The sequence below is a fragment of the Acuticoccus sediminis genome (assembly GCF_003258595.1).
GTDB lineage: Bacteria > Pseudomonadota > Alphaproteobacteria > Rhizobiales > Amorphaceae > Acuticoccus > Acuticoccus sediminis.
On sequence record NZ_QHHQ01000001.1, the window covers coordinates 1,765,669 to 1,820,889 of the forward strand.

Annotated in this window: 55 protein-coding genes and 1 tRNA gene (1 of these 56 only partly in view); 31 read left to right on the forward strand and 25 right to left on the reverse strand. The window is 69.0% G+C overall.

The window, feature by feature from the left end; translation table 11 throughout:
* Positions 1-137, forward strand: partial view of a LysR family transcriptional regulator gene (locus DLJ53_RS07720; protein WP_111343715.1) — the final stretch only. It extends 754 nt beyond the left edge of the window; 137 of the gene's 891 nt are visible here — the last part of the coding sequence; the start codon falls outside the window, past its left edge; it ends in the stop codon at positions 135-137.
* A gap of 31 nt (positions 138-168) precedes the next feature.
* Here the strand turns inward: DLJ53_RS07720 and DLJ53_RS07725 are convergent, their stop codons facing one another.
* The 6 genes from DLJ53_RS07725 to DLJ53_RS07750 form a co-directional block, all read right to left on the reverse strand.
* Complete coding sequence (locus DLJ53_RS07725; protein ID WP_162408992.1) at positions 169-879, reverse strand: transporter substrate-binding domain-containing protein; 711 nt, start codon at positions 877-879, stop codon at positions 169-171.
* Positions 876-1,643, reverse strand: coding sequence for an HpcH/HpaI aldolase family protein (locus DLJ53_RS07730; RefSeq protein ID WP_111343719.1), 768 nt, complete (start codon positions 1,641-1,643; stop codon positions 876-878). Before DLJ53_RS07730 ends, DLJ53_RS07725 begins: the two co-directional genes overlap by 4 nt.
* A 7-nt stretch (positions 1,644-1,650) precedes the next feature.
* A complete protein-coding gene (locus DLJ53_RS07735; protein ID WP_111343721.1) occupies positions 1,651-2,490 on the reverse strand; it encodes a shikimate dehydrogenase family protein in 840 nt (279 codons plus the stop codon).
* 25 nt (positions 2,491-2,515) lie between these two features.
* Entirely contained in the window at positions 2,516-3,562 is a 1,047-nt protein-coding gene (locus DLJ53_RS07740; RefSeq protein ID WP_111343723.1) for a Gfo/Idh/MocA family protein, read from the reverse strand.
* Entirely contained in the window at positions 3,559-4,002 is a 444-nt protein-coding gene (aroQ, locus tag DLJ53_RS07745) for a type II 3-dehydroquinate dehydratase (RefSeq protein WP_111343725.1), read from the reverse strand. The genes DLJ53_RS07740 and aroQ overlap by 4 nt, the downstream gene beginning before the upstream one ends.
* Positions 4,003-4,096: 94 nt before the next feature.
* Positions 4,097-4,786, reverse strand: a complete 690-nt coding sequence (locus tag DLJ53_RS07750) for a GntR family transcriptional regulator (protein ID WP_202913023.1) — start codon at positions 4,784-4,786, stop codon at positions 4,097-4,099.
* Between the two features lie 193 nt (positions 4,787-4,979).
* On the opposite strand from DLJ53_RS07750, the gene dctP reads away from it, so the two are divergent.
* The 15 genes from dctP (at position 4,980) to DLJ53_RS07825 (ending at position 23,297) form a co-directional block, all read left to right on the forward strand.
* Complete coding sequence (gene dctP / locus DLJ53_RS07755) at positions 4,980-5,993, forward strand: TRAP transporter substrate-binding protein DctP (protein WP_111343729.1); 1,014 nt, start codon at positions 4,980-4,982, stop codon at positions 5,991-5,993.
* 78 nt (positions 5,994-6,071) lie between these two features.
* Positions 6,072-6,569, forward strand: a complete 498-nt coding sequence (locus tag DLJ53_RS07760) for a TRAP transporter small permease (protein WP_211100548.1) — start codon at positions 6,072-6,074, stop codon at positions 6,567-6,569.
* On the forward strand, positions 6,566-7,861 hold the full coding sequence (locus DLJ53_RS07765; RefSeq protein ID WP_111343733.1) for a TRAP transporter large permease: 1,296 nt from the start codon (positions 6,566-6,568) through the stop codon (positions 7,859-7,861). Before DLJ53_RS07760 ends, DLJ53_RS07765 begins: the two co-directional genes overlap by 4 nt.
* Before the next feature lie 185 nt (positions 7,862-8,046).
* Positions 8,047-9,642 (forward strand): arylsulfatase, encoded by a 1,596-nt coding sequence (locus DLJ53_RS07770; RefSeq protein WP_111343735.1) that lies wholly within the window; start codon positions 8,047-8,049, stop codon positions 9,640-9,642.
* A 190-nt stretch (positions 9,643-9,832) separates the two neighbouring features.
* Complete coding sequence (locus tag DLJ53_RS07775) at positions 9,833-10,801, forward strand: HAD family hydrolase (protein WP_111343737.1); 969 nt, start codon at positions 9,833-9,835, stop codon at positions 10,799-10,801.
* 103 nt (positions 10,802-10,904) lie between these two features.
* The gene (locus DLJ53_RS07780) at positions 10,905-11,801 is read left to right on the forward strand and encodes a PPK2 family polyphosphate kinase (RefSeq protein ID WP_111343739.1); all 897 of its coding nucleotides are present in this window, start codon (positions 10,905-10,907) and stop codon (positions 11,799-11,801) included.
* Positions 11,798-12,805, forward strand: a complete 1,008-nt coding sequence (locus DLJ53_RS07785) for an AAA family ATPase (protein ID WP_111343741.1) — start codon at positions 11,798-11,800, stop codon at positions 12,803-12,805. The genes DLJ53_RS07780 and DLJ53_RS07785 overlap by 4 nt, the downstream gene beginning before the upstream one ends.
* Before the next feature lie 12 nt (positions 12,806-12,817).
* On the forward strand, positions 12,818-13,798 hold the full coding sequence (locus DLJ53_RS07790) for a DUF58 domain-containing protein (RefSeq protein WP_111343743.1): 981 nt from the start codon (positions 12,818-12,820) through the stop codon (positions 13,796-13,798).
* A complete protein-coding gene (locus DLJ53_RS07795) occupies positions 13,795-14,331 on the forward strand; it encodes a DUF4381 domain-containing protein (RefSeq protein ID WP_111343744.1) in 537 nt (178 codons plus the stop codon). The genes DLJ53_RS07790 and DLJ53_RS07795 overlap by 4 nt, the downstream gene beginning before the upstream one ends.
* Positions 14,328-15,314, forward strand: coding sequence for a VWA domain-containing protein (locus tag DLJ53_RS07800; protein ID WP_111343746.1), 987 nt, complete (start codon positions 14,328-14,330; stop codon positions 15,312-15,314). Before DLJ53_RS07795 ends, DLJ53_RS07800 begins: the two co-directional genes overlap by 4 nt.
* Positions 15,311-16,819, forward strand: a complete 1,509-nt coding sequence (locus tag DLJ53_RS07805; RefSeq protein WP_111343747.1) for a VWA domain-containing protein — start codon at positions 15,311-15,313, stop codon at positions 16,817-16,819. Before DLJ53_RS07800 ends, DLJ53_RS07805 begins: the two co-directional genes overlap by 4 nt.
* On the forward strand, positions 16,816-18,084 hold the full coding sequence (locus DLJ53_RS07810; RefSeq protein ID WP_111343749.1) for a BatD family protein: 1,269 nt from the start codon (positions 16,816-16,818) through the stop codon (positions 18,082-18,084). The genes DLJ53_RS07805 and DLJ53_RS07810 overlap by 4 nt, the downstream gene beginning before the upstream one ends.
* 7 nt (positions 18,085-18,091) lie before the next feature.
* Entirely contained in the window at positions 18,092-20,035 is a 1,944-nt protein-coding gene (locus tag DLJ53_RS07815) for a multiheme c-type cytochrome (protein WP_111343751.1), read from the forward strand.
* 530 nt (positions 20,036-20,565) lie between these two features.
* Positions 20,566-21,951: a phenylacetate--CoA ligase family protein gene (locus tag DLJ53_RS07820; protein ID WP_111343752.1), complete on the forward strand. Its 1,386-nt coding sequence runs from the start codon at positions 20,566-20,568 to the stop codon at positions 21,949-21,951.
* 230 nt (positions 21,952-22,181) lie between these two features.
* On the forward strand, positions 22,182-23,297 hold the full coding sequence (locus DLJ53_RS07825; protein ID WP_111343754.1) for a calcium-binding protein: 1,116 nt from the start codon (positions 22,182-22,184) through the stop codon (positions 23,295-23,297).
* Between the two features lie 220 nt (positions 23,298-23,517).
* On the opposite strand, the gene DLJ53_RS07830 is transcribed toward DLJ53_RS07825, so the two are convergent.
* From DLJ53_RS07830 to DLJ53_RS07840, 3 genes are all read right to left on the reverse strand, one after another.
* Positions 23,518-24,672, reverse strand: a complete 1,155-nt coding sequence (locus DLJ53_RS07830) for an MFS transporter (RefSeq protein WP_244935017.1) — start codon at positions 24,670-24,672, stop codon at positions 23,518-23,520.
* A 54-nt stretch (positions 24,673-24,726) separates the two neighbouring features.
* Positions 24,727-25,047 carry a DMT family transporter gene (locus tag DLJ53_RS07835; RefSeq protein ID WP_111343757.1) on the reverse strand — a complete coding sequence of 107 codons (321 nt, stop codon included), beginning with the start codon at positions 25,045-25,047 and terminating at the stop codon, positions 24,727-24,729.
* A gap of 216 nt (positions 25,048-25,263) precedes the next feature.
* Positions 25,264-25,686, reverse strand: a complete 423-nt coding sequence (locus DLJ53_RS07840; RefSeq protein ID WP_111343759.1) for a PACE efflux transporter — start codon at positions 25,684-25,686, stop codon at positions 25,264-25,266.
* A 464-nt stretch (positions 25,687-26,150) separates the two neighbouring features.
* On the opposite strand from DLJ53_RS07840, the gene DLJ53_RS07845 reads away from it, so the two are divergent.
* The gene (locus DLJ53_RS07845) at positions 26,151-26,717 is read left to right on the forward strand and encodes a manganese efflux pump MntP (protein WP_111343760.1); all 567 of its coding nucleotides are present in this window, start codon (positions 26,151-26,153) and stop codon (positions 26,715-26,717) included.
* A 569-nt stretch (positions 26,718-27,286) separates the two neighbouring features.
* Entirely contained in the window at positions 27,287-28,300 is a 1,014-nt protein-coding gene (locus tag DLJ53_RS07850; protein ID WP_111343762.1) for a TRAP transporter substrate-binding protein, read from the forward strand.
* Positions 28,301-28,413: 113 nt separating this feature from the next.
* Here DLJ53_RS07850 and DLJ53_RS07855 read toward each other — a convergent pair whose 3' ends face one another.
* Positions 28,414-29,382: a DUF1963 domain-containing protein gene (locus DLJ53_RS07855; protein WP_162408994.1), complete on the reverse strand. Its 969-nt coding sequence runs from the start codon at positions 29,380-29,382 to the stop codon at positions 28,414-28,416.
* Positions 29,383-29,501: 119 nt separating this feature from the next.
* On the reverse strand, positions 29,502-30,113 hold the full coding sequence (locus DLJ53_RS07860) for a TetR-like C-terminal domain-containing protein (RefSeq protein ID WP_111343765.1): 612 nt from the start codon (positions 30,111-30,113) through the stop codon (positions 29,502-29,504).
* 58 nt (positions 30,114-30,171) lie between these two features.
* On the opposite strand from DLJ53_RS07860, the gene DLJ53_RS07865 reads away from it, so the two are divergent.
* The 3 genes from DLJ53_RS07865 to DLJ53_RS07875 all read left to right on the forward strand — a co-directional run bounded on the left by DLJ53_RS07865 (position 30,172) and on the right by DLJ53_RS07875 (position 32,204).
* Positions 30,172-30,636: a nuclear transport factor 2 family protein gene (locus DLJ53_RS07865; RefSeq protein ID WP_111343767.1), complete on the forward strand. Its 465-nt coding sequence runs from the start codon at positions 30,172-30,174 to the stop codon at positions 30,634-30,636.
* A 107-nt stretch (positions 30,637-30,743) separates the two neighbouring features.
* The gene (locus tag DLJ53_RS07870) at positions 30,744-31,127 is read left to right on the forward strand and encodes a nuclear transport factor 2 family protein (RefSeq protein ID WP_111343769.1); all 384 of its coding nucleotides are present in this window, start codon (positions 30,744-30,746) and stop codon (positions 31,125-31,127) included.
* Between the two features lie 69 nt (positions 31,128-31,196).
* Positions 31,197-32,204 carry an LLM class flavin-dependent oxidoreductase gene (locus tag DLJ53_RS07875; protein WP_111343771.1) on the forward strand — a complete coding sequence of 336 codons (1,008 nt, stop codon included), beginning with the start codon at positions 31,197-31,199 and terminating at the stop codon, positions 32,202-32,204.
* Here DLJ53_RS07875 and DLJ53_RS07880 read toward each other — a convergent pair.
* Positions 32,201-32,839 carry a L,D-transpeptidase gene (locus tag DLJ53_RS07880; protein ID WP_111344199.1) on the reverse strand — a complete coding sequence of 213 codons (639 nt, stop codon included), beginning with the start codon at positions 32,837-32,839 and terminating at the stop codon, positions 32,201-32,203. The genes DLJ53_RS07875 and DLJ53_RS07880 overlap by 4 nt on opposite strands.
* Positions 32,840-32,971: 132 nt before the next feature.
* Here DLJ53_RS07880 and DLJ53_RS07885 point away from each other — a divergent pair, with 132 nt between their 5' ends.
* Positions 32,972-33,880: a LysR family transcriptional regulator gene (locus DLJ53_RS07885; protein ID WP_111343772.1), complete on the forward strand. Its 909-nt coding sequence runs from the start codon at positions 32,972-32,974 to the stop codon at positions 33,878-33,880.
* A 191-nt stretch (positions 33,881-34,071) separates the two neighbouring features.
* Positions 34,072-34,464: a RidA family protein gene (locus DLJ53_RS07890; RefSeq protein ID WP_111343774.1), complete on the forward strand. Its 393-nt coding sequence runs from the start codon at positions 34,072-34,074 to the stop codon at positions 34,462-34,464.
* Between the two features lie 158 nt (positions 34,465-34,622).
* Here DLJ53_RS07890 and DLJ53_RS07895 read toward each other — a convergent pair whose 3' ends face one another.
* Together DLJ53_RS07895 and DLJ53_RS07900 are read right to left on the reverse strand one after the other, a co-directional pair.
* The gene (locus tag DLJ53_RS07895; protein ID WP_111343776.1) at positions 34,623-35,000 is read right to left on the reverse strand and encodes a putative quinol monooxygenase; all 378 of its coding nucleotides are present in this window, start codon (positions 34,998-35,000) and stop codon (positions 34,623-34,625) included.
* A gap of 51 nt (positions 35,001-35,051) precedes the next feature.
* Positions 35,052-35,747 (reverse strand): type 1 glutamine amidotransferase domain-containing protein, encoded by a 696-nt coding sequence (locus DLJ53_RS07900; protein ID WP_111343778.1) that lies wholly within the window; start codon positions 35,745-35,747, stop codon positions 35,052-35,054.
* A 170-nt stretch (positions 35,748-35,917) separates the two neighbouring features.
* Here DLJ53_RS07900 and DLJ53_RS07905 point away from each other — a divergent pair, with 170 nt between their 5' ends.
* Positions 35,918-36,811 carry an AraC family transcriptional regulator gene (locus tag DLJ53_RS07905; protein ID WP_111343779.1) on the forward strand — a complete coding sequence of 298 codons (894 nt, stop codon included), beginning with the start codon at positions 35,918-35,920 and terminating at the stop codon, positions 36,809-36,811.
* 109 nt (positions 36,812-36,920) lie between these two features.
* On the opposite strand, the gene DLJ53_RS07910 is transcribed toward DLJ53_RS07905, so the two are convergent.
* Positions 36,921-37,310 (reverse strand): RidA family protein, encoded by a 390-nt coding sequence (locus DLJ53_RS07910; RefSeq protein ID WP_111343781.1) that lies wholly within the window; start codon positions 37,308-37,310, stop codon positions 36,921-36,923.
* A gap of 241 nt (positions 37,311-37,551) precedes the next feature.
* Here DLJ53_RS07910 and DLJ53_RS07915 point away from each other — a divergent pair, with 241 nt between their 5' ends.
* A complete protein-coding gene (locus DLJ53_RS07915) occupies positions 37,552-39,921 on the forward strand; it encodes an arylsulfatase (protein WP_202913024.1) in 2,370 nt (789 codons plus the stop codon).
* Between the two features lie 267 nt (positions 39,922-40,188).
* On the opposite strand, the gene DLJ53_RS07920 is transcribed toward DLJ53_RS07915, so the two are convergent.
* From DLJ53_RS07920 to DLJ53_RS07930, 3 genes are read right to left on the reverse strand one after another with little or no spacing between them, the layout of a single operon-like run.
* Complete coding sequence (locus tag DLJ53_RS07920) at positions 40,189-41,115, reverse strand: dihydrodipicolinate synthase family protein (protein WP_404801143.1); 927 nt, start codon at positions 41,113-41,115, stop codon at positions 40,189-40,191.
* Complete coding sequence (locus tag DLJ53_RS07925) at positions 41,112-41,819, reverse strand: ribonuclease activity regulator RraA (RefSeq protein ID WP_111343786.1); 708 nt, start codon at positions 41,817-41,819, stop codon at positions 41,112-41,114. The genes DLJ53_RS07920 and DLJ53_RS07925 overlap by 4 nt, the downstream gene beginning before the upstream one ends.
* Before the next feature lie 28 nt (positions 41,820-41,847).
* Positions 41,848-42,633 carry an SDR family oxidoreductase gene (locus tag DLJ53_RS07930; protein WP_111343788.1) on the reverse strand — a complete coding sequence of 262 codons (786 nt, stop codon included), beginning with the start codon at positions 42,631-42,633 and terminating at the stop codon, positions 41,848-41,850.
* A 102-nt stretch (positions 42,634-42,735) separates the two neighbouring features.
* Here DLJ53_RS07930 and DLJ53_RS07935 point away from each other — a divergent pair, with 102 nt between their 5' ends.
* The gene (locus DLJ53_RS07935) at positions 42,736-43,638 is read left to right on the forward strand and encodes a LysR family transcriptional regulator (protein ID WP_111343789.1); all 903 of its coding nucleotides are present in this window, start codon (positions 42,736-42,738) and stop codon (positions 43,636-43,638) included.
* Here DLJ53_RS07935 and DLJ53_RS07940 read toward each other — a convergent pair.
* From DLJ53_RS07940 to DLJ53_RS07955, 4 genes are read right to left on the reverse strand one after another with little or no spacing between them, the layout of a single operon-like run.
* Complete coding sequence (locus DLJ53_RS07940; protein ID WP_111343791.1) at positions 43,629-44,333, reverse strand: GntR family transcriptional regulator; 705 nt, start codon at positions 44,331-44,333, stop codon at positions 43,629-43,631. The genes DLJ53_RS07935 and DLJ53_RS07940 overlap by 10 nt on opposite strands.
* An 18-nt stretch (positions 44,334-44,351) precedes the next feature.
* On the reverse strand, positions 44,352-45,884 hold the full coding sequence (locus tag DLJ53_RS07945) for a tripartite tricarboxylate transporter permease (protein ID WP_111343792.1): 1,533 nt from the start codon (positions 45,882-45,884) through the stop codon (positions 44,352-44,354).
* A 10-nt stretch (positions 45,885-45,894) separates the two neighbouring features.
* Positions 45,895-46,341 (reverse strand): tripartite tricarboxylate transporter TctB family protein, encoded by a 447-nt coding sequence (locus tag DLJ53_RS07950; protein WP_111343794.1) that lies wholly within the window; start codon positions 46,339-46,341, stop codon positions 45,895-45,897.
* A 59-nt stretch (positions 46,342-46,400) separates the two neighbouring features.
* The gene (locus tag DLJ53_RS07955) at positions 46,401-47,378 is read right to left on the reverse strand and encodes a tripartite tricarboxylate transporter substrate binding protein (RefSeq protein WP_202913025.1); all 978 of its coding nucleotides are present in this window, start codon (positions 47,376-47,378) and stop codon (positions 46,401-46,403) included.
* Positions 47,379-47,522: 144 nt separating this feature from the next.
* On the opposite strand from DLJ53_RS07955, the gene DLJ53_RS07960 reads away from it, so the two are divergent.
* Positions 47,523-49,253, forward strand: coding sequence for an IlvD/Edd family dehydratase (locus tag DLJ53_RS07960; protein ID WP_111343795.1), 1,731 nt, complete (start codon positions 47,523-47,525; stop codon positions 49,251-49,253).
* Between the two features lie 338 nt (positions 49,254-49,591).
* On the opposite strand, the gene DLJ53_RS36640 is transcribed toward DLJ53_RS07960, so the two are convergent.
* From DLJ53_RS36640 to DLJ53_RS07970, 3 genes are all read right to left on the reverse strand, one after another.
* Entirely contained in the window at positions 49,592-49,831 is a 240-nt protein-coding gene (locus DLJ53_RS36640) for a DUF6538 domain-containing protein (RefSeq protein WP_425320956.1), read from the reverse strand.
* A 65-nt stretch (positions 49,832-49,896) separates the two neighbouring features.
* Positions 49,897-49,972: transfer RNA gene (locus DLJ53_RS07965), tRNA-Ala, on the reverse strand.
* A gap of 46 nt (positions 49,973-50,018) precedes the next feature.
* Positions 50,019-50,405 carry a TIGR02300 family protein gene (locus tag DLJ53_RS07970; RefSeq protein ID WP_111343797.1) on the reverse strand — a complete coding sequence of 129 codons (387 nt, stop codon included), beginning with the start codon at positions 50,403-50,405 and terminating at the stop codon, positions 50,019-50,021.
* Between the two features lie 172 nt (positions 50,406-50,577).
* Here DLJ53_RS07970 and aroA point away from each other — a divergent pair, with 172 nt between their 5' ends.
* From aroA to DLJ53_RS07990, 4 genes are all read left to right on the forward strand, one after another.
* Positions 50,578-51,909 carry a 3-phosphoshikimate 1-carboxyvinyltransferase gene (gene aroA / locus DLJ53_RS07975; protein WP_111343798.1) on the forward strand — a complete coding sequence of 444 codons (1,332 nt, stop codon included), beginning with the start codon at positions 50,578-50,580 and terminating at the stop codon, positions 51,907-51,909.
* Positions 51,906-52,544 carry a (d)CMP kinase gene (gene cmk, locus DLJ53_RS07980; RefSeq protein ID WP_111343800.1) on the forward strand — a complete coding sequence of 213 codons (639 nt, stop codon included), beginning with the start codon at positions 51,906-51,908 and terminating at the stop codon, positions 52,542-52,544. Before aroA ends, cmk begins: the two co-directional genes overlap by 4 nt.
* A 182-nt stretch (positions 52,545-52,726) precedes the next feature.
* Positions 52,727-54,430, forward strand: a complete 1,704-nt coding sequence (gene rpsA / locus DLJ53_RS07985) for a 30S ribosomal protein S1 (RefSeq protein WP_111343802.1) — start codon at positions 52,727-52,729, stop codon at positions 54,428-54,430.
* 148 nt (positions 54,431-54,578) lie between these two features.
* Entirely contained in the window at positions 54,579-55,028 is a 450-nt protein-coding gene (locus tag DLJ53_RS07990) for an HIT family protein (protein WP_111343803.1), read from the forward strand.
* The last annotated feature ends 193 nt before the right edge of the window (positions 55,029-55,221 follow it).

The window sequence follows — 55,221 nt, forward strand, 5'->3', positions numbered from 1 at the left end:
CCGACCGCAGGCCCGTGCGCAGCTACGTCGCCGTGTGGCACGAGAACCTCCAGGGGTCGCGGCGGCTCTCGGCGGTGGTGGACTTCCTCGCCGAGGCGATGCGCCGCGACAAGGCGCTCTTCAGCCCGCGGGCCTGACCGGCGGCGCGGATTTCGGCGGAGGTCCGGATCAGCGGTCCGGGATCGTCAGGCCCTTGGCGCCGCTGGCCTCGATCGCGGCCTCGATCATCCCCTCGCCCCGGGCGCGTGCGAGGAAGTCGCCGAGCAGAGGCACCGCCTCACGCAGAGCGACGGGAACGGCCATGGCCTGGCCGACGGCGGCCAGCGCGCCGGGGAGGATCACCGCGCCCGCATTGCCGGTGAAGCGCGCCGCGAGGCTCGCCCGCACGCCCGCCACGGCGTCGCCCTCGCCGGCGATGAAACGGTCCATCGAGGCGCCGGGGCTCTCGGCCTTCACCACCGCGGCATGGCGGATCGACTTGTCGAGGTGGAGGTCGTAGGCCGAGCCCGCCGCGGAGAGGATCGTGACGCCGGCGCGGTCGACGTCCTCCACCGTTGCCGGACCGCCGGGGCGCACGGCATAGGTGGTGTCGATGGTCACGTACGGGCGGGTGAAGGCGACGTGGTCCTCGCGCGCCGGATCGACCGCCAGGAAGGCGACCGTCCAGACACCGGCCTGCGCGTCCGCGACCACCTTGCCCGCCCCGGGGTAGAGCACCGGCTCCAGCGGGACGCCGAGCTCCTCGGCCAGACGCCGGGCGAGGGCGGGGCTGACGCCGGTGAGGTGCCCTCCGTCCTCCTGCACGAGCGCCTTGTTGCCGGTGTTGATCGCGGCGCGGAGCGTTCCGTCCGGCGCGAGGAGGCCGGCGAGCGGGGTCACGCGGACTTCCACTCCTTTGCACGGGCGAGCGCGCCGTTGCGCAGGATCGCGATGTCCACGTCGACGGCCGTGAAGACGCTGCCGGCCGCGTCGACCTCGCGGTTCCACTCCTGGCTGAGGGACAGGAAGCCGGCCGGCTTGCCGCAGGCGCGGATGCGGCGCACGGCGTCCGCGACAGCGGCCTTCACGTCGGGATGCTGCGGGTTTTCGGCATGGCCGAGGCTCGCGGCGAGGTCGGCCGGGCCGATGAAGACACCGTCGATGCCGTCCACCGCGCAGATCGCCTCGAGGTCGTCGAGGGCGCTCTTCGTCTCGATCTGGACGAGGAGGCAGATCTCCTCGCGCGCGGCCCTGGCGTAGCCGTCGATAGCGCCGAAGCCGGTGGCACGGGTGAGGCCGGCGACGCCGCGGATGCCTTCCGGCGGATAGGCGACGGAGGCGGCGGCGAGCCTGGCCTCCTCGGCATTCTGGATCTGCGGGATGAGGAGCGTCTGCGCCCCGCAGTCGAGCAGCTTCTTGATCTCGGCGACGTTGAGCGACGTCGGGCGGACGATCGCCGACACCGGGTAGGACGCGACGGCCTGCAGCAGCGGCAGCACCGAGAGGGGGTCGAGGGCGGCGTGCTCGGTGTCGAACATGAGCCAGTCGTAGCCGCAGCCGGCGAGCATCTCGGCGACGGAGGAGTCGCTCATGGAGCACCACAGTCCGATTTGCCGCTCCCCGTTCTGGATGGCGGCTTTGAAGGCGTTACGGCGCAGTTCCATGGGGTCCTCAGTATTTGATCGTTGCGAGCCGGCGCAGTTCGTCCGGCGTCGTTGTCGGCAGGTCGAAGAATTCGAGGTATGCCGGAATTTGCTCGAACAGCATATCCGTTCCGATCTGCGTCGCGCAGCCTTTTGCGCGGGCGGCGGCGAGGAAGGGCGTCTCCTCCGCCTTCATGACGACCTCGCCGACGAAGGTGGAGGCGGTGACGCCGGACAGGTCCATCGGCAGCGGGTCGCCGGCGTTCATGCCGAGCGGCGTCGCGTTGACGGCGATGTCGAACCCGGCCGGGTCGCTCGAGATCTCGACGGTGAGGCCGGGGTAGTGCGTCTTGAGGCTGGCGGCGAGCCGCTCGGCCGAGGCCGGGCGGGTGTCGGCGAGGGCGAGGCGGGCGGCCCCGGCCTTCGCGGCGGAGGCGGCGATCGCCGAGCCCACCCCGCCCGAGCCCACGACGATCACCGAGGCGCCGGCGAAGGACCGGCCCTTGCGTTCCACGCCGCGCACGAAGCCCTCGCCGTCGAACATGTCGCCGACGAGACGCCCGTCCGCGTCCCGCTTCACCGCGTTGCAGGCGCCGCAGACCTTTACCGTCGTCGATGTCTCGTCGAGAAGGTCCACCACCGTCACCTTGTGCGGCATGGTGATGAGCGCGCCGGCGATGTTGGTGAGGCGGAAGACGAGGGGCAGGAACTCAGCGAAGTCCTCCGCCCGGCAGCCCATGGGCATGACGCAGACGTCGATGTCCCGGTCGGCGAAGTAGGGGTTGTAGATCATCGGCGCCTTGAAGCTCTCGGTCGGGACGCCGAGGTGCGCGATGAGCCTTGTGTGGCCGGAGATGAGGCGGGTCATGGACGTCCCTCCAACGGCTGGGCGGTTACACCGCCGCGCCCAGCGTGACCGTCGCGCCGGTGGCGGCGGACGTCTTGACGGCTTCGATCACCTCGAGCGCGGCGAGGCCGTCGCGGCCCGTCACCTTAGGCGCCTCCTCGCCGCGCACGACTGCGGCGAACTGCTCGATCTGGCAGACGAGCGGGTCGGCGAACGGGTAGGGGAAGCGGGTCGCGGCGATCGGCTCCCACCAGGAGCGCCTGGCCGGGTTGGTCCAGAGCGAGAGGCTCGGGATCGCGAGCGCGCCATGGGTGCCGGCGAGCCAGTAGCAGTCCTCGGACGTCGCCGGGTACACCGGGTTCTCGCGTGCGGTCATCTCCCAGCTCCAGGGCGTGACGGCGGTGTCGCAGATGTTGACCGTGCCGAGCGTGCCGGAGGCGAAGCGCAGGATGACGACGGCGGTCTCCTCCACCTCGTTGCCGCGGACGGCGTTCGACTCCATCGCGTGGACGGTCGTCACCGGGCCGCACAGCATGTGCAGGAGGTCGATGTCGTGGGCGAGGTTGAGGTAGACCGGCCCGGCGCCCTTCTTCCGGCGCCATGGCGTCTCGAAATAGTCGTCCGGCTTCATGAACCAGGTGGTCGCCTGGACGGAGGCGATGGTGCCGAGCCGGCCCTCGTCCACCAGTTCCTTCGCCTTGGTCATCAGCGGGTTGTGGCGGCGGTGGTGGCCGACGGCAAGGGCCACGCCTGCCGCCTCGGCCGCCTCGACGAGGCGGCGCGCCTCGGCGAGGTCCGTCGCGAGCGGCTTTTCCACCAGCACCGGCTTGCCCGCGGCGACGCAGGCGAGGCCGCCCTCGACGTGCACCTGGTTCGGGGTGGCGAGGATCACCGCATCGACGTCGTCGCGGGCGATGAGCTCGTCCAGCGTGGCGAGGTAGGGGACGCCGTGCTTCTCGCCGACCGGGCGGCCGACGGCCTCGGACGGGTCTGCGACCGCGGCGAGGACCGCGCCCTCGGCGACGGCGATCGCCTCGGCGTGGCGCGAGCCGATGAGGCCTGCCCCTGCGAGGCCGAGGCGGACCGCGGTCATGCCGCGGCCTTCACGATATTGGCGATGCGCCGCACCGCGGCCTCGTACCCCTCGATGCCGAAGCCGACGATCACGCCGTCCGCGCGCAGCGAGATGTACGAGTGATGGCGGAAGCTCTCGCGCTTGTGGACGTTCGAGATGTGGACCTCGATCACCGGTCCCTCGAACGTGTTGAGCGCGTCGAGGATCGCGACCGAGGTGTGGGTGTAGGCGCCCGCGTTGATGGCGATGCCGCAGGACGTCTCCCGCGCCTCGTGGATCCAGTCGACGAGTTCGCCCTCGTGGTTGGACTGCCGCAGGCGGATCTCGAACCCCTCCGGCGCGGCGGCCCGGCAGTTGGTCTCGACGGTCTCGAGCGTGTCGTGGCCGTAGATGTGCGGCTGGCGCTTGCCGAGGAGGTTGAGGTTGGGGCCATTCAGGATGGTGATCAGGCGGCTCATGGCTGGCTCGAGGGTCGTGAGGGGAGGGAGATCGCGCGGCCGGCGGCCGGCGCGCGGGTGATGGATATGGCGGACCGCGCGTCGGGGAGGGCGCTCATCGCGCGGTCTCCGGCAGGGCGTCCTGCAGCATCTTGCGCAGCGCCGCCCCGGTGCGGTCGATGTGCGCGGCGAGGAGTGCCGCGGCTGCCTCGCCGTCGCGTCTCGTCGCGGCTTCGGCGATGGCGGCGTGCTCCTGCGTGACGTCCCGCTGCTCCTCCGAGCGGGCCATGAAGATGCGGCGGTAGCGGTCGTTCATGTTCATAAGGGTGCGGTGGAAGCTGAGGAGGAGCGGCATGTCGCACCGGTCGATCAGCGCCAGGTGGAAGGCGTTGTGCGCCAGCTCCCACGCCTCGACGCTGGCGGCGTCGCCGGGGACGCGGACCGTGTGGTTGAGGCGGTAGACGGCGGCCGTGACGTCGGTCTCCCAGTCGAGCCCGCCGTTCGCGATCGCCGCGCGCAGGGCGAGCGGCTCCAGCTCCATGCGCAGCCGCGTCACCTCGTCGAGATTGGCGAGCGATATGGGCGCGACGGTGTAGCCCTTCTGCTCCTCGGCGACGAGGAGGCCGTCGGCGACGAGCCGCGTCACCGCCTCCCGCAGGGAGGACACGCTGATGCCGAAGGAATCGCGCAGCGCGTCGAGCTTCAGCTTCCGGCCGGGCTCGAGCTGGCCGAGCAGGATCTGCTCGCGCAACCGGTCGGCCACGCGTCCGGCGACGGTCGCTTTGCCCTTGGTGGTGTCGCGCACCCTTTGCATTCCCGGCGCCCTGCCTTTCGGTCGATGCAACCCCTAGCACCCATATTCGATAGTTGGCAATAAAGTCGTTTTTTGATCTTTTGGTCGATATAAGCTGGACAAATAGGACGGCGGTTGCCAGAAGCAGACCTGCTCGGCATCGTTACGCCGGGCCAAAGTCATCAAGGTACCTGGGAGGATACCAATGGGCACTTCACTGAAGCGCGGGCTTCTGTCCGGCGCTGTCACTGCCGTTCTGTCTGCCGCTCTCGCCACCGGTGCTCTGGCCCAGGACAAGGTGCAGATCCGCCTGTCCGCGGTGAGCTCCGACACCGACCAGCGCGCCGTCGCGCTTCAGGAGAAGTTCGCCCCGGCCGTGTCGGGCTTCGCGAACTTCGAGCCGCACTACAACGCCACCCTCTTCGCCCAGGGCGCCGAACTGGAGGCGATCGCCACCGGCGACCTCGAGATGTCGATCACCTCGGCCCAGGAGCTGGCGACCTTCTTCCCCGAGTTCTCGATCTTCACCGCCGGCTACGTCCTGCAGGACGCCCAGCACCAGGTGGACGTCTTCAACGCGCCGCTGTTCGACGACTTCAAGCAGAAGGCGGAGGACGAGCTCGGCGTGATCCTGCTGGCGCCGATGTACCTCGGTCGGCGCCAGGTGAACCTGCGCCAGTGCCCGGACGAGCTGAAGGTGGAGACGCCGGACGACCTCAAGGGCGTCAACCTGCGCATGCCCGGCACCGACGCCTGGCAGTTCCTCGGCCGCGCGCTCGGCGCCAACCCGACGCCGATGGCCTTCACCGAGGTCTACACCGCGCTCTCCTCCGGCGCCGTCGACGGGCAGGACAATCCGCTCCCGACCGTGGTCGACGCCAAGTTCTACGAGGTGACCTGCCAGATCGTGCTGACCTCGCACCTCGTCGACTGGAACTTCATCGCCTTCTCCAAGGCGGTGTTCGAGGAGCTGACCGAGGAGCAGCAGCAGATCGTGCGTGACGCCGCCTGGGCCGCCGCCGACTACGGCCGCGAGAACCAGCTCAAGAAGGAAGAGGAGCTCGTCTCCTTCCTCGAGGAGAACGGCCTGACGATCTACGAGCCCGACGTCGACGCCTTCCGCAAGCACGTGCAGGAGGAGTATCTCAACTCCGAATACGCGACGAACTGGCCCGAGGGTCTGCTCGAGAAGGTCAACGCCCTCGGCAAGGGCCAATAAGGACTCCAGCGGCGGGAGGACACCGTAATGCGTTCGATTGCGCGACTTTTCTCCCGCCTGACAGAGGGGGTGGCGGCCATGATGATGGCTGCCATCTTCGTCGTCTTCATCCTCCAGATCGCCGTGCGCTATATCGTCGGCTCGGCCTGGTTCGCCGCGACGTTCGGCGACGTGGTGGACGCTTCGTCCTTCGGCTGGACGCTCGAGTTCATCATGGTGCTTTGGCTCTGGACGATCTTCTTCGGCAACGCCTTCGTCGTGCGTGAACGCGACCACGTCTCGTTCGACATCCTCTACTTCGCGGTCGGCCCGCAGGTGCGGCGGGTCTTCGTCGTCGTGGGCGCGCTCGCCATCATGGCCGCGCTGTGGCTCTCCATCGAGCCGACCTACGGCAAGATGCGCATCCTCAAGATCAAGTCGTCGGCGACGCTGCCGGTGAAGATGCTGCCGATCTACTCGATCTACTTCCTGTTCCTCGCCGTCGTCGGTCTGCGCTACGGCTGGCGCGCCTACGAGGCGATCCGCCACGGCGTAGACCGCGAGCCGCACCACCACCTCGAGATCACCGACGAATGAGCGTCGCTATCCTCACCCTCGTCGGCACGCTGTTCCTGCTCGCGGGTATCGGCGTTCCCATTGCCTACGCGATCATCGTCGCCTCGATGGCCTACGTCGCCGCCGACGGCCAGTCGATCGGCATCGTCGGCAAGACGCTGGTGGACGGCATCTACCAGAGCTTCCTGCTGCTCGCGGTACCGCTCTTCATCGTCGCCGCCAACATCATGAACGCCGGCACCATCTCCGACCGGCTGCTGGGTTTCTGCGTCGCCGTCGTCGGACGGTTCCGGGGCGGGCTGGGGCACGTCAACGTCGTCGCCTCGCTGATCTTCTCCGGCATGTCGGGCTCGGCGGTGGCGGACGCCTCGGGCATCGGCAAGGTCATCATCGACATGATGGTGCGCTCGGGCCACTACTCGCGCGGCTACGCGGCGGCGATCACCGCGGCCTCGGCGACCATCGGCCCGATCATCCCGCCGTCCATCCCGATGGTGCTCTACGCGCTCGTCTCGAACGCCTCCATCGGCTACCTCTTCCTCGGCGGCATCGTGCCCGGCCTCCTGATGGGCCTCGTGCTGATGGCGATGAACTCGCTCATCGCCGCCCGCCGCGGGTTCGAGACCGACGAGGTCGTCCCGCTCTCCGAACTCCCGCGCAAGACCGCGAACGCCTTCCCGGCGCTGCTGATGCCGGCGATCCTGCTCTACGGCATCTACGGCGGCGTCACCACGCCGACCGAGGCGGCGGCGGTCGCGGCGGCCTACGCGCTGCTCCTCGCTGGGGTCTTCTACCGCGCCCTCACGGTAAAGGCGCTCTACTCGATCCTGGTCGAGAGCGCGCGCTCCTCCGCCGCGGTGGGCATCGTCATCGGCGGGGCGCTGATCCTCAACTACGTGGTCGCGTCGGAGAACATCCCGAGCCAGCTCGCTTCCGTTCTGGTCGGCCTCGACGTGTCGCCGATTGCCTTCATGCTCGGCGTGAACGTCCTGCTGCTGATCCTGGGGTGCCTTCTCGACGCCACGACGATCATCCTCGTCATCATCCCGCTGTTCATTCCCACCTGCCGCGAACTCGGGATCGACCTCGTCCACTTCGGCGTCGTGGCGGTAGTGAACTGCATGATCGGGCTGATCACGCCGCCGTACGGCATCCTCCTCTTCGTCATCAACGCGGTGACGCGGATCCCGCTGGCCGAAATCATCCGTGAAATCTGGGCCTTCCTCGCGGTCCTGATCCTCGCGCTCCTGGCGCTGATCTTCCTGCCGGGCCTGACACTCTGGCTGCCGCGGATGTTCGGCTACCAGGGCTGAACGGCACCGGCCGGTGCCTTCGGTGATCCCGGATCCGGGCTCCGCCATCGCGAAGGCAAATCTTCGCGAGTAACCATAACCTCGCCGCGAATTTATGCGAATTTCAATTATACTACCAAAACGGCAAACATGGCCCAATAGTGGTCAGGCCGGAAAACGAAAGAGCGGGAGAGAGCTCGATGTTTATGTCGTACGTGAATAGAGTTTCATGGGTTGCATTGAGTCTATGCCTCGTGACCGGCCCCGTTTCGGCTCAGAACGCGCCGCAGACGGACAAGCCCAACATTCTCGTCGTCTGGGGTGACGACATCGGACAGTCCAACATCTCGGCCTACACGATGGGGCTCATGGGCTACCAGACGCCCAACATCGACCGGATCGCCTCCGAAGGCATGATGTTCACCGACTACTACGGCGAGCAGTCCTGCACCGCCGGCCGGTCCTCGTTCATCATGGGCCAGTCGGTGTTCCGGACCGGCCTGTCCAAGGTGGGCCTTCCGGGCGCCGACCTCGGCATGCGCGAGGAAGACCCGACAATCGCCGGCCTCCTGAAGGCACAGGGTTACGCGACCGGGCAGTTCGGCAAGAACCACCTCGGCGACAAGGACGAGCATCTGCCGACCAACCACGGCTTCGACGAGTTCCTCGGCAACCTCTACCACCTCAACGCCGAGGAAGAGCCCGAGAACGAGGACTATCCGGGTGACATGAAGCTGCCGGACGGCTCCACCTTCCGCGAGAAGTTCGGGCCGCGCGGGGTGCTCCACTCCTTCGCCGACGGCGAGATCCAGGACACCGGCCCGCTGACCAAGAAGCGCATGGAAACGGTCGACGACGAGACCGTCGCCGCCGCCATCGACTTCATCGAGCGCAAGACCGAAGAGGGCATGCCCTGGTTCGTGTGGTGGAACGGCACCCACATGCACTACCGCACCCACGTCGCGCCGGACTTCCGCCAGAAGGCCGACGAGATCGCGGGCCGCCATCTCGACGAATACCAGGCGGGCATGGTGCTGCACGACATGCACGTCGGCCAGCTGCTCGACAAGCTCGACGAGCTCGGCATCGCCGACAACACGCTGGTGTTCTACTCGACCGACAACGGCCCCCACATGAACACCTGGCCCGACGCGGCGATGACGCCCTTCTGGTCCGAGAAGAACACCAACTGGGAAGGCGGCTGGCGCGTGCCGGCGATGGTGCGCTGGCCCGGCCGCATCGCGCCCGGCTCGGTCACCAACGAGATCGTGCACCACATGGACTGGCTGCCGACCTTCCTCGACATGGCCGGCGAGCCCGACATCAAGGCCAAGCTCGCCTCCGATGAGGGTTACGACGCGATCGGACGGCACTACCGCGTCCATCTCGACGGCTACGACATCCTGCCCCTGCTCACCGGCGAGACCGACAAGTCCCCGCGCGAGGAGATCTTCTACTTCTCCGACGACGGCGACCTGATGGCGCTGCGCTGGCACGACTGGAAGATGCTCTTCATGGAGCAGAAGGCCTGGGGCACGCTTCGGGCCTGGATCGAGCCGTTCACGGTGCTGCGCACGCCGCTGATCTTCAACCTGCGCCGCGACCCGTATGAGCGGTCCTACCGGACGTCGAACACGTACTACGACTGGATGATGGACCGCGCGTACATGCTGGTGCCCGCCCAGCAGTACGTGGCGAAATTCCTGGAGACCTTCCAGGAGTTCCCGCCGCGCCAGAAGGCGGCGAGCTTCAGCCTCGACCAGGTGATGGAGAAACTGTCCCCGGTGAACGTCAACCACTGATCCAACGGACACGCGCCGCCGCATCTCCCGGCCCCATCGGGCCGGGCGGTGCCCGCGGCGCGGGTCGACCCGCTGGAGCCGGGGCCCGGACGCATGTCCACGGGTCCGGCTCCGGTCTGTTGTTTCGACATGCATTCCGGGTGGCGCTGCCGCCGCGCGCGGATGCGCCTACGTTTCCGAGGAGCTTTTCATGCGATTGATTGCAATCGTGCTGGCCGTCGTCCTGCCGGGCATGGCGCTGGCCGATCCGCTGCCGTCCTGGAACGACACCGACGCGAAGGCGAAGATCATCGCGTTCGTCGACAGCGTGACGGACCCGGCGGCCGACACCTACGTCACCCCGGCGGACCGCGTCGCGGTGTTCGACAACGACGGCACGCTCTGGGCGGAGAAGCCCATGTACGTCCAGGCGTTCTTCGCGCTCGACCGGCTGAAGGCGATGGCCGAGAAGGACCCGTCGGTGCTTTCGTCCGACGTCCTGAAGGCCGCGGCCGAGGGCGACATGAAGACCGTCGCCGCGAGTGGTGAGAAGGGGCTCCTCGAGATCATCGACACCACTCACACCGGGCTCCCGGTGGAGACGTTCATCGAGGATGCGCGCACCTGGCTCGCCACGGCGAAGAACCCGGCGAAGGACAAGCGCTTCGAGGACATGGTCTACCAGCCCATGCTGGAGCTTCTCAGCTACCTGCGGGACCAGGGTTTCTCGACCTACATCGTCTCCGGCGGCGGGATCGACTTCATCCGCGCCTTCTCGGAGAAGGCCTACAACATCCCCGTCAACCAGGTGATCGGCTCCAGCGTGAAGTCGAAGTTCGAGATGGTGGACGGCGTCCCGACGGTGATCAAGGAACCCGGCGTCTTCTTCGTCGACGACAAGGCCGGCAAGCCGGTGGGCATCAGCGGGCGCATCGGCAAACGTCCGATCTTCGCCGCCGGCAACTCGGACGGCGACTTCGAGATGCTGCAGTGGACCACCGCCGGCGAAGGTCCGCGCTTCGGCCTGATCGTCCACCACACCGACGCCGAGCGTGAGTTCGCCTACGACCGCGACAGCAACGTCGGCAAGCTCGTGCGCGGCCTCGACGAGGGGCCGGGGCTCGGCTGGCTGATCGTCGACATGGCGAAGGACTGGGCGGCGGTCTGGCCGGATGAGTGATCGCGAGCGCCCAGAAGAGCGGCCGGCGGCCCCCGGGACGCCGGTTTTGTTTCCAGCGGCCGGACCCTAGACTTTCCATGGCAAAGGACAGCGGGGACCGGGCATGGACGTAGCGAAACTCGCGGCGCGGCACCGGGTCGACGATGGCAAGAGCTTCCGGCTCGACAGCGTCGACCCCTTCGACCACGACGGCATCGACATCGTGAAGGACGAGGCGAAGGACTACCTTGCCGCGAACGTCGCCGAGCTGCGCGACCTGCAGGAGAAGCTCTACGCCGAGCGCCGGACCTCGGTGCTCATCATCCTCCAGGCGATGGACACGGCCGGCAAGGACAGCGCGATCGAGCACGTCATGACGGGCATGAACCCGCAGGGCTTCCAGATCCGCTCCTTCAAGGCGCCGAGCCACGCGGAGCTCGACCACGACTTCCTCTGGCGCCACGCGGTGGCGCTGCCCGCACGCGGCCACATCGGCATCTTCAACCGCTCGCACTACGAGGAGGTGCTGGTGGTGCGGGTCCACCCGGAGCTGCTGGAAAACCAGCGCGTCGCCTACGAGCCCTCGCTCTGGAAGAAGCGCTTCAAGAGCATCCGCAACTTCGAGCGGCACCTCAGCCGCAACGGCACCATCGTCCTCAAGTTCTTCCTGCACATCACCGCGGACGAGCAGGCCCGGCGACTGCTCGACCGGATCGACACCCAGGCCAAGCATTGGAAGTTCGAGCTCGGCGACCTCAAGGAACGGGACCGCTGGGAGGACTACATGGCGGCCTACGACGACTTGGTCCGCAACACCGCGCGCGACTACGCGCCGTGGTACGTCGTGCCGTCCAACAACAAGTGGTACTCGAGGCTCGTCATCTCGTGCGCGATCCTCGAGGCGCTGCGCCGGCTCGACCCGCACTTCCCGGACGCGGAGCTGTCGGACCTCGAGGGAATGAAACAGGCGCGCGAGCGGCTCGAGGGCGAGCTCGGCGGCGCACCGGAGGGGGTTCCATGAGCCAGGAGCTGGCCGATCCGCGCGCGGCGATCGCCGCGCTGAGGGAGCGGATGGGGGAGGCGATCATCGGCCAGCGCGAGGTGATCGAGCGGCTCCTGATCGGCCTCCTCGCCAACGGCAACCTGCTGGTCGAGGGCCTGCCGGGCCTTGCCAAGACACGCGCGATCAAGGCGCTGGCGAAGAACCTCGAGTGCGACTTCAGCCGCATCCAGTTCACGCCCGACCTCCTGCCGTCGGACGTGACCGGCACCGAGGTCTACTTCCAGGCCGAAGGCGGCGGCTCGTTCCGCTTCGAGCCCGGCCCGATCTTCGCCAACATCGTGCTTGCGGACGAGATCAACCGCGCACCCGCCAAGGTGCAGGCCGCGCTGCTGGAGGCGATGGAGGAGCGCCAGGTCACCGTCGCCGGCAAGACGCACGCCATGGCGCCGCTCTTCATGGTGATGGCGACCCAGAACCCGGTGGAGCAGGAAGGCACCTACCCGCTGCCCGAGGCGCAGATGGACCGCTTCCTGATGCACGTCCTCATCACCTATCCGCCCGTCGAGGACGAGGTGGAGGTGATCCGCCTCGTCCGGCGCGAGGAGATCGCCGCCAACGCGCCGCCGCAGGCGGACGGCGCGGCCGGACCGGCGGCCGCGCCCATCGCGCAGGAGGCCGTGTTCGCCGCCCGCCGCGCGATCGCCGCGATCCACGTCGCCGACGCGATGGAGCGCTACATGGCCGATCTGGTGAACGCGACGCGCGTCCCGGACGCCTACGGCGACGACCTGAAGCGCTGGATCGAGGTCGGGGCGAGCCCCCGCGCCTCCCTCGCGCTCGACCGCTGCGGCCGTACCCACGCCTGGCTCGCCGGGCGCGACTACGTCGACCCGGAGGACGTGCGCGCGATCGTGGCGGACGTCATGCGCCACCGCCTCGGCCTGACCTACGAGGCCCAGGGCGAAGGCGTCACGCCGGACGCCGTGGTCGCCGAGGTCGTGCGCCAGGTCGCGCTGCCGTAGGGGGGAAGGGCGATGCGCGACCGGGCGGCACGGATCAGGACAGGCACCCTCCCGCCGGCCGCGCCGGCGGGGGAGGCCGATCCGCGCGTCCACGCGACGCTCTCCCACCTGCGCGCGCTGGAGGGGCGCGCGCGCCAGCTCAGCTTCCTGCCGCGCCAGCCGGCCCGTTCGGTGCTGAACGGCCGCCACGCCTCGCGGTTGCGCGGCCGCGGCCTCAACTTCGAGGAGCTGCGCGACTACCTCCCGGGCGACGACGTGCGGTCCATCGACTGGAAGGTCACCGCCCGCACCGGGACGCCGCACGTGCGCGTCATGACCGAGGAGCGCGACCGTCCGGCGCTCATCGTCGTGGACCAGCGCATGTCCATGTTCTTCGGCTCGCGCCTCAACATGAAGGCGGTCACCGCCGCCGAGGCGGCCGCGCTCGCCGCATTCCGCATCCTCGACCAGGGTGACCGCGTCGGCGGGATCGTCTTCGGCGACGCGCTGATCGCCGAGGTCCGCCCCCAGCGCAGCCGCCGCGCGCTCGACCGTTTCCTGACCGCGCTCGCGGACGCCAACGCGCTCCTGAGCGCAGACGCGCCCGCCGTCCCGCCGGTGTCGCTGACGGAGGTGCTGCGCAGCGTCTCGCGGATCGCCGCCCGCAACCACCTCGTCATCGTGCTGAGCGACTTCGACGTCGTCGACGACGAGACGCACCGCCTCGTGTCGGCCCTGTCGCGCCACAACGACCTGGTGCTGATCCTCGTCACCGACCCGTTCGCGGACGATGTCCCCGAAGGCGTGCGGCTCGTCGTCTCCGACGGCGAGCTTCAGGCCGAGATCGACACCGCCGACCACACGACCTATCGGGACCTCAAGGCGCTGGCGAAGGGGCGGCTCGCGGAGATCCTCGACTGGCAGCGCTCCCTCGGCGTCGCGGTGCTGCCGCTGACGGCCGCGGAGGAGACGCTGCCGCAGATGCGCCGCCTGATGGGGCTCGCGCAGAGATGAACGGCGAGGACGCCCCCCTCAAGGCCGGGAGCCTCGTCGAGCTGATCGACCGGCTCGTCGACCCGCTACAGCCCGCGCCGGTTTCCATGCGGCCGGAGACGGCGGGATGGGCGGTCCTCGCCGTGGTCCTCGCGCTGGCGCTTCTCTTCGCCGCGTGGCGCTGCTGGCGGCACTGGCGCGCCAACGCCTACCGCCGCGCCGCCCTCGCCGAGCTCGGTGCCGCCGGGGACGATCCGTCGGCGATCGCCGCGATCCTGCGGCGGACGGCGCTGGCGGCGTGGCCGCGCGGCGAGGTTGCCTCGCTCTCGGGCGAGGCATGGCTCGCCTTCCTCGACGCGACGGGAGGGCGTGGCGCCTTCGCCGGAGGCCCCGGCCGGGCCATCCTCGCCGCACCGTACCGCCGCGACGCCGCCCCGATGCCGGAGCTGACCGCGCTCGCTGCTCGCTGGATCCGCCGCCACCGCGTCCGCCCGTCCTCCCGAAAGGGCCGCGCGACACGGGCGGCGCAGACGCCGGCGGAGGCGCGGTCATGATTTCGCTCGGCCTTCCCTGGGCGCTCCTCCTCCTGCCGGCGCCGCTCCTCGTATGGTGGCTGGTGCCGCCGCGGCGCGAGCAGGTGCCGGCGGTACGCTTCCCGTTCTTTCGCCAGGTCGTCGGCACGGCGGGCGCCGAACCCGGCCCCGGCGCGGTCGTCCTGTCGCGCTCGCGGCTGCAGATGCTCGCCTCGATCCTCGTGTGGGCGCTCATCGTGCTGGCGCTCGCCCGGCCGGAGCGCGTCGGCGCGCCGGTGGAGATCACGCGTGCCGCCCGCGACGTCGTCCTCGCCATCGACATCTCCGGCTCCATGGACACGCGCGACTTCAGGGACGAGACAGGCGCGCCGCAGCAGCGCCTCGCGGCCGTGCGCGACGTCGTGCGGACCTTCGTGGAGGGACGAGAGGGCGACCGGATGGCGCTCATCGTCTTCGGCTCGAAGGCCTACGTGCAGGCGCCGCTGACGGAGGACCTCGACACCATCCTCGACCTGCTGGACCGGACCGCGGTCGGCATGGCGGGGCCGCACACCGCGCTCGGCGATGCCATCGGCCTCGCCATCCGCACCTTCGAGACGAGCGACATCGACCAGCGCCTCCTGATCCTCCTGTCGGACGGCAGCGATACGTCGAGCCGGATGAGCCCGGTCAACGCGGCGGAGATCGCCAAGTCGAAGGGCGTGACGATCTCGACCATCGCCGTCGGCGACCCGAACGCGTCGGGCGAGGACCGGGTGGACCTCGCCACGCTGAAGGACATCGCCGCGCGGACCGGCGGCGGCGCCTACGTGGCCTCCGACGAGGCGGGCCTCGCCGAGGTCTACGACCAGATCGACGCGCTCACCCCGCGCGAGGGCGAGACGATCTCCTACCGGCCGCGCCAGTCGCTGGCCTATCTGCCGCTGCTAGCGGCCGCGCTGATCGGCACCGCGGTGGTTGCGCTGCTGCACTTCGGCACGCTGCGCCGGAGGGCGGCGGCATGACCGACCTCGGCGCCATCGTCGACGCCTTCCATTTCATCCGCCCGTGGGTGCTCCTCTTGGTGCCGGTGATCGCCCTCCTGTGGTGGTCGGCGCGCCGGGCGCACGTGCGGCGCGACGTGCCGGCGGAGGGGATCGCGCCGCACCTGCGCGCCGCGCTCACCGTCGGCGCGCACGGACGGCGGCGGCTCGAACCGATCGACGGGGTCGCCGTCGTGCTGCTCCTCGTTTCTGTCGGGGCAGCGGGGCCGACGTGGTCGCGCGTGCCGGACCCGTTCGCGGCGCAGTCCGCGCCGATGGTCGTCGCGCTCAAGGTGACGCCGTCGATGGAGGCGACCGACGTCGCCCCGTCGCGCCTCGAACGGGGCAAGCAGAAGATCCGGGACCTGCTGGAGCTGCGCGCAGGCGCCCGGACGGCGCTCGTCGCCTACGCCGGAACCGCGCACGTCGTGGTCCCGATGACCGAGGACCCCGGCGTGATGGTGCCCTACCTCGAGGGCCTCTCGCCGGAGGTGATGCCGCAGGAGGGCGACCGCGCCGCCGATGCGCTTGCCGCCGCCGAGGGCCTGCTCGGGGGCGAGGACGGGCCCGGCGGCATCGTCTTCGTCGCCGACGCTCTCGACCCGGCAGACGTCGCGGCGCTCGACGCGGCGGCCTCGGCCGTCGCGGTGCTCGCGATGCTGCCGGCGGGGACCAACGACCGCGGCCTCGACGCGCTCGCCGCGCCGGTGGTCCCGGTCACGCCGGACGGGTCCGACGTGCGCCGCGTCGAGCACACTCTCAACGCGGCCTACCGCCAGGCGCTGCTGGAGGACGGTGCCCAGCCGTGGGAGGATCAGGGCCACTGGCTTGCCATCCCCGCCGCGCTGCTCGGCCTCTTCTGGTTCCGCCGCGGCTTCACCATGCGCTGGGCGCTGGTTCTCGCGCTCGCCGCCGCGATCGCGCCGGTCCGCCCGGCCGAGGCGGGCGTGGTCGACTGGTTCCTCACGCCGGACCAGCAGGGGCAGCGCGCCTTCAATTCCCGGCAGTATCGCCGCGCGGCGGAGCTCTTCGTCGATCCGTTGTGGCGCGGCTATGCCCTCTACCGCGACGGGCAGTACGACGAGGCGATCAGCGTCCTTTCGCGCGTCGAGACGGCCGAGGCGGCCTTCATCACGGGCATGGCGGCGCTGAAGTCGCGCCACTACCGGGACGGCGTGCGCGCCTTCGAGACCGTGCTGGCGCGCGACCCGGACTATCCCGGCGCAGCCGAGAACCTCGCCACGGCAAAGGATATCGTCGCCTACGTCGAGCACATGCAGGAGACCTCGGACACGGGCGAGGACCGCGGCATCGGCGCCGACGAGGTGCGCTACGACAACGAGTCCGGCCGGGGCGTCGATACCGAGATCGAGGCGCCCGAGGAGGGGGCGTCCGGCCTCCTCACCACCGACCAGTGGATGGCGACGGTGGACACCCGCACCGGCGATTTCCTGCGCCAGCGCTTCGCGCTCGAGGCGCGGCAATGACACGGTTCGCGCGGCTCCTCGCGTGCCTGGCGCTCCTTCTGCTCGTGGCCCCGGCCGCCGCGCAGGAGGCGCCGCGCCTCAAGGTGGACCTCAGCGCCACCGAGGCGATCCCGGGGCAGGCGGTCTCGCTGCGCCTCACCGTGCTGGTGCCGAGCTTCATGCCGAAACCGCCGGTGTGGCCGACGTTCGAGGCGCCGAACCTCTGGGTCCGCGTCGCCTCCACCGGGCCGACGAGCGAGACCGTCGGCGGGGAGACCTGGTCCGGCGTCACCCGCCGCTATCTCCTGTCGCCGATGGTGCCGGGCACCATCGCGCTTGCGCCCTCGCAGATCCTCGTGACCTACGCGGGCGCCACGCCGGCCGACGTCCGGAACGCGGCGCTCACCACCGACCCGGTCTCCCTCGTCGGGGTGGTGCCGGCGGGGGCGGAGGACCTCGACCCCTTCATCGCCGCCGAGGAGCTGACGCTGAAGGAGACCGTCGAGGGAACGCCGGATGCCATGCGGCCCGGCGACAGCGTGGTGCGGACGGTGACGGCGCAGATCCGCGGGACGTCGCCGATGTTCCTGCCCCGGCTCCTGCCGCCGACCGACATCCGCGGCGTGCGCACCTATCCCGACGAGCCGGTGCTCGCGGAGTCGAGCGACCGCGGCAAGATCTCCGGAACCCGGACCGAGCGGGTGACTCTCCTCGCCGAGGGGGGCGGGGAGGGGGAGGCGCCGGCGGTGTCGATCCGCTGGTACGACCTCGGCAGGAAGGCCGTGGCGACGGCGGAGGCCGAAGGCTTCGCCGTCCATGTCGACGGCCCGCCGGTCGCCGACGACGAGCCGGTCGACTGGCGGGCCATGGCGCTGATCGCGGGGGCGGCGGCCGTGCTGGCGGCGATCGTCGCGTTCGCCGTTCGCCGCATCGTCCCGCCTGTCCGAAGGGCCGCCGCCGCGCGGATCGCCGCCTGGCGCGCCTCGGAGGGCCAGGCCCACCATGCCCTCATGCGCACGGTCCGGGCGCGCGACCACGCGGCCCTGCGTCCCGCGCTCGACCTCTGGGCCGAGCGGACGGCTGCGGGCGACCCGCGCCACGACCCGGACGTCGCCGCCGCGCTCGCGGCGCTCGGCGCGGCACGCTATTCGGACGAGGCCGGCGCCGCGTCCGGCGAGGAGGAGGGGTGGCAGCGCCTCGCCGCCGCTCTCGCCGGAGCGCGCAGGACGACGAATTCACGGCATCGCGACGCCGTGCTCCCTCCCTTGAACCCCGGCGCGCCCTAAGGTCCCCATGATCCGACTAGCCGCTCTCCTGTGCCTTCTCCTCGTGCTGCCCGCCGCGGCGCAGGACGCCCCGGTCGCCGAGGCGCCGGCCTACGTCGGCACCAGCGCCTGCGCGTCGTGCCATGCCGACGCGACGGCGGCCTGGACCGGCTCACACCACGCCCTCGCATGGACCCGCCCCTCGCCGGAGACCATCGTCGCCGACTTCGACGGAACCAGCTTCGAGGCGGACGGCATGACCGCCCGGTTCCGGGTCGAGGACGATGGCTCCTACCACGTCAACGTCACGGAGAAGGACGGCGTGACGACCGACTACCGCGTCCATTCGGTCGTCGGCATCGCGCCGCTGCAGCAGTACCTCCTCGAGACCGAGCCGGGCCGGCTGCAGAGCTTCGACGTGGTGTGGGACACCGAGAAGGGCGGCTGGTTCCATCTCTATCCGGAGCTGGACCTGCCGCCGTCCGACGGGCTCCACTGGACCGGCCCCTACAAGAACTGGAACGCCCGCTGCGCCGTCTGCCACGCGACGGGCTTCGAAAAGAACTACGATCCCGCGTCGGGCCGCTACTCGTCGGACGCGGCGGAGATCGGGGTGGGCTGCGAGGCCTGCCATGGGCCGGGCTCCGCACATCTCGCCTGGGCGAAGGGCGAGCCGATGCCGCAGACGCGCATGCCGCTCGACCATTTCGGCTTCACGCAGTCGTTCTCCTCCGGCGAGGCGACGATCTTCCAGTGCGGCGGCTGCCACTCCCGCCGCTCGGCCTTCCTCGCCGACAGCCCGGTGCCGGGGACGCCGTACCACGACACGTACGGCCTCTCGCTGCTGCGGCCGGGCCTCTATCATGCCGACGGGCAGATCCAGGACGAGGTCTACGTCCTCGGCTCCTTCCTCCAGTCCAGGATGTACGCCCGCGGCGTGACCTGCATGAACTGCCACGACCCGCACAGCGCGACGCTGAAGGCCGAGGGCAACGCCGTCTGCACCCAGTGCCACAGTCCGGCCGGGAACCCGGACTTCCCGACCCTGCGCCTGACCGAGTACGACAGCCCGGCGCACCATTTCCACGAACCGGGCACCAAGGGCGCGGAGTGCAAGTCGTGCCACATGCCCGAGCGCGTCTACATGGGCAACGACTGGCGGGCCGATCATTCCCTGCGCGTGCCGCGGCCGGACCTTGCCGCCACCACCGGCGCGCCGGACGCCTGCACCACCTGCCACACCGACCGCGACGCGGCCTGGGCCGCCGGGGAGATCGCGACGCGCTTCCCCGATCCGCGCAATCGCACGCCGCACTTCGGCACCACGCTGGCGGCGGCCTGGGCCGACCCCGCCGCCGCGACCCCCGACCTGCTGGCGCTGGTGGAGGACGAGAACGTGCCCAACATCGCCCGCGCCACTGCGCTGTCGATGCTCGGCCAGGGGAGCGACGCGGACGTCGCCGGGCGCCTCGCCGCCTACCTCGCCGACCCGGATCCGCTGATGCGCACCGCCGCCGTCGAGGCGCAGCGGCCGGCGAACCCGCAGGATCGGGTGCTGGCGTTGATCGACAGCCTCGCGGACCCGTCGCGGGCCGTCCGCATGGAGGCGGCCCGCGCGCTGCTCGACGCGCCGATCGCCCGCATGCCACGCCCGATCGCGGCGAACCTGTCCAGCGCGATGGCGGAATGGCGCGCGGCGATGATGGCCAACATCGACTTCCCCGAGACCCACCTCCAGCTCGGCGGGATGGCGCTCGTCATGCGCAACATACCGGCGGCGACGGCTGCGTTCCGTGAGGTGGTGGAGATGGACCCGCAGCGCATCGACGCGTGGGTGATGCTCGCCCGGATCACCGCGGCGACGTCGACCGCCGAGGACGTCCGCGCCGTCCTCGACGAGGCGGCGGCGAAGAACCCGGAGGACCCGACGATCCGCGAATTGCAGGCGCAGCTCGCTGGGCACAGGCAGTAGGACGAGGCGGGGCGGCGCCCGTCGCCCCGCGGCGCCGGTTGCGCTCAGGTTGCGGGGCTGCCCTGCGTGAGACCCTATCTCGTTGCAAAAACTGACATTTTGGGCGGATTTTGCTGGCCTTTTGCGCCCCTTGCCATCTTGAGATGTTTCAATTGGGCGCCACGTTGCTTTACGTATGAGACAACTTGAGCGCCTCATGCGACCGCTTCGCGCGACCGCACCCGGAGCCTCGCGCACCGTCCGTGGCCCTGCGTCCCGGCCGGGCGCCCGGCGGTCCCGGGCGAGGACGGCGGTCCGCCCCGGCGGGACCGTCACCGGTCGCGGCATCGGCCGCGCCGCCCGACGGGGCGCTCGTCTGCGACGGCATCGCGTTCGCCCGGCGGGCGCGGCCCGCCCTGCGAGGATGCGCGTGGCGCGAGCCCGCGTGGCCCTTGCGGCGTGACGCCGTCCTTTATCCCAGCCGGCCGTCCGGCCGCGCGGTGCCTGCCTCCCGGCCGGCCCGCTCCGAAGAACCTGTGACGAGGACCCGCATGAACAAGCACCACCCCGGCGCCAGCTTCGCTCCCGCGAGCGAGCACGACACCACGTCTCCCGACCGGCCCTACTGGGATCCGAAGCTGGAGACGCAGAGCCGGGCCGAGTGGGAGGCGATGAAGCTGGCCCTGATGAAGGATCACCTCCGCCACGCCTACGAGAACTCGCCCTACTACAAGAAGAGCTTCGACGAGGCCGGCGTCGGGCCGGACGACCTCCAGACCCTCGAGGACCTCAAGAAGTTCCCGACCATCAACAAGTCCGTCCTGCGCGAGCGGCAGGAGGCATTGCCGCTGCTGGGCGACATCGCCGCCGTCCCGGAGGAGCAGGTGGTGTACGTCTCGGCGTCGTCGGGCTCGACGGGCGTGCCGACGGTCTCGCCGTTCACCGCCGAGGACTTCGATGAGTGGATGGACTACGAGGCGCGCCAGTTCTGGTCCTCGGGCCTCCGGCCGACCGACCGTTACGCGCACTCGCTGAACTTCTCGCTCTTCATCGGCGGCCCGTGCGTGCTCGGCGCGCAGAAGATCGGCGCGCTGTCGATCCACGCCGGCACGGTGCCGTCCGAACGTCTCCTGACGATGCTGAAGACCTTCCAGGCGACCGCGATGTGGACCACGCCGTCCTACGCCTGGTACCTCGGCGAGACGGCGCTGAAGGAGGGGATCGACCCCAAGACCGACCTCGCCATCAAGAAGATCTTCGTCGCCGGTGAGCCGGGAGGCTCCATCCCCGAGACGCGCCAGCGCATCGAGGAGCTGTGGGGCGCCGACGTCTACGACTACTACGGCCTGTCCGACATCTTCGGCGCGTGCGCGGGCATGTGCGAGGCCAAGGACGGCCTCCACTGGGCGGAGGACCACATCCACGTCGAGGTGATCGACCCGGAGACGGGCGAGCACGTCCCGCCCGGCGGCCGCGGCGAGATGGTGCTGACGACGCTGAAGAAGCGCGCCCGCCCGCTGGTCCGCTTCCGCACCGGAGACATCGTCTCGTTCACCGAGGAGACGTGCTCCTGCGGGCGCACCAGCCAGCGCCTGATGGGCGTGCACGGGCGCCTCGACGACATGCTGGTGATCCGCGGCGTCAACATCTTCCCGTCCGACGTCGAGGCCATCATCCGTAAGGACCACGACTTCACCGGCGAGTACCGGATCGTCGTCGAGCGGGTGAACCACCTCGACCAGATCACGGTCGAGGCGGAGAAGATCGTCGGGTTCAACGGCACCGACGAGGAACTCGCCAAGCGGCTGAAGGACCACATCAAGGCCGTCACGGGCGTCGGCGCCAGGGTGTCGATCCTGGAGGCCGACAGCCTGCCGCGCGCCACCCACAAGGCAAAGCGCGTCGAGGACCGGCGCGAGCAGGTCTGGACCACGTAAGCGACCGGGCGGGCATCCGTCGCCCGCGCCCTCTACGGCAACGCAATTCTGCCGCCGGCTCCCACGGGCCGGCGGCTTTTGCATTTTTATCGACTGGCGGTTGTTGCCCCGGTCACGTCAGCGCGCGTGGTCCCGGAGACCCGCTCGGAACCGCGCCGGGCGGGCGGTGGTGGAACGACGTCGATTGTGCGACGTTTGAATAAAAATAAATCAAAATTCGGGAAGCGACAGTGGCACGGATCAACGGATATCTCGCCTTCGACATGTACGACCTGTCCGTCGAAGACGGGGACGTTCTGGAATACAACGGCCGGAGAATCGTCATCGGCGACGGCGACTACAGAGCCGTCTACCTCGGCGACTTCGACTACGACTCGAACGGCGCCGTCCACGGCAGCCTGACAGGCTTCGAGTATTATGCCGGCCACCGCCTCGCGGTGTCCGCGACCAACTTCGACGTCGACGCCAACTTCGCGTTCGACGCGCTCACCTCGGGCGATTCCGACGCGCTCGTGATGGCCGTGACGAACGGGGACGACGCCATCTTCGGCTCCAGCGGGCCGGACGGCCTTGCCGGCTACAACGGCGACGACCTGATCTACGGTTACGCCGGCGACGACGACCTCTACGGTGATGCCGGCGACGACGAGATCAGCGGCGGCCCCAACGACGACCTGATCTACGGCGGTCCGGGCCGGGACTATCTCCTGGGCGACGAGGGCAACGACACGATCAACGGCAACCAGGACGACGACACGATCTACGGCGGCCCGGGCCGTGATGTCCTGTCCGGCGGCGGTGCCGACGACATCATCTACGGCGAGCAGGGCGTCGACGTGCTGGTCGGCGGTTTCGGCAACGACACGCTGTACGGCGACCAGGCCGAGGACAAGCTGCGCGGCCGTTGGGACGACGACGTCCTCTACGGCGGCAACGGCAAGGATGAGATCCTCGGCAATGCCGACGACGACAAGCTGTTCGGCCAGAACGCCCCGGACTTCCTCGTCGGCGGCCTCGGCGCCGATACGATCTCCGGCGGGCACGGCAACGACCGCTTCCACTACCGGACGGCCGCCGAGGTGGACGGTGACGAGCTGACGGACTTCGACACCGGCAACGACATCATCGCGCTGCGCCGCTTCGACGCCAACGAGTCGGAGGCCGGCGTGCAGGGTTTCTCCTTCATCGGCAACGACGGGTTCTCGGGTGACGGCGGCGAGCTCAGGGCCGTGGTCCAGGGCGGCGACACGATCGTAACCGGCGACGTGACGGGCGACGGCGACGCCGACTTCGTCCTCACGGTGCTCGGCGTGACGAACCTCAGCGAGTCCGACTTCCTGATCTAGGACGCCCGGCGCGCTCGAACGACGGACAAGGGGCGGCTCCTCCCGGGAGCCGCCCCTTTTGCGTTGTCGTGCCTCGAATGGCGCATCGGCGGCGCCTGCGGGCGGCGTTCCGGGGTGGCGCCCGTCGGACCATTGGTTACGGCGAGGGCCTGCGCCGGCGGGTGTCGACGGACGCCGGGAGACTGACGGCCGGCCCCGTAGGGGGCAGCGGGGCGGCGGGCTAGAGAGGCAGACCGCTCCGCGGTTGCCGGCTTCCGGAAGCGATCGAGGCGAAGCCGACGATGACCGCGACGGTGACCATCGTGCCCGTGACGACCGTCAGCGCGGTTCCGAGGGACGCCGCCGTCAGCACCGCGCTCGCGAAGATGACGCCCAGCGCGTTCGCCGTGCGCAGCAGCGCGAACACCTCGGGCCGCTTGTGCGGCGGGGCGAGCGTGTCCAGCACGAGCGTGTAGTAGGTCCCAAGGGGAGCCAGCACCAGGCCGATGAGGACGGCGCCGGCGACCGTCGTCCCGAGCGAGGCCCCGAACGCGGCGAGTGCCGCCCCGACTGCCATGACAGCGAGCTGCGCCACCACGGCGCGGCGGCTCGCCATGCGGTTGCGCACGCTGACCCAGACCCCGCCCGTCACCGATGCGAGGCAGAGCGGCACCGTGAACAGGATGGCGAGCGCGGGCTCGTAACCGAACTTCAGCGCGAGCGCCACCGCGCCGATCTCGATGGAGGCGACGGTGGCGCCGCTCGCCGCCGCGCAGGTGAGCCACAGCAGGATCGAGGGGCTCAGGACCGACGCCTCCGCCGTGGGCAGGTCCCTCACGTGCGTATCGCCCACCTGCGGGATCAGGAGGGCGGGAAGCGCGCCGAGCACCGTGAGCGCGAGGACGGCGAACACGGGCGAGATCGTGCCGAGGCCGGACGCCGCGACCGGCGCCAGGACGAATGTCACCTCGTTCAGCGTTGCCGCGACGCCGAGCGCGCGGGGGAGCCGAGACGCGGGCGTCAGGTGGTTGAGCAGCGGCCGCAGGTAACCGTAGGCGGCCCCGTTCACCGAGCCCGCGAGGGCGGCGCAGACGATCAGCCAGGCGAAGGGCGCCTGGTAGTGCGTCGCCAGCGCGACCCCGGCGAGCGCCAGCGTGCGGAACGCGACCAGCAGTCTCAGGACGGTCGCCGCCGGCCATCGCCTCCCCAGGCGGGTGATCGGGATCGCGCCGGCGACCTGTGCGAGCGTCATCGCGAGGATCATCGCGGCGCCGCCGGTGGCGTCGCCGAGGAGGCTGAGCGCAACGAGCGAGAAGGCCACGGGTCCCGCGGCCTGAGGCACGGCCAGCGTGGCGGACGAGGCGAACCAGCGCAGCAGCCGCCACCGTCCGGGCACAGTGCTCCCGGCGCCGTCGCGCCGCGGAGCAGCGGACAGTTCGCGCGCCATCGCTCAGGCGCTCGCCAGCTTGAGCGTGACGACCCCGCCGACGATCATCGCAACGCCCGCGAGGCGGCCGACCGAGGCCGCGTCACCGAACGCGAGGATCCCGACCAGGAAGGTGCCGGCGGCGCCGATGCCGGTCCAGACCGCGTAGGCGGTGCCGAGGGGGATGTGGCGCTGCGCCATCCAGAGCATGAAGCCGCTCGCTGCCATGAACGCCAGGGCGATCAGCACGCCGCTCCATCGCGAGCCGGACGACTGCGCGATCTTGAGCCCGACGGGCCAACCGATTTCCAGGACGCCTGCGAGAAGGAGGTAAAACCACGGCATGAACCAGCCCCTAGAACCTGGGCCGGGCCGTTCCCGGGCATTCTCTCCCACGATGGGCGAGGTCGTTACCTCACGGACGGGAAAATATGGACCCGCCCCCGTCTGTCAAGGGCGGCTCCGTTTCGCCTGCCGCAGGCAATGGTTGATGTATTGCCGGCCCGCGTGCGCCCGATTTACGTTCATTATGAGGGCGATAAGCTGGCGCCGGTGCGCGCGTCAGGCCCGGTTTGCCTCGATCGGGAAAAGATTATCGTAGGCCCAGTTGAATACGAACGCGTAAACCATGAAGAACCCGGCGATCGCGATGTTCATGACGAACGCGTCCCGCAGGGGCACGCCGAGGTACCAGGCGATGAACGGCACCAGCATGGTGACGAGGCCGGCCTCGAACAGCGCGGCGTGGACGATCCGCGTCGTGAGCGACTTGCGCACATCGTCGAAGACACGCAGCATGACGTGGTCGAAACCGAGGTTGAACCCGTAGTTCCACGCCATCGCGACGACCGTGCTGACGATCGCGACGACGCCGAAGTGGCTCATGTCGATCCCGAAGACCAGCCCGCCGAGCGGGGTCACCGCAGCGAGGGCGATCGCCTCGAACAGCAGGATATGCCGGATACGGTCTCGGGTGTCTCTCATGGTCCCACCTGGTTCAGACGAGTTCGCCGAATGTCCCGGAGGGGGAGATGGTCCTCGCGCGGCCGCAACCTACCCGAGTGGCCACCCCGTGCAAGTCCGGTCTCGGCATGGCGGCTCCGCCGCCGCGCACCGGTCCCGTCGCCTCTGAAGCGCCGCGACGGCGGACCTCGGATGTCGGTGAGGGAGCGGCCGGGGCCGCAGCGCGCCGTCCGGGGGAAGGCTCGCCCGACCTGACGCCGGATGTCGCGGGTGGGGCGCCGGGATCCGCAGTCCGGCGCGCGGGCCAGTTGAGAGTGAAACTCAGAAGCATTCTCAAAGAGTTAAATGGTTTGACCTGAGGGGTCGGGTGGACTATCTCCCTCTCCTCGAAGGGTGAGGCGATCATCACTCTCGCTTCGAGACAGTTGTTCCAGCCCCTCCTGGCCACAGGCAGGGGCTTTTGCTTGCCTTCGGGAAAGTTAGTCATGTCACCTTTCGGAATTGCCGTGCTCGCGGTGAGTATGTCCGTCGACGCGTTCGCAGTATCCGTCGGGCGCGGGGCCGCCATCGGACGGCCCCGGGTCAGCGAAGCGCTGCGAACGGGCGTCGTCTTCGGCGTCATCGAGGCGCTCACGCCGGTGCTGGGTTGGGCCGCCGGCGTCGCGGCCAGCCAGTATGTCGCCGTCGTCGACCACTGGATCGCCTTCCTCCTCCTGGCCGGCGTCGGGGTGCACATGCTGTGGAGCGCGGTGCGGGGCGGCGGCAGCGAGGATCGCAATCGCGGCCATTCGTTCATCGTCCTGGTGGCGACGGCGATCGGCACCAGTCTCGACGCGATGGCCGTCGGTGTCTCGCTCGCCTTCCTGGAGGTGAACATCGTCACGATCGCGGCGGCGATCGGCCTGGCGACGTTCCTGATGTCCTCCGGCGGCATATTGCTCGGCCGGCTCATCGGCGCGCGTCTCGGCCGGACGGCGGAGATGCTGGCGGGCGTGGCGCTGTGCGGCCTCGGCATGTTCATCCTGCTGGAGCATCTGGGCGTGATCGCCTAGCCGCGCACCCCGGGCGTCGTTTGCGGCGGCACTGCATCGCCGGACGGGCCGAACGCGGCGAAGCGCCGAGTACGATCGAACCGCGCAATTCGAACCGGCTTCAGGAGCGAATCCGCCAGCGCCGTATCCGTCGCTGCCGGGTGTTGGATTCGGGTATGGCGCTCGCTTCGTTTCTCCCTTAGGTTGTGTTCTGGCGGGCGAGGTCGAGGGGAGCTTGTGAACGCGCAGATGACATCGATGTCCGCGATCCCGGCGCGAAGCGACGTTCGGCGAGTCCTGCAGTGATCGTCGCGAGGTCTTGAACGGCCTCGTTCCCGCTTCGGCGTGGTGGCCGGGGCATCGCAACCGCCGCGCTGCGGCCCCGGTCTCACAATTGCCGTGTCCGCCTCCGATCGGGAGCGGCGGTCGGCGGCCGGGCGGTCCGTCGCGCAGATGCCGAATTGAATGTAGCACAAAACCGATTTCCGACGGTGATTCTGCTATTGCTCTGACTAGTTTTCTCCGCTTAGTGTGGTCAGATGCCACAGGCATAAAGAAAAACGGTGCACAAGCATCGATTTGGGGGAAACATGATCCGTTCTATGCTCGCCGGCGTCGCGCTGGCCTCTCTTGTTGCATCCGGCGCGCTGGCGCAGGAATTCACGCTGCGCATTCAAACCCATCATAGCCCGGAATCGATCTCCGGCGTTGCCATCGCCCAGTTCTACGACGACATCGAGACGATGTCGGGCGGACGGATCGCCGTGGAACCGTTCTTCTCGTCCGCTGTCGTGAAGAGCCCGGAAACCTTCGACGCTGTGATCAACGGCATCCTCGACGGTGACATGACCTCCGGCGCCTATCAGACCGGCAAGGACACCGCCTTCCAGTTCATCGGCGACCCGATGGGCGGCTACGACACGCCGTGGCAGATGTACGCCTGGCTCTACGAGGGCGGCGGTCTCGATGCCGCGCAGAAGATCTACAACGGCCTCGGCATGCAGCTCATCGGCTGGCACATCGCCGCGCCCGAGTCGCTGGCCTCCACGCAGCCCATCGGCAACCCTGACGACCTGAAGGGGTGGAAGTTCCGCTCGCCTCCCGGCATGGAGACGCAGATCTTCGCCAACATGGGCGCCTCGCCGATCGTGATGGACTTCACCGAGGTCTTCACCTCGCTCGAGTCCGGCATCATCGCCGGCGCCGACATGTCGAACCTCGCGGTCAACAAGTCCGCCGGCCTGTACGACATCGCCAAGCACGCCTCCTTCCCCGGCTTCCACTCGATGCCGGCCGACCACTTCGCGATCCGCAAGGACATGTGGGATTCGATGCCCGAAGACCTTCAGCGCATCATCGATGTGGCGATGCAGAAGATGTCCTTCCGCCTGACGTTGTCGGGCTCGGTCGCGACGGAGGAGGCCGCTCAGGCGCTGCTGGCCGAGGGCGTCACGATCCACGACTGGTCGCCCGAGGATCGCCGGACCTTCCGGGAGGCCTCGCTCAAGGCATGGGACGAGTTCGCGGACACTGACGCGGCCCGCGAGTTGATCCAGATGCACAAGGACTTCCAGAAGAACATCGGCCTGTCCGACGAACGCTGACGCGAACCCGGGCGTCCGGCTCGCCGGACGCCCTCCCACCCGGACCGGCGACCGCCACGCGTCACGCCGACGGCGACCATCCCTCCGCCATGTTCGATCCGGAGGGAGACGCCTCAGGTCTGCTGGTAGATGGCATAGGCGCTTTCGAAGGCGCCCCTCGCGGCGTGTTCCTGCCGGATCAGGAAGTAGAGGAAGCCCTCGTCGAACGCCCCGCTGGTCGCATGCGGGAGGCCGATCTGAAGCAGCAGCAGCCAGCCGTCGGCGCGAGGATCGTCAAACTCCAGGCTGTCCCATTCGACTGGAACGTCCAGCAGCCCCGCTTCTTCCGAGGCCGCCGCGTAGCGGGGCGGGGATTGCAGGGCGATCTCATGGCCGAGTAGGCTGTGTCCCAACCAGTCCGACTGGTCCAGCTCGTTCGCCTCGAGCCAGTCGCCCAGAGCTTCGTTTTCGGACTCCGACCACCGCTGCGCGTCGGCCAACTCCAACAGCCGTTCGCCGACGGTCGGGTCGATGCTCCACCCGGGCACGAGCTGTGCCGCACGTTCAGGCAGGACCATCGGCAGGGCGAGACCCGGCGACCCGACGAGCTCCGCAGGCGGCTCGACTGATGCAAGCCCGTCGACGGGGTCCCGGGTCCAGATCACGAGTCCGTTTTGTCGAGACTGCCCGAACGATCCGGAAAGCGGTTCCCAGAAGAATGACAGCCGTCCCTGATCCGGTAACGGCCAGCCGGCGGGTTCGGCTCGCGAGGCGAAGGCTTCGCGCGCCGCCGCCAGGTCGTATTCGCACAGGAAGCGAAACGGCGCGGGCGACGCCCAGTTCGCAAGGGCCGAAGCGTCCGGATCGCGCGAGCCCCCGATCCATTCGCCAAAGGCCGCAGCATGCGGGAGCGGTCCACGCATCGGCCACTCCGCTCCGAGCGCTAGGTGGGGGAGGCCGCCGAAGCGGGCGGTCGGCCGCGACCCCGGAGCCGCGGGAGCAAAGCCCGCCGATGGCAGCATGGCAGCGTCTATCACGCTGATATCGACTGGAAAGCCCGCGTTGGAGGTCTGCGCGAGAAACGCCTCCTTCGACCCGATCATGCTCGCATCACCATCGCGCTCCATCTCCCGCCGTGAGGTCGACAGTGCCTTGTGATGCGGCGGGGGTTCAACCCGGAAACGCCGCATGCGCGGCCGACGGTGGCCTGATCCGTCGTGGTTCAGCAGGCCTTCAGCGCCGCGACGAGAGCCGTCGACTGCCGTGAAAGGTCCGCCGTGCTGACCGGCTTGCCCCTCACCACCATCCGCCAGTAGAGCGGCGAGGGGATGAAGTCGAGCGCCAGCTCCCGGTCGATCCCGGCGTCGAGCTCGCCCCGCGCGATGGCCCGGTCGAGAAGTGTCTCGCCGAGAGCCCGCCGCGCGGTCGCGAGATGGCCGAGCACCTTGGCGAGGTCTTCGGACCGGATGCGTTCGGCGACGAGGTCCGGCACGATGCGGCGCACCAGAGGGTGGCGCAGGACGCGGCGCGTCTTTTGAAGGTAGGCGGCGATATCGGCAGCCAGCGACCCGTGGTCGGAGAACTCACCGAGCCCGACCCCGACGCTCGCGATCGCGTCGCAGGCGAAGTCGCGCTTCGACGGCCAGCGCCGGTAGATCGCCGCCTTTCCTGCGCCGGCGCGCGCCGCAACCCGCTCCAGGCTGATGGCGGCGTAGCCGGTGTCCGCCCACTCCTCGAACAGGGCCCGGAAGAGCGCCTCCGTCAGATCGGCCCGGATGACCGCGGCGCCACTGGGTTTTCGCCGCCTCGGCTCGTCGATACTCTTGCGTTCCATCCACGCTGTCCCATCTGGATCGGAACGATAGCGTTCCATCCATCTGGAGTGAAGCCGAATGGGCTCGACGCGAGATCAGTTCCCCAGCCTGTCCGCCCTCCTGCGCAAGGGCCTCGGCGATGCGCTGAGGGCGGGCGCCGAGACGCTGCTTGACATGGTGACCGACGATATTTCGTTCGAATTCCCCTTCGCTCTGCCGGACGGGATCGAAGTCATCGATGGCAAGGCGGCGCTGGCGGCCTACCTGCCGAAGGTCGGAAAACTCTTCACCATCGAAGCGCTGATCCTCGACCGCGCGATCATTTCGCGCGACGGGCGCGCCGGCGTGCTGGAGTTCAGGTCGAACGCCTACGCCAACGCGGACGGCGCGCGCTACGACCAGACCTACGTGTCGGTCGTCGACCTCAGGGACGGCCTCATCAGCCGGTATCGCGACTACTGGAACCCGCTGGTGGTGCTGTCGGCGACGGGCGGCTCAGACGCGGCGAACGCGGTGCTGAAGGGGCCGGGCCCGGATGCATGACCTCGCGAGTGTTGCCCTCGTCGGCGCGCTCGACGGCGGGTTTGCGCCGTTCGGGCGGCGCGCCACGCACTCCCGACAGAGTTGAAGCCCGGAGGAAGGAGGCACCCATGCCCGATGCTGCGCAGAACAAGGCGAACGTGATCGCCTTCTACGAGCTGATGTTCAACGACTGCCGTCCGCGCGAGGCGATCGAGCGCTACGCCGGCGACGACTACATCCAGCACAACCCGCACGTGGCGACCGGGAAGGATGGGTTCATCGCCTACTTCGAGCGAATGGCGCGCGAGTGGCCGGGCAAGCGGGTCGAGGTGAAGCGCGCGATTGCCGAGGGGGATCTCGTCGTACTCCACTGTTTCCAGCACTGGCCCGGCAGCCGGGACTATGCCGGGATCGACATCTTCCGGCTCGATGCCGGGGGCAGGATCGTGGAACACTGGGACGTGCTGCAGGTGATGCCGGAGACGTCGGCCAACCCGAACGGGATGTTCTAGCCGGTCCGGGCCCGCGGCCCGGACCTACCCATCGAGCGACGTCATCCTGCGTTGGAGCCATCCGATCACATGCCAAGACACGAACCGTCCCGCGTGGCCACCGTCTTTCGCGAAGGCGCTCTTTCAGTCGGCGTCATCGCGCCGCTGCGGCGAGCGCCCGAGACGGCGATCGACTACGCCGAGCAAGTGGACCTCGCTGAACATGCCGACGCGCTCGGGTTCGCGGCCTACTGGGTCCGGGACGTGCCGCTCAACGGGTCGTGGTATCCGGAGACCTTCGGGCACCTCGATCCGTTCGTCGCGCTCGGCGCCGTCGCCGCCCGGACTCGGGCCATCGCGCTGGGCACGGCCGCCACGGTGCTGCCGCTGCGGCATCCGCTCCACGTCGCCAAGGCCGCCGCGTCGCTGCAGGCGCTTTCCGGCGACAGGCTCCTGCTGGGACTGGGCGCCGGCGACCGCCCGCAGGAGTTCGATGCGTTCGGGGAGAGCCTCGACGGTCGCGGCGACGCGTTCCGCGAGCGGTGGGGCGTGCTCCAGGCGGCGCTTCGCGCGCCCGACCGACTGGCCATGCTGGGCGACGACTTCGAGCTGCGCCCCGCGCCGTTCATCCCGCCGCCGCTCTACGCCATCGGATCGGCGGGGCAGACCGTCGACTGGATCGCGCGCAATACCGGCGGCTGGCTGACCTACCACCGCGAGCCCGGCAGCCAGCGCGACCGGCACGCCCTCTGGCGCAGCGCCGTCCAGCGCCACGCCCCGGACGCCTTCCGGGCCTTCGGCGTGGCGATCCAGATCGACCTCACGGAGGAAACCGGCCCGGCGACGCCGATCGCGCTCGGATACCGTACCGGGCCGAGCGGGCTGCCGGACGTCATCGACGAGCAGCGCGCGCTCGGCGTCCATCATCTCATCGTGAGCCTCCAGCCGACCGCGATGGAGCCGGGCGAGGCCCTCGGGCGCATCGCCGAGAGCGCCCGGAGGGTCGGCGCTCTCGAGCCGACGCATCCGGTCGGCGCGTCGGGGCCGGCGGATGGTATCGCCGGGACCGCCGCCTCGGGAGACGCTCGCCGCCCCTAGGCCACGGATTCGCCGACCGGCAGGACGACGACTCGCGTCCCGACGGGGACGCGCCGATAGAGGTCGATGATGTCCTGATTGAACAGTCGGATGCAGCCGGACGAGACCGTCGTGCCGATCGTCCTGGGCTCGACGGTGCCGTGCAGCCGGTAGTACGTGTCCCGCCCGTCCCGGTAGAGGTAGAGCGCCCGGGGGCCGAGGGGATTTTGCGGACCTCCCGGCAGCCCGTCCGCGAGCGGGCCGTAGCGGTCCGGCTCACGCTCGATCATGGCGGGGGTCGGCCGCCAGCCGGGCCACTCGGCCTTGCGTGCGATGGTCGCCTCGCCGACGAAGTTGAACGCCGCCTCTCGCCCCACGCCGACGCCGTAGCGCAGGGCTCGCCCGCCTTCCAGCACGAGGAAGGCGTAGCGCGCCGTGGCGTCGACGACGATCGTGCCCGTCCGCTCGCCGGTCGGATCCGCCACCTCGCGGCGTAGGACGCCGGGGTCGACCGTCGCCAGATCGATGCCCGGAACCGGAAACGGCTCGCCCTCCACCGGTCCGTAGTGGGTCACGAGATCGGCGGCCGGCCGCCGCATCTGCGCCGCCGGTCCGTCCGACTGATCGGCAACGCAGCCCGCCAGTGTCGCGGACATCCCGATCAGCAACGTTCGCCTGTCAATCAACGTCCTGGTCTCCCGGTCGATACCGCAGCCAGATTGACAACCGGTCCTGCCCATGTCGATTAATTATCTAGTGATCATGATAATAACGATATGGAATTATCGATGGACCTGTCGTCGGCTCTCAAGGCGTTCGTGCGCACGGTCGAACGCGGGTCTCTGACCGCCGCGGCGCGCGACCTCAACATCTCGCAGCCTGCGGTCACCAAGCAGCTCGGCAATCTGGAGCGGCAGGTCGGCGCCCGTCTGCTGGAGCGCTCGGCGCGGTCCGTCCGGCTGACGCCACAGGGCAAGGCCCTCTACGAGGCGAGCCGCGAGCCGCTCGCCGCACTGGAGGCGGCCATAGAGGGGATCCGGCAGGACGGCGGGCATGTCGAGGGCCCCCTGCGCGTCCACGCGCCGTCCTGCATCGGCGTGCGGCATCTGCATCCGATCGTGATGGAATTCCAGCGTCTGCACCCGGACGTGACGGTCGATCTCGTGCTGGAGAACCGGGACGTGGACCTCGTCTTCGACGATTTCGATCTCGCCCTGCGCTACGAGCGCCCCGCAGGGCAGGACGTCGTCATCCGCCGGCTCGGGCGCGTTCGCCGCATCCTCGTCGCATCCCCCGGATTCCTCGAGCGGTTCGGTCCGATCGAGACGCCGGAACAGCTCGGCGCGATCGCGGTCGTCACGACGTCGCGCCTCGTGGCGCCGCGCGATGTGCTGCTGCTGGAACGGGAGGGAGGGGAGGCGGTCCCGGTGCCCGTTCGACCGGTCCTGCGCACGAACAACGCCGAAGTGATCTGGTCGACGCTCGTCAGCGGCCACGCCGCCGGACCGGTGCAACAGCTGCTGGTGACCGAGGCGCTGGCCGACGGCCGCCTGGTGCACATCCTTCCCGGCTACGAGGTCCGCTCCACCGAGGCCTATCTCGCCCTGCCGTCCGTCCGGTACATGCGCCCGGCGGTGCGCGCATTCATCGAGTTCGCCATCCCCGCCCTCAGGTCCGTCGACGGGATCGTCGCCTGAGAGAGGGCCGGCGGGCGTTCGCGCCCTTAGGCCGTCGGAACACTTGCGTTCCATCCACGGGTTTCTACATGAGCGGAACGATACCGTCTCGACCAGAACGGCGAACGCCGCGCTGTCGATCATTCTCCGCTTTCAAGTCCGTCGGCGCCCCGTCCCGGTCTGGCCGGTTCATCCGACGCGAAGGACGCATCATGAGCAAGAACGAACCGATCTTCCCGCCCAACCGCAGCGCCCTCTACGAGAAGCACGGCTACTCCGCCGCAATCCGATCGGGTGACCTTCTTTTCGTTTCCGGACAGGTCGGCAGCCGCGACGACGGCAGTCCCGAGCCGGACTACGAGCGTCAGGTCGAGCGCGCGTTCGCCAACCTCAAGGCGGTGCTCGGGGCTGCCGGGTGCAGCCTCGACGACATCGTCGACGTGACGACGTTCCACACCGACCCCGAGAGGCAGTTCGAGACGGTGCTGAAGGTCAAGAACCGGCACTTCCCGAAGCCGCCGTTCCCCAACTGGACGGCGCTCGGGGTCACGTGGCTCGCCGGTTTCGACTTCGAGATCAAGGTCATCGCCCGCATTCCGGGCTGAACCAGACCGGCCGCTCCGGCCATGAACCGGAGCGGCTAAGCAGGGTGCGCGCCGCGGATCGATGGCCCCGGCGCAGCGGATGCTCGCAGCTGAGGACGGTCAGCAGTCCCTGCGGGGAGGGGACCGCCGGTCGGCCGCGTGGCCGAGCCCTCCGCGTCTCACCCCGCGAACACCCGCTTGGCGGACAGCACGTCGACCCGCTGGACGTGGGCCGGCCTGTCGAGGATGCGGTTCATGCGCTCGACGTCGCGGAAGATGTCGCCGCCGCCGCCCGCGACGTGGGCATCCCGGCCGGCGATGTCCGGGAACGCCTCGAAGATCGCGAACAGGGACTGCGAGTGCCTCACCGCGAACCACGGGCCGGTGGCCGGCTCGTCCTCGACGCAGGCGCGGATGTCGCGCAGCATCTCCACCACCTCGTCCTCCCGTCCGGGCCTCGCCTCGATGAGGATGTAGAAGGCCTTCGGGCCGTCGCAGCCGTCCTCGCCCGTCACCCGCACGCCGCGGTGCCGGGGCTCGTCATGCGCGTCGATCATCTCGTTGCTCCTCAAGTGGAAATGGGGCCTCCGGACGGCGCCGGCCCATGGTCAGCGCAGCGCCGTCAGCACAGCCTCGGCCAGCGGCGCGCTCGATGCCGGGTTCTGGCCGGTGAGCAGGGTTCCGTCGCGAACGACGTAGGCGCCCCAGTTCGGCCCCTTCTCGTAAGCGGCTCCGTTCTTGCGCAGCGTGTCGGCCAATAGCCATGGCGCGTTGTCGGCCGTGCCGAGCTCGACCTCCTCCTCGTCGCTGAAGGACGTCATCCGGCGGCCCGCGAAGAGCCACTGGCCATCCTCGTCCTTCGCCGCCAGTAGGGCCGCCTGGCCGTGGCACACGGGCGCGATGATCTTCTGCGCCCGATCGGCCTCGACGAGGATCCGCCCCATGTCCCCGTCCTTGTAGAGATCCTCGACCGGACCGTGGCCGCCGGGGATGACGACCGCGTCATAGGCGGCGGTAGCCACCTCGGCCAGCACGAGTGGATGGGCGAGGCGATCCGCGATCGCGTCCAGATAGGCACGGAAGTGCGCGACATTCTCCTCGCCCACGACATCCGGGTTCATGCTGTGCGGGTCGATGGTCGGTGCGACGCCCCCCGGGGTCGCGATGTCGACGCTGGCGCCGGCCTTCAGGAACATCTCGTCCATCACGACGAACTCCTCGGCCCACACGCCGCTCTGGTACCTCGAGCCGTCGGCGCGGGTCCACGTCTCGGCGGCCGACAGGACGATCAGGATCTTGCTCATGTCCGTTCTCCCTTGGGGGTGTGCTGCCGGTCCGTCGACGCGGGCGCCTCCGGGCCGGCCTGCCGGATATCGGTCGCGAGCGGGGCGCCCGGTTGCCCAAAGCAGGGAGAGCCTTGCCTGATCCTCCGGCTCTTCTGGCCGGGTGGCGCCTCCGGCGGTACAACGTCGGCATGAACGAGCCGCTGCTCCGGGCCGTGCGCCGATACACCGAGGTCCATGCCGACGCCTCCGGCATCGCGCGGGCCCCCATCGCGGGCATGAACCTGGTGCGCACGACCGAGGTCGGGGAGCTGCAGTACGGGCTCCAGCGACCACTGATCTGCCTCGTCGTTCAAGGCACCAAGGAGGTCACGATGGGGGCGACGACGCTCGCCTTCCGTGGCGGCGACTCGATGCTCATCACCGCCGACATCCCGACCACGAGCCAGATTACGGTCGCCAGCCGCGCCGCGCCGTACCTCTCCTTCGCGCTCGACCTCGATCCTGCGCTGATCGCGGAGCTGACGGCCGAGATGCAGGATGCGCCGGCGGACAGCGGCGCACCGCTGCGTCTCGACCCGACCGATGCCGAAGTGGCCGATACCGCGCTGCGGATGATCCGCCTCACGGAGCGTCCGGCCTCGCTGCCCGTCCTCCAGCGTCAGGTGGTGCGCGAGATGCACCATTGGCTGTTGGCCGGGCGCCACGGCTCCGCCATCCGCCAGCTCGGCTTTCCCGGGAGCCATGCGAGCCGGATCGCGCGCGCGGTCGAGGTGATCCGGGCGCAGTTCGCCTCGGCCCTGCCGGTCGAGCAGCTGGCCGCCGTCGCGGGGATGAGCCCGTCCACCTTTCACCATCACTTCCGGGCGATCACGTCGCTGTCGCCGCTGCAGTTCCAGAAGCAGGTCCGCCTTCTGGAGGCGCGCCGAATGATGCTGGCGGAGGGGGCGCGGCCGAGCCATGCGGCCTATACGGTCGGCTACGAGAGCGTCTCGCAGTTCACGCGCGAATACCGCCGCCTGTTCGGACTGCCACCGGTCCGCGATACGGAGGAGGCGCGGCGGCGCGCGCAGAAGAGCGCGTAGCCCGCCGTGTCCAGCCCGCGCGCCGTCCGGCCGCTGGACGGCGGAAGAGAGGCCGGCGCGCTGAGCTCCGGCCCCCTCGGCCCCGGCGGTGTACGCCCTCGCGGACCCGTCAGAACGCGGCCACGAAGTCGACCTCGACGAGGGCTCCCAGCGCCAGCCCGTTGACGCCGACGCAGGTCCGTCCCGGCCGTCGCTCCGACGGAAAGAGCTCCGCCCAGACCGCGTTCATGTCCGCGTAGTCCCGGTCGAACTGCAGAAGGTAGACCCGGGCGAAGACGACCCGGTCGAGCCCCAGCCCGGCTCCGGCGAGGACCGCCTCGAGGTTGGCGACGACCTGGCGGGTCTGCGCGGCGACATCGGCGCCCACGAGCTCGCCGGTCTGCGGCGCCGTCGGCATCTGTCCGGTCACAAACAGAAAGTCGCCCGCGCGGACGGCGTGACTGAAGGGGGCCACCGGAGGGGGCGCGTTCGGGACCATGATACGGGTGATCTCCAGCATTGGCAGATTCTCGTCCTTTCCGTGGGTGGGAGCGGCTGTCGATCGGGGGCTGGCAGGCCGGCGGTAGAGGCCCGCGTGTTCATCCATCCTTCCGCCCGGATGATCGATCCACCGCAGCATAATTTTGCCCGCCTGAGTGTGCAGCCTTTCACCACGCATTATTACTGGACAGGGCACGTCTCGAACGATGCCGTTCCAGAGAAACGCATTCGCCCGCTTGGACGATACCAGGGAGTATGACGTGGCCAGACATTTCGCGGCGGCCCTTGCGCTGCCGATTCTTGTCAGCAGTGTCCTAGGTGCCCAGGCCCAATCGGCCCAAGGCCCGATCGCCTCGCGCGACGGCCAGCCGGTCCTGCCCCATGCCGAGCAGAAGTTTCGAGGGAACGTCGGCACGACGTATCTCAATTCCGATCCGCCGCAGTTTCCTGCGCCGATCGCGGCCCCTGAGGGCGCCCCGAACGTCCTCCTCATCCTGCTCGACGACGTCGGCTTCGGGCAATTCGACGTGACCGGAGGCGGTGTCCCGTCCCCGGCGATGGACAAGCTCGCGGAAGACGGCCTCCTCTATACCCGCTTTCACACGACGGCACTGTGTTCGCCGACGCGCGCGGCCCTTCTGACCGGGCGCAACCACAACGTCTCCGGCACCGGCGTGATCACCGAACTTGCGACCGGCTACGACGGCTACACCGGGATCATTCCGAAGGACACGGCGACCGTCGCCGAGATCCTGCGCCAGAACGGCTACGTCACCGCCTGGTTCGGAAAGAACCACAATACGCCGATCTACGAGACCAGCGCCGTCGGTCCGTTCGATCATTGGCCGAACGGCCTGGGCTTCGACTACTTCTACGGGTTCATGGCGGGCGACACCAACCAGCTTCGACCGTACCTCTTCGAGAACCAGACCGCTCTCGGCACACCGCAGGACGAAGACTACTATGTCAGCGTCGATCTGGCGGACAAGACGATCGCGTGGCTGAAATCCATCGAAGCGATCCAGCCCGGCAAACCGTGGTTCGCCTATCTCGCTCCCGCGGCGACACATGCCCCGCATCAGGCCCCGAAAGACCTGATCGACAAGTACGGGGGCCAGTTCGACATGGGGTGGGACGCCTACCGCGAGGAGACCTTCCAGCGTCAGAAGGAGCGTGGAATCGTTCCGCAGAACGCCGAGTTGACCCCGCGCCCCGCGAGCCTGCCGGCGTGGGACAGCCTCGACGACGACCAGAAGCGCCTCTACGAGCGCATGATGGAGGCGTTCGCGGCGTACGGCGAGCAGGTCGACGCCGAGGTGGGCCGGGTGCTCGACTACGTCGAGTCCTTGCCCGATTCCGACAACACGCTGATCCTCTACATCGTCGGCGACAACGGCGCGTCGGCCGAGGGCGGCTTCGACGGGACCCTGAACGAGAACGCCTTCTTCAACGCGTACCTGATGACGGTGGAGGACATGCTCCCCCGGATCGACGAAATCGGCACGGAACTGCACTTCAATCACTTCCCGGCCGGCTGGGCCTGGGGCGTGGACAGTCCTTTCCAGTGGACCAAGCAGGTCGCCAGCCACCTCGGCGGCGTGCGCAACCCCATGATCGTCAAGTGGCCCGCCCGCTACGCCGCCCACGGCGAAACCCGGACGCAGTTCCTGCACGTCATCGATATTGCGCCGACGATCCTCGATGCCGCCGGCATCGCCGAACCGCGCAGCGTCAACGGCACCGCGCAGACCCCGATCCAGGGCACAAGCTTTCTCAGCACGCTCGCCGATGCGGATGCGGACGAAGTCCGCACGAGCCAATACTTCGAAATGGTAGTGAACCGCGGGATGTATAAGGATGGCTGGTGGGCCGCGTCCCTGGCGTTCGAGCCGTGGGATCCGGTTCGCGGTGAATTCGACCCGCTGAAGGCCAAGTGGGAACTCTACAATCTCGACGAGGACTTCACCCAGGCGAACGACGTCGCCGCGGACAACCCGGACAAGCTGGACGAAATGAAGGCGCTGTGGTGGGCAGAGGCATCGAAGAACAAGGCACTGCCGCTCGACTGGCGCGGCGCCGAACGGTTCAGCGCCGAGTTGACCGGCAAGCCGAATCTGGCGGGCGACCGGACGATCTTCACCTACCCCGGCCCGCTCACCGGGCTGCCGGAGGCGTCGGCGCCGGACCTCAAGAACAAGTCCTTCCGCATCACCGCGAAGGTCGAAATCGGCGAAAACGCGAGCGGGATGATCTTCACCCAAGGCGGCAACACCGGCGGCTGGGCCTTCTACCTGAAGGACGGCAAGCTCAAGGCGGCCCACAACTTCATTGACGTCGAGACCTATCTCGTCGAGAGCGACACGCCGGTCGCCGCGGGTTCGCACGAGCTCACGATGGACTTCGCCTACGACGGCGGGGACCAGATGGGGCAGAGCGGCACCCTGACCCTGTCGGTGGATGGCAGCGAGGTGGCGCGCGGCCCCATCGCCCGAACGACACCGTTCAAATATTCTCTCTCGGAAAATCAGGACATCGGGTCGGACACCGGAACCCCGGTCACCTACGACTACAGCGCTCCGCTGGAGTTCCAGGGGCAACTCGAAGAGGTCGTCGTCGACGTAACGAAATGACCGGATCCCGGCCGGGCCCGGCGGTGTCGGCCATCGCGACGACACCGCCTGAGGTTGCGCACAGTACGCTGCGGGCGCAACGCCGCTCTTCGGCTCCCGGGCGACCAGACACGTCCGGCCTCGTCGCCCCGCGCGAGCGGGGCCGTCGGAAGGACGAGGTGCCGGAGGCCACTGCCAGTGCCTGCCTGCCCCTCGTCGTCTTCACCGTCATGCCGCGCACGAGGACGCCCGTCGCGGCATGACCTGGCAGCACGGTCGAACGCGACCTCAGAATGCTGCGCGCGGGTCGTGCTTTGCGAGGCGGGCGAGGAGGCCGTCCACCTCGGCCTTCGTCGTGTCGTTCATCTTCGGGCCCGGAACGCGCAGGTTGGCGTGGGCGATCGCTCCACGGCGCATCAGCACGTACTTGCGCACCGCAAGGCCGATGCCGGATTGGTGCTCGTAGCGCAGGAAGGGAAGGTGCGCGTCGAAGAGCGCGTGCATGCCCTCGTTGTCGCCCGCCTGGTGGCGCTTCACGAGGTCGACCAGCATGTCCGGGAAGGCGTAGCCGGTCATCGCGCCGTCCGCGCCGCGCTCCATCTCGAAGTCGAGGAAGAGGCCGCCGTTGCCGCACAGGATGGAGATGGGACGCATCTCGCCCTTCGCCTGCCAGCCGCGCAAGGTCGAGATCTTGTCGAGACCCGGCCAGTCCTCGTGCTTCAGCATCACGCAGGAGGGGTTCTCCTCGACGATGCGGCGGATGACTCCCGGCGACATCTGCACCGTCGTGACGAGCGGGTGATCCTGCAGCACGAACGGCACGTCGGCGCCGATCTGCGCGACCGACTGCGCGTAGTAGCCGGCGATCTGGTCGTCCGTGCGCATCGCGGCGGGCGGCGTGATCATCACGCCCGCGGCGCCGGCGTCCATCGAGGCGCCCGAAAGCGCCTTCATCGCCGCGAAGCCCGGCGCCGAGACGCCGACCACCACCGGCTTCGTGAACCGCGCCAGCACGCGCTGCACGATCGCGACGGACTCCTCCGGCGTCAGCTTCGGCGCCTCGCCGAGGATGCCGAGGATGGTCAGGCCGTCGACGCCCCGATCGAGATAGAAGTCGCACATCGTGTCGATCGAGGCGTAGTCGACTGCGCCGTCCGGCAGGAACGGCGTCGGCGCGATGGCGTAGACGCCCTTGGTGTCTGTGCCGAACATCAGCCGCGGCCCGCCTTGAATGCTGCGTAGCGGGCCTTCGTCTCGTCGTTCATCGGATAGAGGCCGGGGAGGGGGACGCCGCGCTCCACCTCGGTCACGATCCACGCCTCCATCTTTTCCTGCTCGACAGCCTCGGCGACGACGTCGCCGACGAGCGCCTGCGGGATCAACACCGCGCCGTCCGCGTCGACGACGATGACGTCATCGGGTACGACGCACACGCCGCCGCAGCCGATGCTCTCCTGCCACCCGACGAAGGTCAGGCCCGCGACCGACGGCGGGGCCGCCGCGCCCGAGCACCACACCGGGAGCCCGGTGCCGAGCACGCCGTCGAGATCACGCACCACGCCGTCGGTGACGAGGGCCGCCACGCCGCGCTTCTTCATCCGCGCGCACAGGATGTCGCCGAAGATGCCGGCGTCGGCCACGCCCATCGAATCGACGACGGTGATGCAGCCCTCGGGCATCGCCTCGATGGCGGCGCGGGTGGAGATCGGCGAGCCCCAGGATGCGGGCGTGGCGAGATCCTCGCGCGCCGGGACGAAGCGCAGCGTGAAGGCGGGGCCGACGATGCGCGGCTGGCCGGGCCGCAGCGGCATCGCACCGCGCAGCCATACATTGCGCAGGCCCTTCTTCAGAAGCACCGTCGTCAGCGTCGCCGTCGTGATGCCCTTCAGCGTCTCGATGGTATTGGCGTCGAGCGTCATGGTCGTCCTCTCTCGTCTGGTGGGAAGGTCAGATGCTGGGAATGTATCCGCCGTCAACGCGAATCACGCTGCCGGTGATGTAGGACGAGCGGGTCGAGGCGAGGAAGGCGACCGTGTCGCCATATTCCTGCGGGTCGCCGTAGCGGCCGAGTGGGATCGAGCCGGTGCTCTCGCTGACGACGTCCGCGACCGGCCGGCCCTCGCGCTCGGCCTTCTTCTCGTCGAGGAAGGTAATGCGCTTGGTGGCGACGCGGCCCGGCAGCACGATGTTGCTGGTGACGCCGTCGCGGCCCACCTCCGCCGCCAGCGTCTTCGACCAGCCGACCAGGGTGGCGCGCAGGGCGTTGGAGAGGCCGAGATTGGGGATCGGCGCGACGACGCCGGACGAGGTGGAGGTGATGATGCGACCCCACTTGCGCTCGCGCATCCCCGGCAGCACGCGGTCGGTGATGGCGAACACCGAGACCACCATGGAATCGAAGAACTTGCGCCACGTCTCGGCGGATTGGCCGGCGACGCCGCCGGGGGGCGGACCGCCGGTGATCGCGACGAAGATGTCGACCGGTCCGAGCTCCTTCTCGACCGCCGAGACCCTGGCATCGACGCTGGCGATGTCGGCGATGTCCCAGGTCAGCGCCGTCGCCGTGCCACCCGCGGCGCGGATCGCCTCGACGGTGGCGCTGGCGGCCGCCTCGTCGATGTCGGCGACGGCGACGCTGGCGCCTTCCGCGCTCAGCGATCGGGCGATGGCGCTGCCGAGCCCGCCCCCCGCGCCCAGCACCAGGGCAACCTTGTTGTCGAGGCCAAGATCCATGACGTTCTCCCAGATTATGCACTCCCGCTAGCGGCTCAGGCGCAGCAGAAAAAGTGCGCCTAACTTTCTTCAGGGCGAACAAAAAGTTTGGTATGGGCGGGGATGGACACCCGCTTCCTCGACACCTTCCTCGCCGTTGTCCGCCGCGGCTCACTGGCCGACGCCGCCCTGGAGCTCGACATCACCGCGACCGCCGTCGCACAGCGAATCCGCACGCTGGAAGCCGAGCTCGGCGTCAAGCTTCTCGAACGGGCCGGGCGCTCGGTGCGGCCGACGGAAGCCGGGTACGCCGTGGTCGACCGTTCGGCGGCGCTGCTGAGGGTCCTGCGCGAGCTGCGAACCGCCGTGCGGGGCGGCGAGATCATCGGCAAGCTGCGCGTCGGCGCGATCTCGACGGCGCAGACCGGGCTCTTTCCCGGCGTGCTGGGGCGGCTGTCGCGGCAGCACCCGGGACTGGAGGTGGTCCTCGAACCCGGGACGTCGAGCGAGCTCTACGCCAAGACCCTGGCCGGCGAGGTCGACGCTTCGGTGATCGTCAAGCCGGGCTTCGTGCTGCCGAAGACGGTGGAGTTCCACTCGTGGCGCTCGGAACCGCTGGTGCTGCTCGCACCGCACGACGAGACCGTACGCGACGCCATCACGCTCCTCGAAACACGGCCATTCATTCGCTACGACCGGCGGCAGTGGGGCGGGCGGCTCGCGGCCGACTACCTCGACCGCCGCGGCATCGTCCCGGCGCAGCGCTTCGAACTCGACGCGCTGGAGGCGATCGCGGTGATGGTGGACGGCGGGCTCGGCGTTTCCATCGTGCCGGAGTGGGCGGGTCCCTGGCCGGAGGGGCTGCGGCTCAATCGCATCGACCTGCCGCCCCCGGTGCCGGTGCGCGAGCTGGGGCTCCTGTCGCTCCGCGGCACGGCGCAGATGCACCTCATCCGCAAGCTCGCCGAGACGGCGCTCGACGCGAACGACCTCGCCCGCGGCGCGGGTGCGGCGCCTCAGCCGTAACGCTGGCGCAGCGTCTCGATGTAGTGGTCGCGGGAGGGGGCGAGGTGGGCCTTGCAGAGCGCGACGAGACGGTCGCGGTCTTCCTTGCGGATCGCGTCGATCATTTCCCAGTGCGCGTTGGCGGCCCAGTCCTGATAGGCCCGGTCGCTCACCGCGATCGAGCGGTATGCGTGTGACTTCTGCGCGAAGAGGGTGATCGCCTCCAGCAATGCGGCGTTGCCGCAGTGGCCGAACAGCGCGCGGTGGAAGGCGATGTTGCTGCGGAAGACACCGCGGCGATCCTGCGCGGCGACGGCCGCCGAGTGCTCGCGCTGGATGCGTTCCAGCTCCTCCATCGCGTCCTGCGGGAGCGGGAGAGGGATACAGGACGCGGCCTGGCCCTCGAGCAGCTCGCGCACGTCGTTGAGGTCGGCGACCTCCTTGGCCGTATAGAGCCGCACGACGGCGCCGCGGTTGCGCGGCCGTTCGACGAGGCCGAGGCGCTCGAGCACGATGATCGCCTGCCGCACGATGTGACGCTTCACCCCGAACTGCGCGGCAAGCTGCTCCTCGATCAGCCGCTCGCGCGGGTGGAGGCGGCCGAAGACGATCTCTTCCTCGAGACGGTGGGCAATCTCCAGGGCGATGTCCTCGCCGTTGCGGCGCGGCGCGTCTTCGTTGATTTCCGCCGCGCCGGTGCGCGCCGCGTCCGCCATCACATCCCTCCGACAGGTCTACTCGGTGCCGCCCGTCGTGACCTGCTTTCCAGCCGTAGCGCGCTTCATAGATCGACCCAGCCAGCCGAACAACGGCGTCGCCTGCAATGCGGACAGAAGTGCAATCGCAAGCAAGGTGGCGGAGATCGGGTTCTGGAGGAAGATCATCCAGTTGTTCTGGCCGATCAGCATAGATTGCTGCAACGTCGTGTCGAGGATCGGGCCGAGGATGAGGCCGATCACGAGCGGCGGCGTCGGGATCTTGAAGGCATCGAAGGCGAGCCCCAGCATCCCGAAGGCGATCATCAGGCCGATATCGAACATCGAGTTGTTGATCGCGTAGGCGCCGATGACGGACAGCACCACGATGACCGGGCCGACGACGCGGTTGGGGATCCTCGTGACGGCGACGCACGCGCGCGTGAACAGGATCCCGACCGCGAACAGCGCGACGTTGGCGAGGAGCACCGCCCACAGCAGCGTGTAGGTGACATCGCCGTAGTCCGTCATCAGCGACGGGCCGGGAAGGATGCCGTGCACCATCAGCCCGCCGAGCAGCACCGCCGTCGAGGACGAGCCGGGAATGCCGAGCGCGATGGTCGGGATCAGCGCGCCGCCGACGACCGCGTTGTTGGCCGCTTCGGGGGCGACGACGCCGGCGGGCGTACCCGTGCCGAACTCGGCCTTGTTCTTCGCGAAGCGCTTTGCCTCGTTGTAGGCAAACCACGATGCGGTGTCGCCGCCGGTCCCGGGGATGAGGCCGGTCACCACGCCGATGAAGCCGGAGCGGATGGAGTTGGGCAGGAGCTGCACGAACTCACGGCCCGTCGGCAGCATCCGGTCGCCGATATTGGACACACGCTCGCCGCTGCCCCGGTTGCCCTCGACGATGAGGCGAACGGCCTGCGGGATCGAGAACAGGCCGATCAGCGCGACGGTGAAGTTGATGCCCGAGAAGAGGTCGAGGATTCCGAACGTGAAGCGGGGCGTGCCCGTCGTCGGATCCATGCCGACGGTCGCCAGCAGCAGTCCCAGCGCGCCGGAGAACAGCCCCATGATGGTGGAGCCCTGCGACAGCGTGCCGATGATGGTGATGCCGAGGACGGCGACCGCGAAGATCTCGACCGGACCGAAATTGAGGACCACGCGGCCGAGCGCCGGCGCCACCGTCAGCAGCGCCACGGACGAGAGGAGGCCGCCGATGAGCGAGGCGGTCAGCGAAAGGCCGAGTGCCTTGCCGGCCTGCCCCTTGCGAGCCATCGGGTGCCCGTCCATCACCGTCGCGGCGGCCGCGGGCGTTCCGGGGGTGCGCAACAGGATGGCCGAGATGGAGCCGCCGTACATCGCCGCGAGGTAGAGCGAGGCGAGCATCGCGAGGCCCGTCTCGGGCCGGAACGAGTAGGTCAGCGGCAACAGCAGCGCGATCGCCATGGTGGCCGACAGGCCAGGCATCGCGCCGACGAACATGCCGATCAGCGCACCGGCGAAGATCGCCGCGACGTTGATCGGGTCAAGGACGTTGGCGAGGCCAATCCAGAGGAAGCCCTCCATACAAGATACCTCAAAAGGTCGGGAAGAGCGGGATGTTGAGCTTCAGGAACCAGACGAACACGCCGTAGATCACCGCCGAGACGGCGGCGATCGTCAGAACGCCGGGCACCAGACCGACCGGGCGCAGCGCGATCAGCGGCAGCGCCAGGAAGACCGGCGTTGCGAGCATGTAGCCGACGGTACCGATGGACCAGGCATAGACGACGATCAGGCCGAGGAAGGCCGCGCCGATGCCGATGTCGCGCCACGAGGTCGGCTCCGTCGCGGCGGCGTTCCCTTGCGCCAGGGCGGCGCGGCGGGCGAGCAGCGTCTGGCCGATGGCGAGCACGGCGAGAATGAGCACGACCCAGCCGAGGAGGTTGGGAAGCTTCTGCGCCGTCGGCGGGTAGCCCGAGGCCTCGTACCACATGAAGAGGACGAGGCCGATTCCGGCCAGCGCCGTCACAATGCGTCCCATCTGTCGATCTCCTGGAAGAACGGTCGACGGGATCGCCCCGTCGACCTGGGATGGGGACGTTATTGTGCCTGGACCTCGTCCTTGATCTCGGCCCAGATCTCCTTGTACTGGCCTTCCTGCGTCCTGAGCATCTCGGCGTAGGCGTCGCCCGAGATGAAGTCGATGTTCATCGCGCGCTCGGCGGCGGCCTTCTGGAAGTCCGGGTTGTCGACCACGCGCTGCATCGCGTCGATCATCTGCTGGCGCGCCTCGGCGGGGAAGTCCGCGGGGCCGCTGTAGCCGCGCGAGGAGCCTGCCACGAGGTTGTAGCCGAGCTCCTTGGCGGTCGGCACGTCCGGCAGGTCCGGCAACCGCTCTTCGGAGAACACGGCAAGCGCCTTCAGATTGCCCTCCTTGATCTGCGGGAAGGAGACGCCGACGTTGGTGAAGCTCGCATCGATCTTCCCGGCCATGGCGGCGGTCCACGACGGCCCGTCACCCTGGAACGGCACCTTCTGAAGCTTGACGCCCGACTCCTTCTCGAACTGCAACGAGGTGAAGTAGTCGTCACCGCCGACGCCGGAATTGCCGACCGTCACGGTGCCGGGGTTCTCCTTCGCGGCGTTGACGAAATCCTCGAACGTGTCGAACGGGCTGTCCTTGGCGACGACGGCGATGCCCGGATCGGTCACGATGTTCGCAATCGGGGTGATCTCGTCGATCGTGTAGGTGATCGACGGGTTCATGATGTAGTTGGTGGTCAGCATCGGCGTGTTGGTGATGCTGATCGTCGCCCCGTCGGGCTTGGTCTGCTTGGCGAGGCGCGTCCAGGCGATCGCGCCGGTCGCACCCGGAATGTACTCGTTCACGAAGTTCACGCCGAGTTCCTTGGCGAGATACGGCTGGACGAGCTGCGCCAGCGCATCGGACCCGCCGCCGGCCTTGAAGCCCTGCATGACCTTGACGTCGTCGGCCGGGTAGTCGTCCGCCATCGCGGGCGTCAGCGCCGTGCAGGCGAGAGCTGCGGCTGCCACGAGCGCCATGTTCGAGCGATTCATTCGTGTCCTCCCAAAGGTCTCTGAAATTGCGCAAATCCTTGCACTTGCGGGCCAGCAGACACTGGCTGCCGGAGCTTGTCAAATGTATTGTTGACAATCTTGTGGCCGTAACGGTTGATGTGCTCCTGAACGGTAGGTGGAACGATGGTCGACGACGCAGAACGTGGATTGAAAAAAGGCCTGACGAGCTACGGAGATTCGGCGTTCTCGCTGTTCCTGCGGAAGGCCTTCATCAAGGGGATGGGCTACTCGGACGACGCGCTCGACCGGCCGATCGTCGGTGTCGTCGACACCTTCTCCGGCTACAACGCCTGCCACGCCAACGTGCCCGACCTGGTGGAGGCGGTGAAGCGCGGCGTGCAGCTCGCGGGGGCGCTGCCGGTCCCGTTCCCGACCATCTCGATCCACGAGAGCTTCGCGTACCCGACGTCGATGTTCACGCGGAACCTCATGTCGATGGACACCGAGGAGATGATCCGCGCCCAGCCGATGGATGCGGTCGTGCTGATCGGCGGCTGCGACAAGACGGTGCCCGCGCAGCTGATGGGAGCGGCGAGCGCCAACATCCCGGCGATCCAGCTCGTCACTGGGCCGATGATGACCGGCAGCCACCGGGGCGAACGCGTCGGCGCCTGCACCGATTGCCGCCGCTTCTGGGCGCGCTATCGGGCGGGCGATATCGACGACCAGGAGATCGCCGAGGTCAACACCCAGCTCGTCCCCGGCGGCGGCACCTGCGGCGTGATGGGGACGGCCTCGACGATGGCGCTCGTCACGGAGGCGCTCGGCATGATGGCGCCGGGCGGCGCGACGCCGCCGGCGGTGTCCGCCGACCGCCGGCGCATCGCCGAGACCAGCGGCCGGCTCGCCGTGCAGATGGCCGCGCAGGACCTGACGCCGGACAAGATCATGACGCAGGAGGCGTTCGAGAACGCCCTCACGGTGCTGCTCGCAACGGGCGGGTCCACCAACGGCATCGTCCACCTCGCGGCGATTGCCGGGCGTGCCGGACTGAAGCTCGACCTCGATCAGTTCGACCGGATGGGGCGCGACATCCCTGTCCTCGTCGACCTGAAGCCGTCGGGCCAGAACTACATGGAGGATCTGCACCGGGCGGGCGGCCTGCCGACGATCCTGCGCGAACTGAAGGACCACCTACATCTCGACTGCCTGACCGTCACCGGCCGCACGCTGGGCGAGAACATCGACGAGATGCCGGGCGGGTGGACGCAGTCGATCGTCTCGCGGATCGACAAGCCGCTCTATCGCGAGGGCGGGATGGCGGTTCTCCGCGGCAATCTGGCGCCCGGCGGGGCGATCGTTAAGCAGTCCGCCGCCAGTCCCGACCTGATGACGCACCGCGGCCGCGCCGTGGTCTTCTCCTCGGTGGCCGACATGGGCGCGCGGGTGGACGACCCGGACCTCGACGTGACGGCCGACGACATCCTCGTCCTGCAGAACGCCGGTCCGAAGGGGGCGCCGGGGATGCCGGAAGCGGGCTACATGCCGATCCCGAAGAAGATCGCGGCGGCGGGCGTGAAGGACATGGTGCGCATCTCCGACGCGCGCATGAGCGGCACCGCCTCCGGCACGATCGTCCTGCATGTCACGCCCGAGTCCTACGAGGGCGGGCCGCTGGCGCTGGTCAGGACCGGCGACATCATCGCGCTCGACGTGCCCAATCGGACGCTGACGCTGGAGGTGTCGGACGAGGAGCTGGCCGAGCGGCGCAAGGCGTTCCTCGCACCGGTCCACGACGGCTGCGACCGCGGCTACAAGAAGCTCTACATGGACACGGTCACGCAGGCCGATCAGGGCTGCGACTTCGCCTTCCTGATCCCGCATCCCTCCGGTTCGGTTCCCGGAGCGAAGTAACGCCTCCGCCGCGACCATCCGAAGCGCCGGGCCGACGGACGGCCCGACACGAGCCACGGTCCCAGAGCCGCCGCAGCAGGGCGGGTGCCCGGCTTGTGCCGCGAACGGCAACTGCGCGGACCGAGCCGGCTCGTTCAGCCTCGCCGAAGTGCGACATCAGGCGCCGCGACGTTTGCCGCGGCCTCTGACGGCGGCCCGCTTCTTCGCACAAAATATCGGGAGGCATACGGAAGCCGTGACACGGTCGCCGCGGCGGTGTTCTGCAGCGCAGCACGCTTCGGGTCCGTCGGTCCGTCGCGGTGGAGGCCATCGAGGTGCCTGAGGAGTGCGGACTGGAATCAGGTGCGCACCAGCGCGCGCATTTCATCGTGACGCATGAGGTGTGCACGGTTGTCCAAGTATATTCGACAACCAAAAGATGAAAGATGGCGGGCGAGTTGGCTAGCCCGCTTGGGGCAGCGGGTGCGAAGCGAGAGCCGGACCGTGGCTCGACCGCTGCGGTCGCGAGCTGGCGGCAAGGGCCAGCGGAAGTAGAAGATACCGTGCCGGGAAGGGGACAGATAGGCGTCCAGCTTCATCCGTGTGCCTCACTTGTGTGGCACACCCGCTTGGCTCGCGACTAAGTCCTGGAACTTCCGGGGATTGGTGGAGCCAAGGGGAGTCGAACCCCTGACCTCTTGAATGCCATTCAAGCGCTCTCCCAACTGAGCTATGGCCCCCCGTCGGTGAAGGCGCTGATAGACCACTCAGCGCCTAAACGCAACACTAGTGTTCGTCGTCGTCGTCGCCGGATCCCCGGACAACGTCGGACACCTCGTCGTCCTCGTCCTCGTCATCCACAAGAACGTCGTCGTCCGCGTCCACCGTCACGTCGTCGTCGTCGCCGACGTCGATGTCGTCGTCGCTCACCTCGTCGTCCGACGAATCGTCGTCAGCCTCCTCCAGAGGGACCATCTCGACGCCCTCGTCGTCGGTCTCGGTCTCGTCGTCTTCGTCATCTTTGGGGCGGGCGGTCTCGCGGCGCGTGGCGAGGAGGCCGGTCGCGAAGAGGGCAGCGCATTTGGGGCACGTGATCGGATCGCGGTTGAGATCGTAGTACTTGGCCCCGCAATTGGGACACAGCCGCTTTGTGCCGAGTTCGGGTTTGGCCAAGGACAAGCTCCGCTAGCGTCGAGAAATTCGATGATTTTCGATTGAGGCGTGGCCCATGGCACACCTCACGCCGCAATGTAAAGCGTCTAGTTGAGATGAAAACGGGGTGGCGACGAGGCTGGATCGAAGTCGCGCGACTGCCTATGAGGGCCTCAGACGGAGCGAACGAACTATGAGCGGCACGAGGCGAGCAGCAAGCGCACACGGCGGAGGGGCGCTGACGGGGGACGTCCGCGTCCCCGGCGACAAGTCGATTTCCCACCGCGCCCTCATGATGGCGACCCTCGCGGTCGGCCGGTCCCGCATCGACGGACTGCTGACCGCCGAGGACGTGATGGCGACCGCCGCAGCCATGCGCGCGATGGGAGCCACCATTGCGATGGACGGCGAGCAGGTCGTTGTGGACGGCGTCGGACTGGGTGCGCTCGCCGAACCGGAGACGGTCATCGACTTCGGCAACGCCGGCACCGGCACGCGGCTCACCATGGGCATCGTTGCCGGCCACCCGATCGCGGCGACCTTCGTCGGCGACGCCTCGCTGTCGCGCCGGCCGATGGGGCGCGTCGCCAATCCGCTGCGCGAGATGGGCGCGCTCGTCGTCGCCCGCTCCGGCGACCGCCTGCCGCTGTCGATTCGCGGACCGCAGACACCGGCGCCGATCGAGTACCGCCTGCCGGTCGCCTCGGCGCAGGTGAAGTCGGCGATCCTCTTCGCCGGCCTCAACGCGCCCGGCGAGACCACGGTGATCGAGCCGGTGCCGACCCGCGACCACACCGAGCGCATGCTCGCAGCCTTCGGCGCCAAAGTGACGCGGACGCCGTCGCCGGACGGCCTCCGGATCACCGTCACCGGCCGCCAGCCGATGACCCCCTGCGACGTCACCGTCCCGGCCGATCCGTCGTCCGCGGCCTTCCCGATCGTCGCCGGCCTCATCGTGCCGGGGTCGGAGCTCCTCGTGCGCGACGTGATGCTGAACCCCTCGCGCACCGGCCTCATCACCACGCTGATCGAGATGGGCGGCGAGCTCACCGTCGAGAACGAGCGCGACGCCGGGGGCGAGACGATCGCCGATATCCGCGTCGTCGCGAGCCGCCTCAAGGGCGTGACGGTGCCGGCCGACCGCGCGCCGTCGATGATCGACGAGTATCCGGTGCTGGCGGTCGCGGCGGCGTTCGCCGAGGGCACCACGCGCATGGAGGGGCTCGAGGAGCTCCGCGTGAAGGAGAGCGACCGGCTCGCGGCCGTCGCCGCGGGCCTCGCCGCCAACGGCGTCCCGCACGCGACGGGCGAGGACTGGCTCGAGGTGACGGGGCGCGCGGCGCGCATCGGCGGCGGCACCGTCGTCACCCACCTCGACCACAGGATCGCGATGAGCTTCCTCGTGATGGGCCTTGCCGCCGACACGCCCGTGACGGTGGACGACGCGTCCGTTATGGAAACGAGCTTTCCCGGCTTCGTGGAGCTGATGCGGCGCATCGGCGGAACGATCGAGGTGGAGGCATGATCATCGCCGTCGACGGGCCGGCCGCGTCCGGCAAGGGCACGCTCGCCAAGCGTCTCGCGGCGCAGTACGGGCTTGCCTACCTCGACACCGGCCGGACCTATCGCGGCGTCGCGCTGGCGATGCGGCGGGCGGGCGCCTCGTTCGAGGACGTCACCGCTGCGGTCGAGACCGCGCGGCGGATCGACTTCGACGCGCTCGAGGATCCGGAGATGACGAGCACCGAGGCGGGCGAGGGCGCGTCGCGGATCGCGGTGATGCCGGACCTGCGCGCGGCGCTGGTGGAGCGCCAGCGCGCCTTCGCCGAACGGGCCGCCCGCGAGGGGAGGGGCGCCGTGCTCGACGGGCGCGACGTCGGCACCGTCATCCTGCCGGACGCGACGGTGAAGCTCTTCGTCACCGCCGATGTCGCCGAGCGTGCCCGCCGCCGGGCGCTGGAGCTCTACGGCATCGCCCACGGACCCGAGTTCGACGCGCTTCTGGAGATGCTGCGCCGGCGCGATGCGCGCGATTCGGGCAGGGCGGCGAGCCCCCTGAAACAGGCGCCCGACGCCTACCTTCTGGACACGACCGACATGGATGCAGAGGCCGCATTTTCGGCCGCCGTCAGGGTTGTGGAACGGGCGCTGGTCGCATAAGTATCGACTTAGCGAAGACCGCCTATGGCTGACTTCGCTTTTTGCGCTTGGCGCCGATTTTTCCGGCCGAGCGCCTTGCAACAAAAGCGCCCCCGCTGATGGACCGCGGCGACCACCGCCCGGCGGGTGCTCCGATCAACACCAACCACGCCGCCGCGCCGTGAGGCGCATCCGGAGATTGAATGAGCTTATCAACCCCAACCCGTGACGATTTCGCGGCCCTCCTCGAGGCGTCGCTCAACCAGACCGAAATGGCCGAAGGTTCGGTCGTGAAGGGCACCGTCGTCGGCTTCGAGAAGGACCTCGTCGTCATCGACGTGGGCCTGAAGGTCGAGGGCCGCGTTCCGATGAAGGAATTCGGCGCCCGCGGCGAAGAGGAAGACGTCAAGATCGGCGACGAGGTCGAGGTCTACCTGGAGCGCGTCGAGAATGCGCTCGGTGAGGCCGTCCTCTCCCGCGAGAAGGCCCGCCGCGAAGAGTCGTGGGTCCGCCTGGAAGCCGCGTTCGAGAAGAACGAGAAGGTCACCGGGAAGATCTTCAATCAGGTCAAGGGTGGCTTCACCGTCGATCTCGATGGCGCTGTCGCCTTCCTGCCGCGCTCGCAGGTTGATATCCGCCCCGTGCGTGACGTCACCCCGCTGATGAACACGCCGCAGCCGTTCCAGATCCTCAAGATGGACAAGCGCCGCGGCAACATCGTCGTCTCCCGCCGCGTCGTCCTCGAAGAGACCCGCGCCGAGCAGCGCCACGAGATCGTGCAGTCCCTCGAGGAAGGCCAGATCATCGAGGGCGTGGTCAAGAACATCACCGACTACGGTGCGTTCGTCGACCTCGGCGGCATCGACGGTCTGCTTCACGTCACCGATATGGCCTGGCGCCGCGTCAATCACCCGACCGAGATCCTCTCCATCGGCCAGTCCGTGAAGGTCCAGGTCATCCGGGTGAACCAGGAGACGCACCGCATCTCCCTCGGCATGAAGCAGCTACAGGCCGACCCGTGGGAGGGCATCGAGGCGAAGTACCCGATCGACGCCCGCTTCACCGGCCGCGTCACGAACATCACCGACTATGGTGCGTTCGTGGAGCTGGAGCCCGGCATCGAGGGTCTGATCCACGTCTCCGAGATGTCCTGGACGAAGAAGAACGTCCATCCGGGCAAGATCGTCGCCACCTCCCAGGAGGTGACTGTGATGATCCTCGAGGTCGACGCCCAGAAGCGCCGCATCTCGCTCGGTCTCAAGCAGGTCATGGACAATCCGTGGGAGGCGTTCCTCGACGCCAATCCTCCGGGCACCGCTGTCGAGGGCGAGGTCAAGAACAAGACCGAGTTCGGTCTGTTCATCGGCCTCGAGAACGACATCGACGGCATGGTCCACCTCTCCGACCTCGACTGGAACCGTCCGGGCGAGGAAGTCATGGACGACTACAACAAGGGCGACGTCGTGAAGGCGGTCGTGCTTGAGGTCGACCCGGAGAAGGAGCGCATCTCGCTCGGCATCAAGCAGCTCGGCTCCGACCCGTTCACCGAGGCGGCCGAGGGTTCCGAGGTGCGCCGCGGCGCGATCGTCACCTGCGAGGTGAAGGAAGTGAAGGAAGCCGGTCTCGAGGTCCAGATCGTGGGCACCGAGCTCTCCACCTTCGTCCGTCGCTCCGAGCTGGCGCGCGATCGCAACGACCAGCAGCCCTCGCGCTTCTCGGTCGGTCAGCAGTTCGACGCCCGCGTCACGCAGTTCGACCGCAAGGCGCGCCGCGTGCAGGTCTCCATCAAGGCGCTCGAGATCGCCGAGGAGAAGGAGGCCGTCGAGCAGTACGGTTCGACCGACTCCGGCGCATCGCTGGGCGACATCCTCGGTGCCGCGCTCCGCGCCCGGAACACCGACCAGTAAGGGTCGATCCCTTCGCAATCACGAGAAAGGCGGGCTTCGGCCCGCCTTTTTTGTTGGCCCGTTGCATTTGCCGGTCGAACGCACCGGGAGTCGCTTCCGCGCCCGCCCGTCCCGTGCGATGGCCCGTCGCGCAACCGGGAGGACCAGCATGAGCGCCGACGAGACGAACTGCCTGTTCTGCCGCATCGCGCGGGGCGAGATCCCGGCGGTGACGGTTCACGCCGACGAGCGGATCGTCGCGTTCCTCGACATCTCGCCGATCCGTCCCGGCCACGTGCAGATCATCCCGCGCGCCCACCACGACTATTTCGACGACCTGCCGGCGGCGCTCGCCGCCGGGATCCTGGCCCTCGGGCAGCGTCTGGCGAAGGCGCAGAAGGCAGCCTACGGGGTCGAACGGGTGAGCTTCTTGTTCGCGGGCGGCGATGTGCGCCACGCCCACGCTCACCTCGTGCCGATGGTCGAGCCGACCGACATCACCTCCCGGCGCTACATCGCCGAGGAGAGCCTGACCTTCCGGACACTGCCGCACCCCGGCCAGGCGGCGCTCGACGAGGTCGCGGCCACGCTGCGCTTCCACCTCGCCCGGCTCGGTTGAGGGGACACTTCGATTGGTCGGCCGCCGCCGGCGTCGCGCCGGCCGCGGCCTTTCGCGGTGCGGGTCAGGCCGCCTTGCTGGTCGACCGCTTCGCCTTGCCGGAGGGCTTGCGCTGGCTGCCGTGCGTCTCCCCGATCTCGTCTTCGTCGTCGTCCGCCTCCATCTCGGCGTTCTCGCCCGGAGGGGCGTCGTC

What these genes read in the sequence shown, in the direction of transcription:
- DLJ53_RS07730 (WP_111343719.1), bottom strand. Translation starts at nt 1,643, where the DNA reads ATGGAACTGCGCCGTAACGCCTTCAAAGCCGCCATCCAGAACGGGGAG.
- DLJ53_RS07735 (WP_111343721.1), bottom strand. Translation starts at nt 2,490, where the DNA reads ATGACCCGCCTCATCTCCGGCCACACAAGGCTCATCGCGCACCTCGGC.
- DLJ53_RS07740 (WP_111343723.1), bottom strand. Translation starts at nt 3,562, where the DNA reads ATGACCGCGGTCCGCCTCGGCCTCGCAGGGGCAGGCCTCATCGGCTCG.
- aroQ (WP_111343725.1), bottom strand. Translation starts at nt 4,002, where the DNA reads ATGAGCCGCCTGATCACCATCCTGAATGGCCCCAACCTCAACCTCCTC.
- dctP (WP_111343729.1), top strand. Translation starts at nt 4,980, where the DNA reads ATGGGCACTTCACTGAAGCGCGGGCTTCTGTCCGGCGCTGTCACTGCC.
- DLJ53_RS07760 (WP_211100548.1), top strand. Translation starts at nt 6,072, where the DNA reads ATGATGATGGCTGCCATCTTCGTCGTCTTCATCCTCCAGATCGCCGTG.
- DLJ53_RS07765 (WP_111343733.1), top strand. Translation starts at nt 6,566, where the DNA reads ATGAGCGTCGCTATCCTCACCCTCGTCGGCACGCTGTTCCTGCTCGCG.
- DLJ53_RS07770 (WP_111343735.1), top strand. Translation starts at nt 8,047, where the DNA reads ATGTCGTACGTGAATAGAGTTTCATGGGTTGCATTGAGTCTATGCCTC.
- DLJ53_RS07775 (WP_111343737.1), top strand. Translation starts at nt 9,833, where the DNA reads ATGCGATTGATTGCAATCGTGCTGGCCGTCGTCCTGCCGGGCATGGCG.
- DLJ53_RS07780 (WP_111343739.1), top strand. Translation starts at nt 10,905, where the DNA reads ATGGACGTAGCGAAACTCGCGGCGCGGCACCGGGTCGACGATGGCAAG.
- DLJ53_RS07785 (WP_111343741.1), top strand. Translation starts at nt 11,798, where the DNA reads ATGAGCCAGGAGCTGGCCGATCCGCGCGCGGCGATCGCCGCGCTGAGG.
- DLJ53_RS07790 (WP_111343743.1), top strand. Translation starts at nt 12,818, where the DNA reads ATGCGCGACCGGGCGGCACGGATCAGGACAGGCACCCTCCCGCCGGCC.
- DLJ53_RS07795 (WP_111343744.1), top strand. Translation starts at nt 13,795, where the DNA reads ATGAACGGCGAGGACGCCCCCCTCAAGGCCGGGAGCCTCGTCGAGCTG.
- DLJ53_RS07800 (WP_111343746.1), top strand. Translation starts at nt 14,328, where the DNA reads ATGATTTCGCTCGGCCTTCCCTGGGCGCTCCTCCTCCTGCCGGCGCCG.
- DLJ53_RS07805 (WP_111343747.1), top strand. Translation starts at nt 15,311, where the DNA reads ATGACCGACCTCGGCGCCATCGTCGACGCCTTCCATTTCATCCGCCCG.
- DLJ53_RS07810 (WP_111343749.1), top strand. Translation starts at nt 16,816, where the DNA reads ATGACACGGTTCGCGCGGCTCCTCGCGTGCCTGGCGCTCCTTCTGCTC.
- DLJ53_RS07815 (WP_111343751.1), top strand. Translation starts at nt 18,092, where the DNA reads ATGATCCGACTAGCCGCTCTCCTGTGCCTTCTCCTCGTGCTGCCCGCC.
- DLJ53_RS07820 (WP_111343752.1), top strand. Translation starts at nt 20,566, where the DNA reads ATGAACAAGCACCACCCCGGCGCCAGCTTCGCTCCCGCGAGCGAGCAC.
- DLJ53_RS07835 (WP_111343757.1), bottom strand. Translation starts at nt 25,047, where the DNA reads ATGCCGTGGTTTTACCTCCTTCTCGCAGGCGTCCTGGAAATCGGTTGG.
- DLJ53_RS07840 (WP_111343759.1), bottom strand. Translation starts at nt 25,686, where the DNA reads ATGAGAGACACCCGAGACCGTATCCGGCATATCCTGCTGTTCGAGGCG.
- DLJ53_RS07845 (WP_111343760.1), top strand. Translation starts at nt 26,151, where the DNA reads ATGTCACCTTTCGGAATTGCCGTGCTCGCGGTGAGTATGTCCGTCGAC.
- DLJ53_RS07850 (WP_111343762.1), top strand. Translation starts at nt 27,287, where the DNA reads ATGATCCGTTCTATGCTCGCCGGCGTCGCGCTGGCCTCTCTTGTTGCA.
- DLJ53_RS07855 (WP_162408994.1), bottom strand. Translation starts at nt 29,382, where the DNA reads ATGATCGGGTCGAAGGAGGCGTTTCTCGCGCAGACCTCCAACGCGGGC.
- DLJ53_RS07860 (WP_111343765.1), bottom strand. Translation starts at nt 30,113, where the DNA reads ATGGAACGCAAGAGTATCGACGAGCCGAGGCGGCGAAAACCCAGTGGC.
- DLJ53_RS07865 (WP_111343767.1), top strand. Translation starts at nt 30,172, where the DNA reads ATGGGCTCGACGCGAGATCAGTTCCCCAGCCTGTCCGCCCTCCTGCGC.
- DLJ53_RS07870 (WP_111343769.1), top strand. Translation starts at nt 30,744, where the DNA reads ATGCCCGATGCTGCGCAGAACAAGGCGAACGTGATCGCCTTCTACGAG.
- DLJ53_RS07875 (WP_111343771.1), top strand. Translation starts at nt 31,197, where the DNA reads ATGCCAAGACACGAACCGTCCCGCGTGGCCACCGTCTTTCGCGAAGGC.
- DLJ53_RS07880 (WP_111344199.1), bottom strand. Translation starts at nt 32,839, where the DNA reads ATGTCCGCGACACTGGCGGGCTGCGTTGCCGATCAGTCGGACGGACCG.
- DLJ53_RS07885 (WP_111343772.1), top strand. Translation starts at nt 32,972, where the DNA reads ATGGACCTGTCGTCGGCTCTCAAGGCGTTCGTGCGCACGGTCGAACGC.
- DLJ53_RS07890 (WP_111343774.1), top strand. Translation starts at nt 34,072, where the DNA reads ATGAGCAAGAACGAACCGATCTTCCCGCCCAACCGCAGCGCCCTCTAC.
- DLJ53_RS07895 (WP_111343776.1), bottom strand. Translation starts at nt 35,000, where the DNA reads ATGATCGACGCGCATGACGAGCCCCGGCACCGCGGCGTGCGGGTGACG.
- DLJ53_RS07900 (WP_111343778.1), bottom strand. Translation starts at nt 35,747, where the DNA reads ATGAGCAAGATCCTGATCGTCCTGTCGGCCGCCGAGACGTGGACCCGC.
- DLJ53_RS07905 (WP_111343779.1), top strand. Translation starts at nt 35,918, where the DNA reads ATGAACGAGCCGCTGCTCCGGGCCGTGCGCCGATACACCGAGGTCCAT.
- DLJ53_RS07910 (WP_111343781.1), bottom strand. Translation starts at nt 37,310, where the DNA reads ATGCTGGAGATCACCCGTATCATGGTCCCGAACGCGCCCCCTCCGGTG.
- DLJ53_RS07925 (WP_111343786.1), bottom strand. Translation starts at nt 41,819, where the DNA reads ATGACGCTCGACGCCAATACCATCGAGACGCTGAAGGGCATCACGACG.
- DLJ53_RS07930 (WP_111343788.1), bottom strand. Translation starts at nt 42,633, where the DNA reads ATGGATCTTGGCCTCGACAACAAGGTTGCCCTGGTGCTGGGCGCGGGG.
- DLJ53_RS07935 (WP_111343789.1), top strand. Translation starts at nt 42,736, where the DNA reads ATGGACACCCGCTTCCTCGACACCTTCCTCGCCGTTGTCCGCCGCGGC.
- DLJ53_RS07940 (WP_111343791.1), bottom strand. Translation starts at nt 44,333, where the DNA reads ATGGCGGACGCGGCGCGCACCGGCGCGGCGGAAATCAACGAAGACGCG.
- DLJ53_RS07945 (WP_111343792.1), bottom strand. Translation starts at nt 45,884, where the DNA reads ATGGAGGGCTTCCTCTGGATTGGCCTCGCCAACGTCCTTGACCCGATC.
- DLJ53_RS07950 (WP_111343794.1), bottom strand. Translation starts at nt 46,341, where the DNA reads ATGGGACGCATTGTGACGGCGCTGGCCGGAATCGGCCTCGTCCTCTTC.
- DLJ53_RS07955 (WP_202913025.1), bottom strand. Translation starts at nt 47,378, where the DNA reads ATGAATCGCTCGAACATGGCGCTCGTGGCAGCCGCAGCTCTCGCCTGC.
- DLJ53_RS07960 (WP_111343795.1), top strand. Translation starts at nt 47,523, where the DNA reads ATGGTCGACGACGCAGAACGTGGATTGAAAAAAGGCCTGACGAGCTAC.
- DLJ53_RS36640 (WP_425320956.1), bottom strand. Translation starts at nt 49,831, where the DNA reads ATGAAGCTGGACGCCTATCTGTCCCCTTCCCGGCACGGTATCTTCTAC.
- aroA (WP_111343798.1), top strand. Translation starts at nt 50,578, where the DNA reads ATGAGCGGCACGAGGCGAGCAGCAAGCGCACACGGCGGAGGGGCGCTG.
- cmk (WP_111343800.1), top strand. Translation starts at nt 51,906, where the DNA reads ATGATCATCGCCGTCGACGGGCCGGCCGCGTCCGGCAAGGGCACGCTC.
- rpsA (WP_111343802.1), top strand. Translation starts at nt 52,727, where the DNA reads ATGAGCTTATCAACCCCAACCCGTGACGATTTCGCGGCCCTCCTCGAG.
- DLJ53_RS07990 (WP_111343803.1), top strand. Translation starts at nt 54,579, where the DNA reads ATGAGCGCCGACGAGACGAACTGCCTGTTCTGCCGCATCGCGCGGGGC.